The organism is Micromonospora sp. M61 (assembly GCF_018070245.1).
GTDB classification, from domain to species: domain Bacteria; phylum Actinomycetota; class Actinomycetes; order Mycobacteriales; family Micromonosporaceae; genus Micromonospora; species Micromonospora zamorensis.
Genome location: NZ_JAGPYA010000013.1, coordinates 56,393 through 113,000, shown reverse-complemented (window position 1 = coordinate 113,000; position 56,608 = coordinate 56,393). Strand labels below are relative to the sequence as shown.

Annotated in this window: 54 protein-coding genes (2 of these 54 cut by a window edge); 27 read left to right on the top strand and 27 right to left on the bottom strand. The window is 70.7% G+C overall.

From position 1 onward, the window contains the following. Positions 1 to 565: the 5' portion of a cellulose binding domain-containing protein gene (locus KBX34_RS10310; protein ID WP_210924687.1), read on the bottom strand. Its footprint begins 1,502 nt before the window's first position; 565 of the gene's 2,067 nt are visible here — the first part of the coding sequence; it begins with the start codon at positions 563 to 565; its stop codon lies beyond the left edge, outside the window. A gap of 370 nt (positions 566 to 935) precedes the next feature. On the opposite strand from KBX34_RS10310, the gene KBX34_RS10305 reads away from it, so the two are divergent. Beyond that, entirely contained in the window at positions 936 to 2,144 is a 1,209-nt protein-coding gene (locus tag KBX34_RS10305) for a PHB depolymerase family esterase (RefSeq protein WP_210924685.1), read from the top strand. Between the two features lie 7 nt (positions 2,145 to 2,151). Here the strand turns inward: KBX34_RS10305 and KBX34_RS10300 are convergent, their stop codons facing one another. Continuing rightward, a complete protein-coding gene (locus tag KBX34_RS10300; RefSeq protein WP_210790414.1) occupies positions 2,152 to 2,520 on the bottom strand; it encodes a hypothetical protein in 369 nt (122 codons plus the stop codon). Positions 2,521 to 2,682: 162 nt separating this feature from the next. Here KBX34_RS10300 and KBX34_RS10295 point away from each other — a divergent pair, with 162 nt between their 5' ends. Then, on the top strand, positions 2,683 to 3,390 hold the full coding sequence (locus KBX34_RS10295) for a vancomycin high temperature exclusion protein (RefSeq protein ID WP_210924683.1): 708 nt from the start codon (positions 2,683 to 2,685) through the stop codon (positions 3,388 to 3,390). 6 nt (positions 3,391 to 3,396) lie between these two features. Here KBX34_RS10295 and KBX34_RS10290 read toward each other — a convergent pair whose 3' ends face one another. Genes KBX34_RS10290 through KBX34_RS10275 form a run of 4 tightly spaced genes read right to left on the bottom strand, consistent with a single transcriptional unit; the run spans position 3,397 to position 7,673 of the window. Further along, the gene (locus KBX34_RS10290) at positions 3,397 to 4,440 is read right to left on the bottom strand and encodes a LacI family DNA-binding transcriptional regulator (protein ID WP_088948778.1); all 1,044 of its coding nucleotides are present in this window, start codon (positions 4,438 to 4,440) and stop codon (positions 3,397 to 3,399) included. A gap of 53 nt (positions 4,441 to 4,493) precedes the next feature. Then, a complete protein-coding gene (locus tag KBX34_RS10285) occupies positions 4,494 to 5,330 on the bottom strand; it encodes a carbohydrate ABC transporter permease (RefSeq protein WP_088948779.1) in 837 nt (278 codons plus the stop codon). Next, a complete protein-coding gene (locus tag KBX34_RS10280) occupies positions 5,327 to 6,325 on the bottom strand; it encodes a carbohydrate ABC transporter permease (RefSeq protein ID WP_210790421.1) in 999 nt (332 codons plus the stop codon). The genes KBX34_RS10285 and KBX34_RS10280 overlap by 4 nt, the downstream gene beginning before the upstream one ends. Before the next feature lie 52 nt (positions 6,326 to 6,377). After that, positions 6,378 to 7,673, bottom strand: a complete 1,296-nt coding sequence (locus KBX34_RS10275) for an extracellular solute-binding protein (protein ID WP_210924681.1) — start codon at positions 7,671 to 7,673, stop codon at positions 6,378 to 6,380. A gap of 252 nt (positions 7,674 to 7,925) precedes the next feature. Here KBX34_RS10275 and KBX34_RS10270 point away from each other — a divergent pair, with 252 nt between their 5' ends. Further along, entirely contained in the window at positions 7,926 to 9,551 is a 1,626-nt protein-coding gene (locus KBX34_RS10270; RefSeq protein ID WP_088948782.1) for a glycoside hydrolase family 43 protein, read from the top strand. A 48-nt stretch (positions 9,552 to 9,599) separates the two neighbouring features. Here the strand turns inward: KBX34_RS10270 and KBX34_RS10265 are convergent, their stop codons facing one another. Beyond that, the gene (locus tag KBX34_RS10265; RefSeq protein WP_210924679.1) at positions 9,600 to 10,214 is read right to left on the bottom strand and encodes a hypothetical protein; all 615 of its coding nucleotides are present in this window, start codon (positions 10,212 to 10,214) and stop codon (positions 9,600 to 9,602) included. Between the two features lie 280 nt (positions 10,215 to 10,494). On the opposite strand from KBX34_RS10265, the gene KBX34_RS10260 reads away from it, so the two are divergent. The 5 genes from KBX34_RS10260 to KBX34_RS10240 all read left to right on the top strand — a co-directional run bounded on the left by KBX34_RS10260 (position 10,495) and on the right by KBX34_RS10240 (position 14,583). Next, positions 10,495 to 11,697, top strand: a complete 1,203-nt coding sequence (locus KBX34_RS10260) for a chitosanase (protein WP_210924677.1) — start codon at positions 10,495 to 10,497, stop codon at positions 11,695 to 11,697. Between the two features lie 230 nt (positions 11,698 to 11,927). Continuing rightward, a complete protein-coding gene (locus KBX34_RS10255) occupies positions 11,928 to 12,320 on the top strand; it encodes a MerR family transcriptional regulator (protein ID WP_088948784.1) in 393 nt (130 codons plus the stop codon). Further along, positions 12,290 to 12,637, top strand: a complete 348-nt coding sequence (gene trxA, locus KBX34_RS10250) for a thioredoxin (protein WP_141909903.1) — start codon at positions 12,290 to 12,292, stop codon at positions 12,635 to 12,637. Before KBX34_RS10255 ends, trxA begins: the two co-directional genes overlap by 31 nt. Before the next feature lie 139 nt (positions 12,638 to 12,776). Further along, positions 12,777 to 13,280: an HAD domain-containing protein gene (locus KBX34_RS10245; protein ID WP_088951830.1), complete on the top strand. Its 504-nt coding sequence runs from the start codon at positions 12,777 to 12,779 to the stop codon at positions 13,278 to 13,280. Between the two features lie 52 nt (positions 13,281 to 13,332). Further along, positions 13,333 to 14,583 carry an HNH endonuclease signature motif containing protein gene (locus tag KBX34_RS10240; protein WP_210924675.1) on the top strand — a complete coding sequence of 417 codons (1,251 nt, stop codon included), beginning with the start codon at positions 13,333 to 13,335 and terminating at the stop codon, positions 14,581 to 14,583. A 159-nt stretch (positions 14,584 to 14,742) separates the two neighbouring features. Here KBX34_RS10240 and KBX34_RS10235 read toward each other — a convergent pair whose 3' ends face one another. From KBX34_RS10235 to KBX34_RS10225, 3 genes are all read right to left on the bottom strand, one after another. Then, positions 14,743 to 16,011, bottom strand: coding sequence for an MFS transporter (locus KBX34_RS10235; RefSeq protein WP_307871370.1), 1,269 nt, complete (start codon positions 16,009 to 16,011; stop codon positions 14,743 to 14,745). Positions 16,012 to 16,094: 83 nt separating this feature from the next. Next, positions 16,095 to 16,961, bottom strand: coding sequence for an oxidoreductase (locus tag KBX34_RS10230; protein ID WP_247671663.1), 867 nt, complete (start codon positions 16,959 to 16,961; stop codon positions 16,095 to 16,097). Between the two features lie 479 nt (positions 16,962 to 17,440). Further along, the gene (locus KBX34_RS10225) at positions 17,441 to 17,719 is read right to left on the bottom strand and encodes a hypothetical protein (protein WP_307871369.1); all 279 of its coding nucleotides are present in this window, start codon (positions 17,717 to 17,719) and stop codon (positions 17,441 to 17,443) included. A gap of 354 nt (positions 17,720 to 18,073) precedes the next feature. On the opposite strand from KBX34_RS10225, the gene KBX34_RS10220 reads away from it, so the two are divergent. The 3 genes from KBX34_RS10220 (at position 18,074) to KBX34_RS10210 (ending at position 21,356) form a co-directional block, all read left to right on the top strand. Next, positions 18,074 to 18,598, top strand: coding sequence for a YfbM family protein (locus KBX34_RS10220; RefSeq protein WP_210924703.1), 525 nt, complete (start codon positions 18,074 to 18,076; stop codon positions 18,596 to 18,598). A gap of 184 nt (positions 18,599 to 18,782) precedes the next feature. Continuing rightward, the gene (locus KBX34_RS10215) at positions 18,783 to 19,412 is read left to right on the top strand and encodes a hypothetical protein (RefSeq protein WP_210924673.1); all 630 of its coding nucleotides are present in this window, start codon (positions 18,783 to 18,785) and stop codon (positions 19,410 to 19,412) included. Positions 19,413 to 19,463: 51 nt separating this feature from the next. Further along, on the top strand, positions 19,464 to 21,356 hold the full coding sequence (locus KBX34_RS10210) for an ABC transporter ATP-binding protein (RefSeq protein WP_210924657.1): 1,893 nt from the start codon (positions 19,464 to 19,466) through the stop codon (positions 21,354 to 21,356). Between the two features lie 72 nt (positions 21,357 to 21,428). On the opposite strand, the gene KBX34_RS10205 is transcribed toward KBX34_RS10210, so the two are convergent. The 4 genes from KBX34_RS10205 to KBX34_RS10190 all read right to left on the bottom strand — a co-directional run bounded on the left by KBX34_RS10205 (position 21,429) and on the right by KBX34_RS10190 (position 24,648). Then, entirely contained in the window at positions 21,429 to 21,980 is a 552-nt protein-coding gene (locus KBX34_RS10205) for a PepSY domain-containing protein (RefSeq protein ID WP_210924655.1), read from the bottom strand. Positions 21,981 to 22,086: 106 nt separating this feature from the next. Next, a complete protein-coding gene (locus KBX34_RS10200; protein ID WP_210924653.1) occupies positions 22,087 to 22,641 on the bottom strand; it encodes a DUF5872 domain-containing protein in 555 nt (184 codons plus the stop codon). Between the two features lie 28 nt (positions 22,642 to 22,669). After that, positions 22,670 to 23,956 (bottom strand): HAMP domain-containing sensor histidine kinase, encoded by a 1,287-nt coding sequence (locus KBX34_RS10195; protein ID WP_210924651.1) that lies wholly within the window; start codon positions 23,954 to 23,956, stop codon positions 22,670 to 22,672. Then, the gene (locus tag KBX34_RS10190) at positions 23,953 to 24,648 is read right to left on the bottom strand and encodes a response regulator transcription factor (RefSeq protein WP_210924649.1); all 696 of its coding nucleotides are present in this window, start codon (positions 24,646 to 24,648) and stop codon (positions 23,953 to 23,955) included. The genes KBX34_RS10195 and KBX34_RS10190 overlap by 4 nt, the downstream gene beginning before the upstream one ends. A 102-nt stretch (positions 24,649 to 24,750) precedes the next feature. On the opposite strand from KBX34_RS10190, the gene KBX34_RS10185 reads away from it, so the two are divergent. Beyond that, positions 24,751 to 25,215: a septum formation initiator gene (locus KBX34_RS10185; RefSeq protein WP_088948793.1), complete on the top strand. Its 465-nt coding sequence runs from the start codon at positions 24,751 to 24,753 to the stop codon at positions 25,213 to 25,215. A 38-nt stretch (positions 25,216 to 25,253) separates the two neighbouring features. Here KBX34_RS10185 and KBX34_RS10180 read toward each other — a convergent pair whose 3' ends face one another. Further along, positions 25,254 to 25,706, bottom strand: a complete 453-nt coding sequence (locus tag KBX34_RS10180; protein WP_210924647.1) for a MarR family winged helix-turn-helix transcriptional regulator — start codon at positions 25,704 to 25,706, stop codon at positions 25,254 to 25,256. Between the two features lie 118 nt (positions 25,707 to 25,824). On the opposite strand from KBX34_RS10180, the gene KBX34_RS10175 reads away from it, so the two are divergent. Beyond that, positions 25,825 to 26,121, top strand: a complete 297-nt coding sequence (locus KBX34_RS10175) for a hypothetical protein (protein ID WP_210924645.1) — start codon at positions 25,825 to 25,827, stop codon at positions 26,119 to 26,121. 13 nt (positions 26,122 to 26,134) lie between these two features. Here KBX34_RS10175 and KBX34_RS10170 read toward each other — a convergent pair whose 3' ends face one another. Together KBX34_RS10170 and KBX34_RS10165 are read right to left on the bottom strand one after the other, a co-directional pair. Further along, positions 26,135 to 26,527 (bottom strand): hypothetical protein, encoded by a 393-nt coding sequence (locus tag KBX34_RS10170; RefSeq protein ID WP_210924644.1) that lies wholly within the window; start codon positions 26,525 to 26,527, stop codon positions 26,135 to 26,137. A gap of 34 nt (positions 26,528 to 26,561) precedes the next feature. After that, positions 26,562 to 30,503, bottom strand: a complete 3,942-nt coding sequence (locus KBX34_RS10165) for a ThuA domain-containing protein (RefSeq protein ID WP_210924642.1) — start codon at positions 30,501 to 30,503, stop codon at positions 26,562 to 26,564. A gap of 395 nt (positions 30,504 to 30,898) precedes the next feature. On the opposite strand from KBX34_RS10165, the gene KBX34_RS10160 reads away from it, so the two are divergent. Next, the gene (locus KBX34_RS10160) at positions 30,899 to 31,201 is read left to right on the top strand and encodes a DUF1540 domain-containing protein (RefSeq protein ID WP_210790477.1); all 303 of its coding nucleotides are present in this window, start codon (positions 30,899 to 30,901) and stop codon (positions 31,199 to 31,201) included. Positions 31,202 to 31,282: 81 nt separating this feature from the next. Here the strand turns inward: KBX34_RS10160 and KBX34_RS10155 are convergent, their stop codons facing one another. The 3 genes from KBX34_RS10155 to KBX34_RS10145 form a co-directional block, all read right to left on the bottom strand. Continuing rightward, entirely contained in the window at positions 31,283 to 32,743 is a 1,461-nt protein-coding gene (locus tag KBX34_RS10155) for a hypothetical protein (protein ID WP_210924640.1), read from the bottom strand. Continuing rightward, the gene (locus KBX34_RS10150) at positions 32,740 to 34,596 is read right to left on the bottom strand and encodes a dynamin family protein (protein ID WP_210924702.1); all 1,857 of its coding nucleotides are present in this window, start codon (positions 34,594 to 34,596) and stop codon (positions 32,740 to 32,742) included. The genes KBX34_RS10155 and KBX34_RS10150 overlap by 4 nt, the downstream gene beginning before the upstream one ends. A 115-nt stretch (positions 34,597 to 34,711) precedes the next feature. Then, a complete protein-coding gene (locus tag KBX34_RS10145) occupies positions 34,712 to 35,596 on the bottom strand; it encodes an IniB N-terminal domain-containing protein (RefSeq protein WP_210924638.1) in 885 nt (294 codons plus the stop codon). 297 nt (positions 35,597 to 35,893) lie between these two features. On the opposite strand from KBX34_RS10145, the gene KBX34_RS10140 reads away from it, so the two are divergent. The 7 genes from KBX34_RS10140 (at position 35,894) to KBX34_RS10110 (ending at position 45,331) form a co-directional block, all read left to right on the top strand. Further along, a complete protein-coding gene (locus tag KBX34_RS10140) occupies positions 35,894 to 37,159 on the top strand; it encodes an Hsp70 family protein (RefSeq protein WP_088948801.1) in 1,266 nt (421 codons plus the stop codon). Between the two features lie 5 nt (positions 37,160 to 37,164). Further along, a complete protein-coding gene (locus KBX34_RS10135) occupies positions 37,165 to 39,729 on the top strand; it encodes a LuxR family transcriptional regulator (RefSeq protein ID WP_210924636.1) in 2,565 nt (854 codons plus the stop codon). Positions 39,730 to 39,772: 43 nt separating this feature from the next. Further along, positions 39,773 to 41,695: a nitrate- and nitrite sensing domain-containing protein gene (locus KBX34_RS10130; protein ID WP_210924634.1), complete on the top strand. Its 1,923-nt coding sequence runs from the start codon at positions 39,773 to 39,775 to the stop codon at positions 41,693 to 41,695. Next, positions 41,692 to 42,141: a roadblock/LC7 domain-containing protein gene (locus KBX34_RS10125; RefSeq protein WP_210790495.1), complete on the top strand. Its 450-nt coding sequence runs from the start codon at positions 41,692 to 41,694 to the stop codon at positions 42,139 to 42,141. The genes KBX34_RS10130 and KBX34_RS10125 overlap by 4 nt, the downstream gene beginning before the upstream one ends. Beyond that, positions 42,119 to 42,499, top strand: a complete 381-nt coding sequence (locus KBX34_RS10120) for a DUF742 domain-containing protein (RefSeq protein ID WP_099854725.1) — start codon at positions 42,119 to 42,121, stop codon at positions 42,497 to 42,499. The genes KBX34_RS10125 and KBX34_RS10120 overlap by 23 nt, the downstream gene beginning before the upstream one ends. A 74-nt stretch (positions 42,500 to 42,573) precedes the next feature. Next, positions 42,574 to 43,314, top strand: a complete 741-nt coding sequence (locus KBX34_RS10115) for a cellulose binding domain-containing protein (RefSeq protein ID WP_210924632.1) — start codon at positions 42,574 to 42,576, stop codon at positions 43,312 to 43,314. Positions 43,315 to 43,414: 100 nt separating this feature from the next. Then, on the top strand, positions 43,415 to 45,331 hold the full coding sequence (locus tag KBX34_RS10110; protein WP_210924630.1) for a glycerophosphodiester phosphodiesterase family protein: 1,917 nt from the start codon (positions 43,415 to 43,417) through the stop codon (positions 45,329 to 45,331). A gap of 56 nt (positions 45,332 to 45,387) precedes the next feature. Here KBX34_RS10110 and KBX34_RS10105 read toward each other — a convergent pair whose 3' ends face one another. From KBX34_RS10105 to KBX34_RS10090, 4 genes are all read right to left on the bottom strand, one after another. Then, positions 45,388 to 45,984: a hypothetical protein gene (locus KBX34_RS10105; protein WP_210924628.1), complete on the bottom strand. Its 597-nt coding sequence runs from the start codon at positions 45,982 to 45,984 to the stop codon at positions 45,388 to 45,390. Between the two features lie 123 nt (positions 45,985 to 46,107). Then, a complete protein-coding gene (locus KBX34_RS10100; RefSeq protein ID WP_210790511.1) occupies positions 46,108 to 46,671 on the bottom strand; it encodes a GerMN domain-containing protein in 564 nt (187 codons plus the stop codon). Then, positions 46,668 to 48,023, bottom strand: a complete 1,356-nt coding sequence (locus KBX34_RS10095; RefSeq protein ID WP_210924626.1) for a cell wall metabolism sensor histidine kinase WalK — start codon at positions 48,021 to 48,023, stop codon at positions 46,668 to 46,670. Before KBX34_RS10095 ends, KBX34_RS10100 begins: the two co-directional genes overlap by 4 nt. Further along, on the bottom strand, positions 48,020 to 48,709 hold the full coding sequence (locus KBX34_RS10090; protein ID WP_210790515.1) for a response regulator transcription factor: 690 nt from the start codon (positions 48,707 to 48,709) through the stop codon (positions 48,020 to 48,022). Before KBX34_RS10090 ends, KBX34_RS10095 begins: the two co-directional genes overlap by 4 nt. A 152-nt stretch (positions 48,710 to 48,861) precedes the next feature. Between KBX34_RS10090 and KBX34_RS10085 the strand changes: the two genes are divergently transcribed. The 4 genes from KBX34_RS10085 (at position 48,862) to helR (ending at position 52,561) form a co-directional block, all read left to right on the top strand. Then, positions 48,862 to 49,230: an STAS domain-containing protein gene (locus KBX34_RS10085; protein WP_210790518.1), complete on the top strand. Its 369-nt coding sequence runs from the start codon at positions 48,862 to 48,864 to the stop codon at positions 49,228 to 49,230. Continuing rightward, complete coding sequence (locus KBX34_RS10080) at positions 49,227 to 49,823, top strand: STAS domain-containing protein (RefSeq protein WP_210790522.1); 597 nt, start codon at positions 49,227 to 49,229, stop codon at positions 49,821 to 49,823. The genes KBX34_RS10085 and KBX34_RS10080 overlap by 4 nt, the downstream gene beginning before the upstream one ends. A 74-nt stretch (positions 49,824 to 49,897) precedes the next feature. After that, positions 49,898 to 50,278, top strand: coding sequence for a YccF domain-containing protein (locus tag KBX34_RS10075; RefSeq protein ID WP_210924624.1), 381 nt, complete (start codon positions 49,898 to 49,900; stop codon positions 50,276 to 50,278). A 153-nt stretch (positions 50,279 to 50,431) separates the two neighbouring features. Continuing rightward, complete coding sequence (gene helR / locus KBX34_RS10070; RefSeq protein WP_307871368.1) at positions 50,432 to 52,561, top strand: RNA polymerase recycling motor ATPase HelR; 2,130 nt, start codon at positions 50,432 to 50,434, stop codon at positions 52,559 to 52,561. Positions 52,562 to 52,637: 76 nt separating this feature from the next. Here helR and KBX34_RS10065 read toward each other — a convergent pair whose 3' ends face one another. Further along, the gene (locus tag KBX34_RS10065) at positions 52,638 to 54,710 is read right to left on the bottom strand and encodes a PQQ-dependent sugar dehydrogenase (protein ID WP_210924620.1); all 2,073 of its coding nucleotides are present in this window, start codon (positions 54,708 to 54,710) and stop codon (positions 52,638 to 52,640) included. Between the two features lie 122 nt (positions 54,711 to 54,832). Beyond that, positions 54,833 to 54,973 carry an RNA polymerase sigma factor gene (locus KBX34_RS33490; protein WP_247666796.1) on the bottom strand — a complete coding sequence of 47 codons (141 nt, stop codon included), beginning with the start codon at positions 54,971 to 54,973 and terminating at the stop codon, positions 54,833 to 54,835. Positions 54,974 to 54,985: 12 nt separating this feature from the next. Here KBX34_RS33490 and KBX34_RS33485 point away from each other — a divergent pair, with 12 nt between their 5' ends. Further along, on the top strand, positions 54,986 to 55,264 hold the full coding sequence (locus KBX34_RS33485) for a hypothetical protein (protein ID WP_247671661.1): 279 nt from the start codon (positions 54,986 to 54,988) through the stop codon (positions 55,262 to 55,264). Here the strand turns inward: KBX34_RS33485 and KBX34_RS10055 are convergent. Next, complete coding sequence (locus tag KBX34_RS10055; RefSeq protein ID WP_210924619.1) at positions 55,261 to 55,965, bottom strand: hypothetical protein; 705 nt, start codon at positions 55,963 to 55,965, stop codon at positions 55,261 to 55,263. The two genes, KBX34_RS33485 and KBX34_RS10055, sit on opposite strands and share 4 nt — an antisense overlap. A 194-nt stretch (positions 55,966 to 56,159) precedes the next feature. On the opposite strand from KBX34_RS10055, the gene KBX34_RS10050 reads away from it, so the two are divergent. Further along, a protein-coding gene (locus tag KBX34_RS10050; RefSeq protein WP_141909927.1) for an SAM-dependent methyltransferase crosses the window boundary here: on the top strand, positions 56,160 to 56,608 show its 5' portion. The gene runs 349 nt beyond the window's last position; only the first 449 of its 798 coding nucleotides appear in the window; it begins with the start codon at positions 56,160 to 56,162; its stop codon lies off the right edge, out of view.

Sequence of the window (56,608 nt, the reverse complement as noted above, 5' to 3'; positions counted from 1 at the left end):
CGTACTGTGTCGCGCTCTTGTCCGGGTGGTCGTCCGCCTCCCAGGCGGACCCGTAGTGGCCGTTGCCGTAGTTCTCGTTGCCGACCGTCCAGTACCGCGCGCCGTACCCCTTGGTCACGTTGGCGTAGCGCACCCAGTCGGCAGCCTCAGCGGGGGTGCCGGTGCCGTAGTTCGCGATGATCATCGGCTGTGCGCCGACCCGCTTCACGGCCGCCATGAACGTGTCGAAGTCGGTGTTCGGCGCGACGTAGCCGCCGGGCGCGGTGTGGTCCTTCCAGTGGTAGATGTCGGCGTACGAGCCGCCGGGGTAACGCATCATCTGCACGCCGGCGTCGCGGAGCAGGTCCGACGTCTCGGGGGTGCCGAGGTTCTGGTCCCAGATGGCGTGGTTGACGCCCAGCGCGGTGTCGGGCACGGTCGCCATCCCCGCCCGGGCGTCGACGGTGACGGCGACGGCGGCCGGGTCGGGTGCGGCGCTGGCGTTGGGTGGGTTGACGCCGGAGAGCGCGGTCGCGGCGAGCAGCAGGCTCGCCAGCAGCGTCGCGCGGCTTCTCGGGAGGTTCATGGGCGGATTTCCTTCGCGGTGAACGACGGTGAGTCGCCCAGCCGGACGGATGTGACGCGGTGGCGGGGCGGACTCGTGGACGGACAGGCCCCGGTGTCCCATCGCTCGTGCCCCGTCCCCCGGGATCCCTGGTCGGATCCCGGCTGCCCAGTGGACGGGCGTCGGCCCCCGCAGGCGCGGCAAGCAATCGACGGCCAAGAATGTCACGGTCGGATCGAAGATCTCAAGGGGGCCCAACCGGAGCGGCACCGACGCAGACGCGGTGGACCCGCCAAAGACGTCATACGTTACAACTTGACGACCGGCATGTTATCGCTCACAGTCGATGCGAGGCGAGCAGCGTCAGTGCTCACGACCAGAGGAACCGCCGATGAGATCAAGGATCGCCCTGCTGGCCGCCGCGCTGGCCACGGCCCTGGCGACGATGACGGCCGTGGTCACTGTCGCCACCCCGGCGTCGGCCGCGACGCTCACCCAGGTGACCAACTTCGGCACCAACCCCACGAACCTCCAGATGCACCTGTACGTGCCGGACCGGGTCGCGGCCCAGCCGGCCCTGCTCCTCGCGCTGCACTACTGCACCGGCAGTGGCCCGGCGGTGCACACCGGGTTCGGGCTCAGCACCCTGGCCGACCGCTACGGCTTCATCGTGATCTACCCGTCGGTGACCCGGAGCAGCAAGTGCTGGGACGTCTCCTCACCGCAGGCCCTCCGGCGTGACGGCGGCAGCGACCCCATCGGCCTCAAGTCCATGGTCGACCACGTCCGGAGTCGCTACCCGGTCGACGCGAACCGGATCGCCGTGGGCGGGTTCTCCTCCGGCGCCATGATGACCAACGTCATGCTCGGCCTCTACCCGGAGGTGTTCAACGCCGGATTCAGCTCCTCCGGTGTCCCGTTCGGATGCTTCGCCACCACCAACGGCGCGGAGTGGAACAGCGAGTGCTCCGGCGGGCGGATCGTCCGGACCCCGCAGCAGTGGGGTGACCTGGTCCGCAACGCGTACCCGGGATACATCGGCAAGCGTCCCCGGGTGCAGATCTGGCACGGCACCACGGACACCACGCTGAGCTACGTCAACTTCGGCGAACAGATCAAGCAGTGGACCAATGTCCACGGCGTCTCGCAGACCCCCAGCTACACCGACTCCCCGCAGACCAGCGCCACCCGCACCCGCTACGGCGGCACCGGCGGCACGGCACCCGTCGAGGCGATCAGCTTCCAGGGGTACGGCCACTCCATCCCGTTCGACGCCGCCCAGGCCGTCCGCTTCCTCGGCCTCGACACCACGAGCCCCACCACCCCGCCGCCGGGCGGCACGGCCGGACCGCTGCGCAACGTCAACGCCGGCCGCTGCCTGGACGTCCCGTCCCGGTCGCAGACGAACGGCACCCAGGTGGCGTTGTGGGACTGCAACGGCGGCACCAACCAGCAGTGGAACCTCAACACCGATGGCTCGGTCACCGGGGTGCAGTCCGGCCTGTGCCTCGCACCGAACGCCGCCGCGACCGCCAACGGCACCCAGGTGGTCCTGTCGACCTGCAACGGCGGCGCCAGCCAGCGGTGGGCCCGAAGCTGAGGGGGCCTCAGCCGTCGAGGCGCAACAGGTGACGGCCGGGGAACGGGCCGCCGTGCTCCTGCTCCCAGGTCGCCAGGTGCCGCTTCCTGTCCTGCACGGACGGGGCCAGGAAGTCGAAGTAGGTGAGGATGACCTCGCGCGCCTCGTCGACCGTGTACGTCGTACCCGACGGGACAGGCCCGAGGCTGTCCACCGTGACACCGGTCGGCGTGCAGCGCACGACGGCGGAGTTGCCCTCGTACTCCTCGTACGCGGAACGCCCGGACACCACGTCGTCGATGCACTGCAACAACTCCAGGCAGTCCGGGGCGTAGCTCTGGATGTCGCTGGTGAGTTGGGAGGCGAGGTCGCGGAAGCGCCGGTCACCGCTCGTCATGGTCGGCGCGCCGCGCGGTCCAGCTGTCCCCGGCATCGTCTGACATCCCGCAGCCTCCCCGTCCTGGCCCACGAAACCCTAGCAACGAAAGCCAGACCCGAAGGGCCGTGCTGGTCAGCCCCGGGCCGGACGTCGTGAGCACGGCCCGAATACTCTCTCGGCATGCGGGGACGGTCCGGTGCGCTCAGACGGTGGTACGGGAATCGCGGGCGCCTCGCTCGTCGTACCTTCGTGGCGGTGGTGGTCGGTGCGGTGCTGCTGACCGGCGGCACGGTGGCCAGCGTGGTGTGGATCCGCGACGCGGCCGACGGCCACCTCTACAGCGAGGCAACCGTGCCGGATGCGCCCGTCGCCCTGGTGCTGGGGACCAAGGTGGACACCGACGGCAACCCGTCGCCGTTCCTCGCGGCCCGGTTGGAGATCGCGCGACGGCTCTTCGACGCCGGCAAGGTGCGGGCGATCCTGGTGTCCGGTGACAACATGAACGCGGACTACAACGAGCCTGCCGCGATGCTGGGCTGGCTGGTCGACCGGGGCGTGCCGGCGCGCAAGGTCGTGCTCGACCACGCCGGTTTCGACACGTACGACTCGTGCGCGCGGGCTGAGCGGATCTTCGGGGTACGGCGCGCGACGGTCGTGACCCAGTCGTTCCATCTCCCCCGCGCGGTGGCACTGTGCAGGGGCCTCGGCATCGACGCCAGCGGAGTGGGTGACGAGACCGCGAGACGGTACGCGCAGACCTGGCGGGTCAGCTCGTCCCGGGAGAACGGCGCCTGTCTGAAGGCAGCAGTGGATCTGCTGTCCCGTCGGGACCCGGCGCACCTCGGCCGACGGGAGACGGGCGTCGACGACGCTCTCCGTGGCGGCTGAACGGTGTCACGACCGGGGCCGCCCCGACGAGGACTCTCGCGGCGGTGCGGCGCTGTCGCGCACGATGAGTTCGGTGGCCAGCTCGACCCGGGGGCTTTCGGTCTTCTCGCCGCCCGCGAGGCGCAGCACGGTCCGCGCGGCCAGCATGCCCATCTCGGCGAGGGGTTGACGGACGGTGGTCAGCGGCGGTGAACACCAGCGGACCTCCGGCAGGTCGTCGAAACCGACAACGCTGACGTCGTCGGGCACCCGCAGGCCGCGCTTGCGGACCGCCTCGTAGACGCCGAGGGCCATCTGGTCGCTGGAGGCGAAGATGGCGGTGGGCGGATCGGGCAGGGCCAGCAGCTGCGTGCCCGCGCTGAACCCGGCCTCGTGATAGAAGTTGCCGGGCCGGATGAGGGCATCGTCGATGGGGATGTCGGCGGCGCCGAGGGCGGCCCGGTAGCCGTCCATCCGGGCCCGGCTGCACATCAGGTGCGGTGGGCCGGCGATGAAGCCGATGCGGCGGTGGCCGAGGTTGATCAGGTACTGGTTGGCGCTCAGGGCGCCCGCCCAGTTGGTGGCGCCGATGGTGGGTGACTCCTGGGGGTCCACACCGGCGGGGTCGATGATGACCACCGGCAGGTGCAGGCGGCGCAGCTCGGCCTGCAACGGCGGGTTGACCATCGAGGTCACGAAGATGATGCCCTCGGTGGAACGCGTCCGCATGTTGTCGAGCCACTGCTTGGCCGAGGAGATGCGCCAGTGGATGGCCGACACGACGGTCCCGACGCCGCTGGTCTGACCGACGTCCTCCACCCCGCGGATGATCTCGACGGCCCACGGGCTGTCCAGGTCGTTGAAGACCAGGTCGATGAGGGCGGCGTCGGTGCGCCGGGCCGGTGACCGGCGGCGGTAGCCGTGCCGGTTGAGCAGCGCCTCGACGCGTTCCCGGGTGTCGGGGGCGACGTCGGAGCGACCGTTGATGACGCGGGAGACCGTGGGCACGGAGACACCGGCCAACCTCGCGATCATGGCGATGGTGACGTTTCGGCCGTTCTCCGTGCCCACGGTCCCCCCTTCGTCGTGCTGGAAGCGTCAGGTCTGCTCGCGGTGACGCGGTGTCATCCCTTGACGCTGCCGGTCAGGCCGCCGATCAGTTGACGCTCGGCCACGGCGTAGAAGCCCAGGGCAGGCAGCATGGACAGCACGACGTACGCGAGCACCCGTGCGGTGTCGTCGGCGTACTGGCCCTGGAAGGCCTGCACCCCGACCGGGAGGGTCCACCAGCTCTGGTCACTGAAGACGACCAGCGGGAGCATGAAGTTGTTCCAGCTGGTCACGATGGCCAGCACCGACACGGTGGCCAGGGCCGGACGGGCCATCGGCAGCAGGACCCGCCAGAAGAACCCGAACGAGCCGCAGCCGTCCAGGACGGCTGCCTCCTCGACCTCGGCCGGGATGGTACGGAAGAACTGGCGCAGGATGATGATGGTGATCGGCAGCCCGAAGGCGGCCTGGGGCAGGATGACACCCAGCGGGTTGTCCAGCAGGTTCATGCCGCGCAGCAGGACGAACAGCGGCAGGATGGCCACCGCGAACGGGAACATCAGGCCGATCGCGAACAGCGTCACCAGGAACTCGCGGCCCCGGAAGGCGTAGCGAGCGAAGACGAACGCGGCCATCGCCGCCGCGCCGACGACGATGACGGTGCTGCTCACGGCGATGAGCAGACTGTTGCCGAGCTGCCGCCAGAACACGCCGTTGCTCAGGATGTCGATGTAGTTCGGCACCCAGGGGTCGGGCCAGCCCAGCGGGTTGGTGGACAGCTGACCGTTGTCCTTGAAGCCGCCGAGCACACCGAACCACACCGGCACGACGATGAGCGCGCCGACGGCGATGCAGACGAGGTGCAGCACGACGCTGCGGGTCCGCTGGGCACGGCTCGCCGTGGCGGTCATCGCTGGCCTCCCTGATTGGTGATCGCGCCCGCGGTGTCACGACGCAGCACGATGCGTTGGTAGAACAGGGCGAAGACGAGGCTCAGCAGGAACATGACGATGCTGATGGCGCTCGCGTAGCCGACCTCGAAGCGGCGGAAGCCGAACTGGTACATCGTGACGGCCAGCGTCTCCGAGGAGTGGATCGGACCACCGCCGGTGAGCACCCACACCATGTCGAACAGCTGGATGGTGCCGATGACGGACAGGAACACGCTGATCCGGATCGTCGGGCCGAGCAGGGGCAGGGTGACGTGCCGGAACGCCTGCCAGGCGGTGGCGCCGTCGGTGACCGCGGCCTCGGACAGCTCCTTGGGGATTCCCTGCCGGGCGGCCAGGAAGAGCATCATGTAGAGGCCGAAGTACTTCCAGGACACCACCAGGAAGACGGCGAACAGCACGGTGTCCGGGTCGGCGAAGACCGCGCCCGCGTCGGCGCCCAGCCACCGGGAGACACCCTCGCCCAACCCTCGGTTCGGTGAGAACACCAGGGTGAACAGGACGGCCGTGGTGACCTCGGAGAGCACGTACGGGGCGAAGAAGATCAGCCGGTAGATGGCCCGGCCGCGAATCGGCTGGTTGAGGAGCATGGCCAGGGCCAGCGCCACCGGCAGCTGCACGACCAGCGACAACACCACCAGCACCAGGCCGCGCCGCAGGTCGCCGCGGAAGGTCGGGTCGCCGAAGGCGCGGGTGTAGTTGTCCAGCCCGATGAAGTTCTCCGGCAGCCCGAAGCCGTTCCACTTGTAGAGGCTGGCGTAGCCGGCCACCACGATGGGGGCGAGGACAAGTAGCAGGAACAGCGCCAGGGCAGGCGCCAGGAACACGGCGAGGACGCCACCCCGGCCCGGCCGGGGCTGGCGGCCGCGCTGTCGCGCGGTGCCCGGCCCCGGTGCCGGCGGATCGGTCGCCGTGTCGCCGCGCCTCGTGTCCGACACGGTCGATGGCCTGGTCATGCCTGCTCCACTCGGGTTCTACGGCCGGCTACGGATGGGTGATGGATCACGGTCAGACGGTCTTTGCCACCTGCGTGATGTCCTTGAGAATCGCCGCCGGCGACTTCTTGCCGGCGATGATCTCGGCGACGCTGTCGTTGATCTGCTGCCCGAGCGCGGGCGCGTACGCCTGGTCGAGGTAGAGCTGGAAGCCGGTGTTCTTGGCCAGGGTCTCCGCAACGACCTTGTTGTTGGCGTCGCTGATCGCCGAGGTGGCGTCCTTCACCGTGGGCAGCACCGCGCCGGTCTGCGCGGACCGCTTCTGGTTCTCGGCGCTGAGCAGGAACTTCAGGAAGTCGATGGTGGCGGCCGGCGCGTCCTTGCCGACGGCGAAACCGTTGCCGCCACCGAAGACCTCGGTCGCGGAGCCCTTGCCGCCGTCCACGGCCGGGAACGGGAAGAAGCCGAGCTTGTCGCCGAGGCCCTTCTTGCTGGTGGAGCTGGACGCCTGCACCGCCGGTGCCCACTGCCCCATCAGCTCCATGGCCGCGCCGCCGTTGCCCATCGTGGCGGCCTGCCCGTCGGGCGAGCCGAACTCGGCGCCCAGGAACCCCTTCTGGAACGGCTGCAGGTCGACGAGCTCCTTGAGCCGCTCGCCGGCGGCGGCGAGATCAGGGGTGTCGAAGTTCTTGTCGTCGACGGCCTTCTGCAACGCGCCCACGCCGCCGATGCGCATGGCGAGGTAGGACCAGTAGAAGTGGGCCGGCCACTTGTCCTTGCCGGCCAGGGCGACCGGGGTGATGCCGGCGGTCTTGAGCTTGCGGACCGCGTCGAGCAGGGCAGCCCACGTGGCGGGAGCCTCGGTGATGCCGGCACGGGTGAAGAGGTCCTTGTTGTACCAGAACCCGACCATGCCGATGTCGAACGGGATGCCGTAGACCTTGCCGTCGATCGTGTAGGGCTGCATGGCGGCGGGCAGGATGCCGCCGACCAGATCCTTCACGTCGTCGGTGAGGTCCTTGACCAGGCCCGCGTCCACCTGCTGCTTGAGCACGCCGCCACCCCAGGACTGGAACAGGTCCGGCGGGTCGCCGGCCTGGGTGGCGGTGGTGAGCTTGGCCTTGAAGGCCTCGTTCTCCAGCGGCTGGATCGTCAACGTGACGTTGCTGTGCGCGGTCTTGTACTCGTTGGCCATCGCGGCCCAGACCGGCAGCATCGGGTCGGTGTTCTGGATGTGCCACCAGTTGATGGTCTGCGGGGCGTTCGGGTCGCTGGATTTCTCGTCGCCGCTACAGGCGCTCAGCAGGTAGGCGCCAGCGCCGGCACCGGCGAGGCCGAGCAGCGTTCGGCGGGAAAGGTGTGTGGTCATGATCCATCCCTTCGGGGACTCACGGGGTGCTCGGACGCCGGCCGAGCCGGCGGGGTGGAACCTATGGATCTCCGGAACTTTCAAAGCTTCGCCGGTATTACCGGTCGATGGCCGGCACGCTACGAGCTGTTTCCGCAACGGTCAAGACCTCTGTCCTATTGCGAAAAGACCGGCTAGCGTAGTCACGACTTCCAGCGATCCGGGACCGCAAGTTTCCGGAAGTTCCAGACAGCCCCGTCCAGAGGAGCCATCGTGTCGACCGACATCGCTAACGTGGCGACCGCTACCCGGTCGATCCGCAATCCCGTCCTCGCCGGGTTCCACCCGGACCCGTCGATCCTGCGCGTCGGGGACGACTACTACCTGGCCACCTCGACGTTCGAGTGGTATCCGGGCGTGCGTGTGCACCATTCGCGTGATCTCGTGAACTGGCGCACCCTGGGCGGGGTCATCACCGACCGCCGCCTGCTCGACCTGCGAGGCTGCGGTGACTCCAACGGGGTGTGGGCACCCGACCTGACGTACCACGACGGCCAGTTCCACCTCGTCTACAGCGACGTCGCCAGCTTTGCCAGCGGCTACTGGGACCCGCAGAACTTCCTGGTCACCGCCGAGGACATCACCGGCCCCTGGTCGGATCCGGTGAAGCTGCACGGGCGCGGTTTCGACGCCGCGCTGTTCCACGACGACGACGGCACCAGTTGGCTCCTGAGCATGAGCGCGGACTGGCGACCCGGTCGGGACCGCTTCGGCGGCATCGAGATCCAGCAGTACGACCGGGCCGCGCGCAGTCTGGTCGGCCGGCCGCGCATCCTGTTCACCGGCACCCCGGTCGGGGTCACCGAGGGCCCGCACATCTACCGGCACGACGGCTGGTACTGGCTGATCACCGCCGAGGGCGGCACCAGCTGGGAGCACCAGGTCACCGTGGCGCGGTCCCGGGAGCTGTTCGGGCCGTACGAGGTGGACCCGGACGGTCCGCTGCTCACCTCCGTCGGCCGCCCCGAACTGCGGTTGCAGAAGGCGGGTCACGGCAGCCTGGTCCGTACGCAGGACGGCGAGTGGTACCTCGCCCACCTGGTGGGCCGCCCCTACTCCCCGCTGGGCAGTTGTGTGCTCGGCCGGGAGACCGCGATCCAGCGGGTCGAGTGGCCGGCGGACGGCTGGCCGCAGATCGCCGGAGGGGTGCCGGCAGACGAGGTCGTCGCACCGGACCTGCCCGCGCACCCGTGGCCGGCGGAGCCCGACACCGACCACTTCGACGCCCCCGAGCTGGGCCTGTGCTGGTCGACGCTGCGCCGGCCGGCCACCGCGGACTGGGTCGACCTGCACAGCCGCCCGTCACACCTTCGCATCCACGGCGGGCAGTCACCGGTCGGTCGGCAGGCCCCCAGCCTGGTCGGGCGACGCGTCGGCGCGATGCACTGCTCCCTGGAGACCGTGCTGGAGTTCGACCCGGTCGACCACCGCCAGCTCGCCGGGATCACCGCCTACTACAACACCCTCAACTGGCACCACCTCTACCTGACCCGCGCCGACGACGGACGGACGGTGCTGGAGCTGCTCAGTTCCGACAACGGGCGGCGCACGCCGCACCCCGAGCTGACCGTCGACGCCAGCGGCGTGGACCGGGTCGGCCTGCGGGCCGTGTTCGACGGGCCGGTGGTGCGTTTCGACTACGACCTCGGCGCCGGTTGGCAGCGGCTACCGGTCGACCTGGACGCGACGATCCTTTCCGACGAGCACGCCGCGCTGATCATCGACGGTGAGCCGGCGGCGTGGGGTTTCACCGGGGCGTTCCTGGGCCTGTGGGTGCAGGACCTCGGCGGCGACGGCGCGTACGCCGACTTCGATCTGGCCACCTACCGCGAGCAGTGAGCACGCGGACGGCACCCGGTGGGTGCCGTCCGCGTTCCAGTCGTCGTCCTACTTCACCTGGGCGGCGACGGCGCGGAGCTGGCCGAGGGTGGTGCGGAAACCGTGGCCGGACGCGGTCGGGTCCTCGTCGACCAGGCCGCTGACGGCCATCGTCTGCGAGCGGGACACCGCGACGGCGTCGTCACCGGTCCCGGTCACGTCGAACACCCCGAAGTCGCCGCTGAGCGTGCGGAACGTCGGGGCCGCCGTGTCCTTGGCGAGGTAGAGCACCGCGACCTGACCCGCCGTGAGCGTGGACATCTGGGCCATGTCCGCCACGCCGCGATCCAGGCTGGCGAGCGTGATCCGCGTCCCGGCACCGACTGCCGATCCGTTCGCCGCGCGCAGCACCTCGTCCACCCGGAACCCGGTCGCCTCGACCTCACCCCGTACCACCAGGTCCGCGGCCTCACTGAGCTGCCGCACCGTGCCGTACCCGCGCAGCTTGCCCTTGACCGCCGGGAGCGCGGCGCCGGTCGGCGTGGCCTCGGTCGGCGCGGCGGCGCTCGGCGCGCCGACCGGGTCGGCGGCGTCGGCGCTGCCGCAGGCGGACAACGCCGCCACAGCCAGCACGGCGGCGGCCGTGGCCCACAGGGACGGGGTACGGCGGAGGGGGACTGCCATGGAACGCTCCTTGCGTGTCGGTGCCGTCCCGGGTCGTCTCGCCCGGGACCGCGGCACTGCTGACGACATCCAACTGGGCGGGCCGGGCATCGAGCTCTCGGGTGCCTGTCAACGAGATGAACATGCGTCGTCACGGCCTGCGCTCGTCGATTGACGACGCACGAACGTACTGATATCTGTTAATACAGTTTCCTGATGCTCGCGGTGCCCGCCGGGGCCGAACCGCCGCGCCGGGCCACCGACCGGCCGGCGGCACGCCGCCCCTTCCCCGAGGAACACCATGGTTCACAAGAGAACAGCCGCCTACGTCGTGGGCGCCCTGCTGATGGGCGTCGCCGCGATCGGTTACGGTCTGCCGTCGGCCAGCGCCGCGACCGCCGGCCCGATCACCGGCCTCGGCGGGAAGTGCGTCGACGTGGCCGCCGCCAACTCGGCCAACGGCACGGCGGTCCAGCTCTACGACTGCAACGGCAGCGCGGCCCAGACGTGGACCGTCGGCAACACCGACAACTCGATCCGGGCACTCGGCAAGTGTCTCGACGTGACCGCCGCGTCGACCGCCAACGGCGCCAAGATCCAGTTGTACGACTGCAACGGCACCGGCGCGCAGACGTGGACCGCCAGCAACGGCACGCTCGTCAACACCGGCTCCGGCAAGTGCCTCGACGTCACCGACCGGAGCACCGCGAACGGCGCCCGGTTGCAGATCTGGACCTGCGGCGGCACCACCAACCAGCAGTGGACCCTGCCCGGCGGCGGCACCCCAACGCCCACCACCCCGGCCGGGACCAACCTCGACGACCCGGCGAAGAAGGACGTCGCCATGCAGCTCGTCTCGGCTGCGGAGAACTCCTCGCTCGACTGGCGCGCGCAGTTCTCCTACATCGAGGACATCGGCGACGGGCGCGGCTACACCGCCGGCATCATCGGCTTCTGCTCCGGCACCGGCGACATGCTCGAACTGGTCGAGGCGTACACGCGCACCAAGCCGGGCAACGTGCTGGCCGGCTACCTGCCGGCGCTGCGCGCCGTCAACGGCACCCCCTCGCACTCCGGCCTGGACCCCAACTTCCCCCGCGACTGGCGGACCGCGGCCAACGACTCGGTGTTCCAAGCCGCACAGGAGGCCGAGCGGGACCGGGTCTACTTCAACCCATCGGTACGCGACGGCAAGAACGACCAGGTCCGGGCGCTCGGTCAGTTCGCCTACTACGACGCGGCGGTCATGCACGGGTACGAGGGGATGCGCCAGATCCGCAACCGCGCCCTCGCTCGGGCGAAGCCCCCGGCGCAGGGCGGCGACGAGCGGACCTGGCTCAACGCCTTCCTCGACGAGCGGGTCATCGAGATGAAGAAGGAAGCGGCCCACTCGGACACGTCCCGGGTCGACACGGCCCAGCGGGTGTTCCTCAACAACGGCAACTTCAACCTGAACACGCCGTTGGTGTTCGCCGTCTACGGCGACCAGTTCCGCATCGGCTAGCGCACAGAGACTCAGGGCGCCGCATCGCGGCGCCCTGAGCCATGCCTGGGCCTGGGCCTGGGTTCGGGCCTGGGCTCGGGCCTGGGCCTGGGCTCGGGGCTGGGTTCGGGCTCGGGGCTGGGTTCGGGCTCGGGCCGGGTTCGGGCTCGGGGCTGGGTTCGGGAGCAGCCTTGCCTTGACGCTGACGACAAGGTTTAGCCTGGTCGCGACAGGCTGGTCGAGGAGGTCTGATGCTGATCGGCGAGCTGGCGGAACGGGCCGGCACGAGCACCCGAACGCTGCGCTACTACGAAGCCCACGGTCTGGTACAACCGCAGCGCTCAGCGAACGGCTACCGCGTCTACGACGAGGCGGAGCTGCGGGTCGTCCGGGAGATCCGGGCGCTGCTCGACGTCGGCTTCGGCCTCGACGACGTCCGACCGTTCGTCGCCTGCCTGCGAGCGGGCAACGCGTCCGGTGACGTCTGTCCGGATTCCGTGCTGGTGCTGCGACGCAAGCTCGCCGAGGTCGACGACTACCTCGATCGGCTCGGAGCGGTCCGTCAGCAGTTGCACACCCAGCTCACCCACGCCATCGAGCACCGGGAGAAAACATGCCCCAGGAAACGAGCGTCAGCTCCCTGATCACCGTCACCGACGACACGTTCGCCGAGCTGGTGCTGGCCAGCGACCGGCCCGTCGTGGTCGACTTCTGGGCCGAGTGGTGCCCGCCGTGCAAGATGATCGAGAAGAGCCTCGTCGAGCTGGCACAGGAGTTCGGCGACCGGATGGTCATCGCCAAGCTCAACTCCGACGACAACCCGCAGGCCACGCGGCGCTACGCAGTCATGTCCCTGCCGACGCTGCTGGTGTTCCGTGGGGGCGAGGTCGTCGGCTCTATCGTCGGGTCCAGGCCGAAGCTCCACCTGCGGCAGAGCCTGACCATGCACGCCGGCCTGTGACCGTCACCGCTGGTCAAGTGCCGCCTCCTGCTGTTGAGCGCGGCGCCGGTGGTCCGCATCTGGCGGCACCGATCCTCGCCGGGCGGGTGATGGAGGCGACCGTCTCCCCTCCGTCTGAACACGGCGTCGTGACGTGCGAATAACCCGCCCCCTGCTGCTGCTCGACATCGACGGTGTCCTCAACCCGTACGGCAGTCCTCAACCGCCGGCCGGCTACACCGAGCACCGCCTGTTCCCCGGAGAGGAACCCGTCCGTGTCAACCCCGTACACGGCACCTGGATCACCGAAGCGAGTGCCGTCCTGGACATAGCCTGGGCCACGAGCTGGAACGATGAAGCAAACCAACTCCTCGCTCCGCTTCTGCACATCACTCCCCTGCCGGTGGTCACCATGCCGTGCACACCGTTCCACCCCAGCGAGAAAATCCCACTCATTGCCGCCTACGCCCAGCAACGGCCCGCAACATGGATTGACGACCTTCACTCGCCCGAAGCCCACGTCTGGGCCGCGAGGCGTACCAGCCCCACTTTGCTGATCACCACCGACCCGGCGATCGGCCTCACCCGCGATTCCATCGACCGCGTCATCACCTGGGCCAGGCCCTTCAACAACCCCCAGGAACCTCTCGGCTCCGCCTCATAGCGATCGATCATTGCCACTGAAAGTTGTCGTACACCTGTTCTAGTGTGTGGTCATGGTCGAGGAGTTGGCGCAGGCAGACGACGCGGTCGCTGCCTGCGTTGACGACGCCGTCTGGGCTCTCGCCGATGATGAGCTGGTCGCGGCGCTCGATGCCGCGCATCGCTTGGAGCAGCGTCTCGCCGCTGTGAAGCTGGCGTTGGTGCGCGAGGTGGACGGTCGGGGCACTGCGGTCGCGCAGGGCGCCTCCAGCACCGCGGTCTGGTTGCGCGAGCGACTGCGGTTGACCATTCCCGCAGCCCGTCGGTTGGTCGATCTCGCGGCGTGCGTCGACGCGGCCCCGACGGCCGTGCGGGGCGCGCTGGCGGCCGGCGCGGTCAGCGTGGAGCAGGTGCGGGTCATCGCCGACACCGTCGCCACCGTGCAGTCGACCGCCGGGCCGGAGGTGGCCGACAAGGCCGTCGGCGTGCTGGTCGACTGGGCCGGGCAGTTCGACCCCACCCTGCTGCGCAAGCTCAGCACCCGCATCCTCGACCACGTCGCACCCGACATCGCCGACGCCGCCGCCCAGGCCGCACTCGACGCCGACGCCCGCCGAACCAACCGCGACCGCCACGTCACGATGTCCACGCTGACCGACGGCCGACTCCGACTCACCGGCATCCTCGACAGCGAAACCGCCGGCCTGCTGCGCGCCGCGATCGACCCGCTCACCGCCCCGTCCGGCCCCGACGACCAGCGCTGCGCCGGGCAGCGCCGCCATGACGCCCTCGCTGACCTCTGCCGGCTCAGCCTGCGCACCGGAGAGCTACCCGAACACGGCGGCGACCCCGCGCAAATCGTCGTCACCACCAGCTACGACGCCCTCGCGGGACAACTCAGCGCCGCCACCCTCGACACCGGCCTGCACCTCACACCGGAAACGGTGCGCCGACTCGCCTGCGACGCCGCGATCCTGCCCGCCGTGCTCGGCGGCACCGGCCAGGTCCTCGACGTCGGCCGACAACGCCGCCTCATCACCGGCCCACTACGCCGCGCCCTCATGCTCCGCGACCGCGGCTGCGCCTTCCCCGGCTGCGACCGACCACCCCGCTGGTGCAACGCCCACCACATTCACCACTGGGCCGACGGCGGCCCCACCAACCTCAACAACGCCGTCCTACTCTGCGGCCACCACCACCGACACCTCCACCACAACGACTGGACCGTCCGACTCGGCGACGACAACCACCCCGAATTCATACCGCCCGCCTGGCTCGACCCCGACCAACTCCCCCGCCGCAACCACTACCACCGACGGACATAGACACGACCAGCGGAGAGCAATCACTCCTGTCCGGGTGACGAGGCATGCCCTCGGGACGACTCCACGAGTGGTCGGTCGCGCCGATGCCCGACATCGGGCCCTTCTGCGCCGCCGTCGACGGGCGCCACCCGCGCTGCTGCCGTCCACGATCCCTGGTCTCTAGACGGCCTCCGCTGAGTGCGGACGCGTTCGCTCGCCCCACCGGACGACCGCCGGGGCGGCGAGCCCGACCGCGACGAAGATGCCACCCATCAGCAGCCATCCGGGGGCACCCCAGGCGATGCAGAGCAGGCCCAGTAAGGAGGGTGCGGCGACGTTGGCCAGGCCCGTGCCGAGCCCGGAGATTCCCGTGTACTGCCCCTGCGCGTGCGCAGGTGCGAACCGGAACTGCAACTCGAGTGAGCCCGCCGCGTGCCACAGCTCGCCGACGGTGTGCGCGGCGACCCCCAGCGTCATCACCGTAACGGCGAGCCAGCCGGGCATCGCCGCCGTGGCGGCGATCAGGGCCATCCCGATCAGGAACGCCACCCCGGAGCGGCGCATGGCCCGACCGGCCGCTGGACTGGTATCGATCCCCCGGCTCGCTCTGACCTGGAGTGACGCCACGAGGGCGGTGTTGACCAGCACGGCCACTCCAACGAACCAGCGCGGCGCGTGGGTCTGCGAGACGATCCACACCGGCAGCGCGAAGACCAGCACCTGGCCCTGAATTCCCAGGATGGCGTCGAGCGCGGTGACTGCCAGATAGGGCTTGTCCTTCAGTGCGATCCAGCGCCCGGTCATCTGGGGCACTGGAATGGGCGGCAACGAGGGCAGCCGAGTGATGATCGCGGCGCACGCCAGGAAACTGATGGCGTTGCCGACGACCAGGGCCAGGTAGGCCGCACGGGTGTCCAGTTGCACCGCGGCGCCGGCGGCGAGGGCGCCACAACATCCGGCGAGGTTGGCGACCGAACGCAGATAGGCCCGGTACCGGGCCAGGTTCGTGCCGCCGAAGCCACGCACCAGCGGACCGCGAGACGCCCCACCGGCTGAGTGGGCGAGCTGGGTCAGGCAGACCAGCACGACGAACAGCCAGAACGTGTGAACGAAGGCCAGGGCGGCCATGGTGGCGGCACGGATGATCAGAGTCAGCAGATAGATCTCGCGCGGCCCCCGCCGATCGGCGAGATGCCCCACCGGGATCCCGGCGAGCATCCCGACGAACGCTGCGATACCCATGCCCAGAGCGACCTGCGCAAGGGGAAGCCCGACCGATCGGGTGAAGAAAAGCACGGCGCTGGCCATGAAGATGCCACTTCCGAGCATGTTGACGAAGGTCGCGAAGGCCAGGACACGCCGAGGGCCGTGACCGGGGATGAGTCCTCGGGCGACGAGCCATGAGCTGTCGGGCGGCGGGGTGGGAATGGGCGTTGTCGCTGCCTGCACAGGGACGGACCTTCCGTCGGAGGATCGTGGGCTCGCGGCAGGGCCGCATCCTGCCGGGGCCGGGCCGCATCCTGCCGGGGCCGCTAATCGAGGCTGGCCAAATCGTCCGGCGACAGGACCAGCGCCCCGGCGGCCAGGTTCTCGACCAGGTGATCGGGGTTGCCGGTACCGGGGATGGCCAGCAGGTGCGGGCCGCGGCTGAGGGTCCACGCGATACGCACCTGTGCCGGCGTCGCGCCGTGCGTACGCGCGACGGCCTGCACTGCCGCGTTGGCGGCCACACCGCCGGCCTCACGTCCGTCGCCAGCGATCGCGAAGAACGGCACGAACGCGACACCTTGGTCGCCGCAGGTACGCACGAACTCGTCGTGCGTGCGTCGGGTGTCGACACCGTACGTGTTCTGCACGCAGACCACCGGGGCGATCGCCTGCGCCTGTGCGAGGTGATGTGGGCGAATGTTGGACAGGCCGAGATGCCGGATCAGACCGGCGTCGCGCAGCTCGGCCAGCGCGCCGAAGTGCTCCGCGACCGAGTCCAGTCCGTGCTGGCGCAGGTTCACGACATCCAGATGGTCGCGGCCGAGCTGGCGCAGGTTCTCCTCGACCTGCCCGCGCAGCTGGTCCGGCCGGGCCAGCGGCAGCCATTCCCCCGAGGGGTCGCGGCCCGGCCCGACCTTGGTGGTGATGACCAGGTCATCGGCGTACGGCGACAGCGCACTATTGATCAACTCGTTGGCCGACCGCAGCGGCGAGAAGTAGAACGCCGCTGTGTCGATGTGGTTCACGCCGAGCTCGACCGCCCGGCGCAGCACTCCGATGGCCCGCGCGCGGTCGCTCGCCGCGCTGCCGTTGCCCGTCAGGCGCATCGCGCCGAATCCGATCCGGTTGACGGTCAGGTCGCCGAGGGTCCAGGTGCCAGCGGAACTCGCACTGATCATGTTCGTGGGCATTGGGCGAACTTAGCCACCGCCGCTGACCTGCGCAGTCGGTCGTCTGCCCGATACCGATCGCGCAGAATCGTTGTTAAGTTATCTATCGTGGGAAGCGCTCCGAAGGCAGCGCAGTGACAGCCCGGATTTCATCTCGGTCCTGACCGCATCCGCGTTCCACACGTGACGACAAGCCGTCCGACGACGAGGGCCGGACCATCCACATCTGACGGATCGGTCTCCGAACGCGCCGCCAGGGACTTCGCCAAGCCAACTGCCTCCTCGCCCGGATATGACGAAGACCAGTTCGGTGGCCTCGGGGCAGGCGAGCCTGGATGATCCTGACGAGGACTGGAGCCCGTTCGTCATCACGCGAACCACCTTCGAAGACGCCTGGGACTCCGCAAGCGAGTAGCCCGAGCCCTTACGCGCGCCTCGCGGCAGATCGGTGGAGCTGACCTCGGTCAGGCGCACGTTCAGACGTGCATCATCTGTCCTAGTCAGCGGCCTTCCAGCGCGTCGGCCTGGCTGCGCAGCTCTGTCGCAAGGTTGTCCCAATCGGGACCGTGCATGTACAGGCTGTCGGCCGCCTCGCGCATGAGCGCCGGCTGGTTCGGCCGCTGCAGGAGCACAAGCCGGTAAGCGAGATTGCGGACCCAGACCGGCAGAAGTCCGTCGACCAGGTTCGAGCAGAGTTCCCGCAGCATCGCGAGAATGGTCTCCGCGTCCGCGAAAGTCAGCTCTTCGACGAAGTAGTGCTCCTGGTGGTCCGGCCGCACTGCAACGCAGGCCGGTACTCGTCGCCGTAGAGGCACCGCGCGTGCTCGGTCAGGGTGCTGTGCACGATCGCAGAGCCTACGGCTCCTCTGCTTACTCTCCGGCGCACCCGGCGCATTCGGAGACGCCTCGGTGCATCACGGACCCGGCTCAGGATCACACAAGGCGGCATCACGGCGCGGTGCCGCGACATGATTGATGCACGGATCTCAGCGCCCCCGGACGCCGGCGATCGGCGCCGACGGCACTCGGTGACGAGCACCTTGCGGTAGTACAGTGCGCCGCCACGTTGCCGGACACCTTTGCCTGCTGTTGGGGGAACTGTCGTAACCAGCGTTTAGCCTGCCGTGGTGAGTATGAACGGCAACTGGCTGCGCGTTTCCCCGGACGAACTGGAGCAGGCGAGGGCCGACCTCGGCTGGGCCTACGAACTCGCCATGACGCAACGGGACGACAACTCCGAACGCTGGGCTGCCACCGACAAGGCATGGGACGGGCTTGATTTCCTACTTGATCGGCTGGGCTTCGAGATTCCGCTGGTCTCGGGCGCGGAGCGGTTCGTGGAGTTGCCAGACGTCGAGCCCGACAGCGAGGAGATGTTCGATTTCCTGGAAAACCTCGAAGACGACTGGGGCTACGGGCCGCCTTCCTATCTGACACCGGCCCAAGTAGCGACGGCGGCCTCGGAACTGGCCGCGCTCACCGAAGACGGCCTCATTCGGGGCGTCGACCCGCAGGAGTTGAACCGGGCCGATATCTACCCCGGGCCCTGGGAAGGCCCCGGGAAACTTGCCTGGGTGGCCCACTATCTGCCAGGCGTCCAGAGCTTCTTCGCTGCAGCCGCCAGGGATGGTGCTGCGGTGATCTGCTGGCTTGACTGAGCAACGGCTGAGCCGCCACAGCGCCGGTAGGGGAAGGACCGCGTTTACGTCCAGTCAGTGAACACAAAATCCGGGGTGGTGGCGACCACCACGTCGCGCAAGCGGGTCACCAGTAACGGGACAGCGGGCGTGCGATATCTTTCGCGCGAAATTGAGACGGGGGCGGGACTCAATGACGCGCACGATGCCGGTTGGCCCAACCATCGTCGGCGCGCTGACGTCGGCGATCCTGCTGTTCACGACCGGGTGCTCGGGGCAGTCCGACACTCCCGCGCCGGCAGCGGCCACGCAGTCGTCGGCCCCCGCTGCGGCGATGCGCATCGACAAGCCAGCCAAGCTCCTGGGCACCTGGACCGAATCCGTGGATCGGGGTTTCCACGACCGCGCCGAGCAGCAGATGGGCACCTTCAAGAAGCTGCTCGCCGCTGGGCCCACCAGCGCGATGGGCACCGCCTACGTCCGGGCCGAAGAGGTGTACTCCCGTGAGCGCGGGCTGCACATTCCCAGCGATGACCAGCGGGTCATCCTGATCAGCGCGGTGTCCGGCACGATCACCGACCCGACCGCGACACTGAACAAGACCTTCGCCGGGCTGCCGAAGGTCACCGGCGTGGGGCCGATCCAACCAGGCCCGCTGGGCGGGGCGGCCGGTTGCGGCATCCTCAAGGCCGAGACGGGCATCCCTGTCGACATCTGCGTGTGGAGTGACCAGCACACGCTCGGCATGGTGACCCTCGTCGGTTTCACCCGGACGGATGACCCGCGAGGTGTGTTCGGTCAGATCCGCGCCGAACTGGAACGCCCCGCGCGGTGACTTGACCTCAAGCTCGGGTGAGGTCCTAACCTCCGGTATCGGAGGTAAGGCATGAGCATGGAATTTACCGCGTGGACGTCTCTGCACCACGCGATGAACGCGCAGGAAGAACGACCACTGTCCCGTGTCACCCTGAAGCGCATCGTGGAGTTCGCGCGGCCGCACCGGGCCCTGATCGTCAGGTTCCTGCTGCTGAGCGTGGTGACGGCGGTCCTCACGGTGGCGGCACCCGTCCTCGCCGGACGGGTGGTGGAGGCCATCGTGGATGGCGCCGACAGCGGCGTCGTGATCCGGTTGGCGGTGCTGATCGCCGTGATCGCCCTGGCCGAAGCCGGCCTGGGTCTGGTGACGCGGTTCCATTCCGCCAGCATCGGTGAGGGGCTCATCGTCCAGCTGCGGACGGCCGTCTTCGACCACGTGCAGCGCATGCCGGTGGCGTTCTTCACCAGGACGCGCACCGGAGCGCTGGTCAGCCGCCTGAACAACGACGTGATCGGTGCGCAGCGGGCCTTCAGCGACACGCTGTCCGGGGTGGTCGGCAATGCGGTCACCCTGGCACTGACGCTGGCGGTGATGCTCAGCTTCTCGTGGCAGATCACGGTGCTGGCGCTCGTGCTGCTGCCCATCTTCGTTCTCCCGGCGCGTCGGATGGGTTCGAAGCTCGCCCAGTTGCAGCGTGAGGCGGCCGAGCACAACGCGGCCATGAGCACGCGGATGACGGAACGCTTCTCCGCGCCCGGCGCGACCCTGGTCAAGCTGTACGGGCGGCCGGCCGAGGAGTCCGCCGAGTTTGCGGCACGGGCGCGTCGGGTGCGGGACATCGGCATCCGTACCGCCATGCTCCAGTGGGTCTTCATCACCGCGCTCACCGTCGTCGGCTCGCTGGCGCTGGCCCTGGTCTACGGGCTGGGTGGCATCTACGCACTCCGGGGCAGCCTCGACGCCGGCACCGTAGTCGCCCTCGCGCTGCTGCTGTCGCGCCTCTATGCGCCGTTGACCTCGCTGGCCAGCGCCCGGGTGGAGGTGATGAGCGCGCTGGTGAGCTTCGAGAGGGTGTTCGAGATCCTCGACATCAAGCCGCTGATCCTCGACCGGCCCGACGCCCGCCCGCTTCCCGACGGGCCGGTCGCGGTGGAGTTCGACGACGTACGGTTCGGCTACCCTTCGGCGGACAAGGTGTCGCTCGCGTCTCTCGAAGATGTGGTGAAGCTCGATGCCCGCGGCGGCGAGGAAGTGCTGCACGGTGTGTCGTTCCGCGCCGAGGCGGGGCAGATGGTCGCCCTCGTCGGCTCCTCCGGGGCGGGCAAGTCGACGATCGCGCAGCTCGTCCCCCGCCTGTACGACGTCGAGGACGGCGCGGTGCGGCTCGCCGACGTCGACGTACGCGACCTGTCAGCCGAGTCGATCCGGACGGCGCTGGGTGTCGTCACCCAGGACGGGCATCTCTTCCACGAGAGCATCCGCGCCAACCTGGCGTTCGCTCAGCCGGACGCTACGGAGGACGAGATGTGGGAGGTGCTCCGGCGGGCCCGCCTCGACGCCCTGATCCGCACACTTCCCGATGGGCTCGACACCGTCGTCGGTGAACGCGGGTACCGGTTGTCGGGCGGGGAACGGCAACGGCTCACCATCGCGCGGCTGCTGCTGGCCCGTCCACGCGTGGTCATCCTCGACGAGGCCACCGCGCATCTCGACTCCACCTCCGAGGCCGCGGTTCAGGAGGCTCTCGCCGAAGCCCTGACCGGCCGCACGAGCGTGGTCATCGCACACCGACTCTCCACCATCCGGGCGGCCGACCAGATCCTCGTCGTCGAAGACGGACGCATCGTCGAGCGTGGGCGACACGGCGACCTGCTCGACGCCGGCGGCCGGTATCAGGAGTTGTACCGCACCCAGTTCGACCAGGACCAGCCGACGGTGAAGGAGCAACGCGTCGCCATCTGAGGCACGCCTGCTCCACGACCAGCGCCGCCGCCTGCCCGGGGGATCCCCGTGACGGGCGGCGGCGCCGGACGGTCAGTCGTCGTCGTCGTTGTCGTCGTCGTCGTTGTCGTCGTCGTCGTTGTCGTCGTCGTCGTCGTTGTCGTCCTTGTCGTCGGCATCATCGTCGCCGTCGACCGGCTCCTGCTCGGCCTTGACCACTGAACCGTTGTCCCGGTCGACGTCCACCTCGTGCTCGATGTCGCCAGCGACGATCTCCACGCTCCACACCGGTCGACCGTGCTCCTGCTCGGACTCGACCTCGACGATCTGACCGCCACCGGCCTTGGCGAGCGCGATCTCACCGGCACGCTTCTCGTCGACCGCGCTACCCGCCGGCGAGGTGCCAGCTGACGGCGTGCCGCTGGACGGCGTACCCGATGGGGTCTCGGCCGACGGCGTGCCGCTGGCCGACGGCGAACCGCTGGCCCCGGGCGCGTCCGTGGCCGTCGGCGCGACGGTCGCCGCGGCGAGCGTCGTGCCGCCGGTCCGCGAGTCGTTCGCGGCGTTGACGCCCAGCGCGATCCCGGCCACCGCCAGCACCGCCGAACCGCCGACCGTCGCCAGAAGCAGATTGGTGCGCTTCATGGTGGTGTCCACCTTTCCTCGGTTGTCAACTCCGAGGATCGGTCAAATCGGGATAGCAGCGCGCTGTCGGGACGCTAAGACCAGGTTAAGGCGGTCGACGGACAAATCAGCCGCGCCGGTTGAGTTCCGCTTCGAGCCGCTGGACGAGCGTCTTGCGGTCCTTGCTGGCACGCTCGTTGCGCAGTGCGGCCTTGAGCTGTCGCGTGTCGAGGCCCCGGACCAGCTTTGCCGCCTCGGCGACCGACATCTCGGTCATCCGGCCGGCCGTGGTGGCGTCTCGACGCGCTCGCTTGGCCGGGCCGGTGTTCGCGACGTACTGCCTGCCGGTGCGGGAGGCTTCGCGCTTCTTGGTGTCGGTCGCGCGCTTCTGGCTCTCCGACATCTCGTCCCAGGCCTTCTTGGGCAGGTAGCGACTCGTCGTGTCGCCCTTGCGCGCCCGCGTGTCGCCCTCTTTCGTCTGCCACTTCTCGTTGCCCCAGCGCTGGAGCGACTTCTGCCGCTCGTCCTTCTCGCCGAGGAATCCCCCGCCACGTTTCTTGTACTCCTGGGTGACCAGCTGCGACTTGCGCGCCGACCACTGTCCCGGCCGGCCGCCCTTGTCGGAGGACTTGATTTCTTCCTTGATCTGCTCTCTGAGCTCGGGTTTCGTGTACCGCGCCATGACTCGCAGCTACCCGGGACCGCAGCGGCTATGCCTGCCGCGGTGACGTCGGTGGTCCGAGCCGCAGCAGCACCTGTGCCCCGCCCCGCGGGCCGGTCCGCAACTCCAGGCGACCGCCGGCGGTCTGCGCGGCGCGGCGGGCGATGTCCAGGCCGAGGCCGGTCGAGCCGGCCGCGCTCGCGCCCCGGCGCACGGCGCCGGCCGGCATGCCCGGCCCCTCGTCGGCGACGCTGAGGACCACCTCCCCCGCGTCCGGGGCGAGCCGGACGGCGAACGACGTTCCATCGGGGGTGTGTGCGAAGACGTTGCCGAGCAGGGCGTCCACGGCCGCCGCCAGGTCGTCGGCTGCCACACCGACCGGGAGAGGCCCGGGTGCCAGGTCGAGGGTGACGGCCCGGCCGGTGTCCTCGGCCAGCACCGACCAGAACGCGACCCGGTCGGCGACGATCGCCGCCGCGTCCGAGGCGGCCGGGCCCGCCGGTGAGTGCCGCCACCGGGCCTGCCGGATCAGCCCGGTGACCGCACGTTCGAGACCATCGGCGGCGGCGGTGATCCGGGCCGCGTCCTCCGGGTCGCGCAGCGACTCCGCCTCCAGCCGCAACGCCGTCAGCGGTGTCCGCAACCGGTGGGACAGGTCGGCGACCTGCTCGCGTTCCTGGACGAGGAGCACCTGGATCCGGGTGGCGAGGTGGTTGAGCGCACCAGCGACCTCGCGCAGCTCGGGCGGGCCGGCCGGGGTGACCCTGGCGTCCAGCTCGGCGTTGGCGAGCCGGTGTGAGACGGCGGAGAGGTCGCTGATCGGCCGGACCAGGGTGCGTGCCAGCCGGTCGGCGACCAGCAGCCCGATCAGCACGAGGATCACGCCGAGCAGCGCGAGCACCAGCCAGGCCCGGGTGACCCCGGCGGTCAGTTCGTGCTGCGGCACCACGATCCGGATCACGCCGGTGCCGTCCGCCCGGCCCTGCACGGCGATGACCACCTCCCGGCCGGCCGCCGACTCCCCGGTGAGGCTCTGCCCACGCGCGGCCAGGGCCACCGCCGGCGTACGGGGGGTCTGGGCGCCGAGCACCGTGCCGTCCGGCAGGAACACGCTCACCGGCCGCCCGGACTCCGCGGCGAGCTGCTCGACGGTGAGCCGGATGGTCGCCGCGTCGGCGGTGCCGACCACCGGCACGAGACTCTGCGCGTCGGCGGTGGCCCGAACGGTGGCCCGGTCCTCGGCGACAGTGCGGACCAGCAGCGCCAGCGGCACCAGGAAAGCGATGAGGGTCAGCACACTGACCGCGGCGACCAGCAACGCGAGCCGCGCCCTCACGGATGCGCCGCCGGCGCTTCGAGACGCACCCCGACACCGCGCACGGTGTGCAGGTAGCGAGGCTGCTGGGCGTTCTCCCCCAACTTGCGACGCAACCACGACAGGTGCACGTCGACGGTCTTGTCGGCACCCCCGTAGGGGATCTGCCAGACCTCGGTGAGCAGTTCACGCTTCGTGACCACCTGGCCGGGCCGGCCGGCGAGGTGGTGCAGCAGGTCGAACTCGCGCGGCGTCAGCTCGACCACCACCCCGTCCAGGGTGACCTGCCGGGCCCGGGGATCGACGCGCAGCCCGCCGACGACGAGCGCCGGGTCCTGCGCGTCGGCACCGGAGGGCCCCCGCCGCAGCACCGCCCGGGCGCGGGCGTCGAGCTGCGCCGCCGTGAACGGCTTGACCAGGTAGTCGTCGGCACCGGCGTCGAGCACCCGTACGATCTCGGCCTCGTCGTCGCGCGCGGTGGCCACGATGACCGGCACCGAGCTGACCGCGCGCAGCATCCGCAGCAGCTCGCGTCCGTCCAGGTCGGGCAGGCCCAGGTCGAGCACGACGAGATCGGGACGGTCCTCCAGTGCGTCGCGGAGCCCGGCCATCGCGGTCGAGGCCGCGGCCACCGCATGGCCGCGTTCCCGCAGGGCACGGATCAGCGGGGTACGGATGGTCAGGTCGTCCTCGATGAGCAACAGGCGGGCCACAGCTGGCAGGCTAACCGCTACCGCAGTCAGCGAGGCGCACGTTAACCATGCCTTAGCGTCCGGATGTGCCAACGACAAGGACGGATCGGGGATAGTCAGAGCATGGGCCGTCGTTCGATTCTCGTCGCCGCCGGGTGGGTGGCCACCGTCGCCGTGGCGACCCTGATCGGGTTGGGCGCGATCCGGTTGGTTGGCGAGAGCCTCACCGGCACACCGGGTGGGGTGCGCAGCGAGGCCGAGATCGAACGGGCGCTCGCCTCGCCGGAGCCGGTGCCCACCGGCACGACGGGCACCGCCTCAGTCGGGCCGGGCACGGCCAGCCCCACGCCGAGCGCGAGCTCCGGGGTCCGCCGGGGGTTCGCCACCGACGGCGGCACGGCCGTGGCCGAGTGCGGTGCCGGTGGCGTACGCCTCGTCTCCTGGGCGCCCGCGCAGGGCTACCGGGTCAGGGACGTGGACCGGGGCCCGGACGACGACGTCGAGGTCAAGTTTCGGGGGCCGACCCGGGAGTACGAGTTGAAGGTGCGCTGCATCGGCTCGGAGCCGGTGGCCGTCGCCGACGACTGAGCCGGCCCGGGAGCAGGTGAGGTGAGTGTCGCGGCGGTTCACCGGCTCTGCAGGGCGTCCACCAACCGCCTGAGCGTCGCGCGCGCATTCTCGAGATCCCTGAGGGTGAGGCCGGCTCGTTCCACGGCGTCCCGGCGGTCGGCGTCGGAGCGTTCCAGGAGGCCGGTGAGCGTGGCCAGCCCTGCCGTCGTGAGTGTCACCAGTGGCGCGCGGCGGTGATCGGGGTTGTCGTGCAACTCCACCATCCCGGCACGGGCGAGGTCGTCGACCACTCGCTGCACGCTCTGCCGAGCGAGGCCGAGTCTGCGCGCCGCGCTCGCGACGGTGCGGGCACCGTCGGAGAGCACGCTCATCACGTGCCATCGGGCGGCAGTTTGGCCCTCTTCTCGGGCGAGCTCCTCGCTTGAGCGCCGAGACTCGCCTGCCAGTTCGTACACGTCTGCCACCAGCAGCCGATACGCGTCGACCCGGTCCTGTTTCCGTTCGGTCATCGGCAGCACCTTACCGCACGTTGACAGCCTACTACTGGAATGACAGCATGCTGTCATGATTCTTCGACTGTGGAGCGGGTGGACGGAGCCCGCTCTCGCTGACGCCTACGATCGGCTGTTGACGCAGGACATCGCGCCCGCGATCCTCGCCCGGGGGGTGGCCGGGCTTCGGGAGCTTCGGGTTCTGCGTCGTTCCCCGCAGGAGCTGGACCCCGCCGAGGGCAGCGAATTTCTCACCGCCATGACATTCACGGACTTCGCCGCAGTGTCGGCCTTCACCGGCGGCGATCCGTCCGCCTCCGTTGTCCCGCCTGCCGCCCGCGATCTGCTCGGACGCTTCGATCGGCAGTCGCGGCACTATCTGACCCGAGCAGTGTTCCGCGCCGGTGATGGCCAGCCGCCAGGCGTCGGGTGAACACCCGACCACCTCACTGACCCAATGGCTGCTCGCGGTCGGCGTTCCGGCCGAGGGCGACCATCCGCAGGGTCTCCTCTCGCCGCCGCACCAGTAGCGCCCCGGCCAGGAAGGTCACCGGCGCGACGAGCACCAGCATCGCCCACTGAGCCGGCACCAGGGGGACGGTGTGTCCCATGTGCATGGTCGAGGTGACCCAACCGGCAAGGGCGCTGTCGATCACCAGGGCGAGGGCTGCCACGGGCAGCAGCATGACGACGATCCGTCGGCGTACCTCCGGAGTGAGCGTGGCCACCGCGATCACCATGGCCAACGCGGCAGCCGCCAGGCCCGCGACGTAGAGCCAGACGACCAGCTCACGGTATATGCAAGGACGACGAGCTGCATTGACGGACGTGGCCGGCACGAATCACCGTGCCGGCCACGTCAACGGTGGTGGTTCAGCTGGTGTAGGCCTCCACCTCCCAGAGCGAGTGCCCGTACCCGGTGCCCCGGGCGGTGCCGTTGATCCGCAGGTAGCGGCCGTTGGCACCGAGCGCGGTGTGCTCGTCCACACCGCCGTCCGCGCCGGTCACCGTCTTCACCGTCGTCCAGGTGGTGCCGTCGTTAGAGGTCTGGATCTGGTACGCGCTGCTGTACGCCGCCTCCCAGCTCAGCTTGACCCGACCGATCGCGGTGGGACTGCCGAGGTCGACGCGGATCCACTGCGGGTCGGAGAACGTGCTCGACCAGCGGGTGGTGAGGCTGCCGTCCACCGCCTGGGCGCCGGACACGTCGGCCCCCTCGTTACTGGAGGTCGACGTGGGCTTGTTGAGCAGGAGGTTGCCGCCGGACGGGCCACCGGTGCCGCCGTACACCTCGAACTCGAACAGTGAGTAGCCCCAGGCGGTCCCCCGGGTGGTGCCCAGGAGCCGGACGTACCGGCCGGAGCCGCTGAGCCCGGTCAGGTCGTCCACCCCGCCGTCGCCGCCGGTCACCGTACGGATCGTGGTGAAGTTGACCCCGTCCGGCGAGGTCTGGATCTGGTAACCACTGCCGTACGCCGCCTCCCAGGTCAGCTTGACCCGGTTGAGCGAGTACGTGGCCCCAAGGTCCACGTCGATCCACTGCGGGTCACTGAAGGCGCTGCCCCACCGGGTTCCGGCCACGCCGTCGAACGCGTTGGCCGCGCCGTACGCGCCCTCGAAGCTGGACGCACGCGCCGGCTTGCCCCGGGCCAGGTTGGCGCCCGGCTCGGGATCCGGGTCCGGGTCCGGGTCCGGTCCGGGACCGCCGGGGCTGGTGGAGAGGGTGAACTCGTCGATGTCGAACCACGGCCCAGCGCCCTTGAAGACCAGGAACAGGGTTCGGGTGCCGGTCGGGGCGGTGACCCCACCGGTGACCGTGGCGAAGTTGGCGTACCCACCGGTGGGGACCACGGTGGCCGAACCGACCAGCGGCCCGGTCGGCGAGTCGACCCGCAGCTCCACCGTGCCGCCACCACCGGCCGGTGCTCCGACCCGGGCGCTGAACGACTGGACGCCGGTCAGGTTGTAGGGGCGGAACGAGATCCAGTCGTTGTTGTCGATGTAACCGACCGCCGCGCCGCCGTGCCCCGCTGCCCCGGCGACGATCTGGACACCTGACGAGTCACCGAAGTGCTCGGCCTGGCGTACCCGAGGTTGCAGGACTGCCTGGGTGTGCGTGGTCAGCGGCGGCTGGCCACCACCGCCCAGGTCGGTGTATTCGGCGTCGATGATGCCGAAGATGTTCGCCGCGGTGTCGTGCTCGCCGTCCGCCGAGGTCTGGATGACGCCGGAGCAGCCCTGCACGCTGCCGAGCTGGTGGCCGTGCGAGTCGTGGCCGAGGACGTAGTTCACCTTCACCCGGGCGCAGTTGATCGCACCGTCCTGGGCGTCGGTGACGGTGACCGAGAACGGCACGGCGTCCCCGAAGGTGAAGGTCTGCCCGTTCAACGGGGTGTTCACGGTGACCACGGGGGCGCTGTTGCCGACAGTGACCACCACGCTCGCGGTGGCCGTCTTGCCGGTGGTGTCCCGGACCGTCAACGTCGGGCTGCGGGTCCCGTTGGTGGTGTACGTGAAGCTCGGGTTGGCCGCTGTCGAGTCGGTGGTGCCGTTGTTGTCGAAGTCCCAGGCGTAGGTGAACGGGTCACCGTCCGGGTCGAGCGTGCCGGCCGAGGAGAAGGCCACGGTCAGCGGCGCGGTGCCGCTGGTCGGGGTGGCGGACGCCTTGGCGACGGGCGCTCGGCCCTCGCGGGCGTACTCGATGCGGTAGAGCGCCGAGTTGGCGTCGCCGTTGAACCAGCCGGTGCCGTAGTCGAGCACGTAGAGCGCGCCGTCCGGCCCGAACTCCATGTCCATGACCTGCGTGCCGGTCCATGGGAACGGGTTGATCTTCAGCGGTTGGCCGGACGCGTCGAGCTTGATGTTCTTGATCCAGCGGCGACCGAACTCACCGGCGAAGTAGGTCCCGTCGTAGTACTCGGGGAACGCCACGGGCGAGGTGTTGTTTCGGTCGTACCGGTAGACCGGGCCGCCCATCGGCGACAGGCCACCGCCGGTGAACTCCGGCGGCGAGCCGGAGCCGCCGTACGGCAGCCACGCCGAGACGGCCGGCGGCAGCTGGGTGATGCCGGTGTTGTTGGGTGAGTTGTTGACCGGCCCGCCCGCGCAGTTGAACTTCGGCCCGGACGGGCCAGACGGGAAGGTGTAGTCGTTGTACGCGTCGTTGCGGGCGGTGCAGTACGGCCAGCCGTAGAAGCCGGGCCGGTCGATCCGGGCGAACTCCACGTTGCCCGCCGGCCCCCGGTTCGGGTCCGCGGTGCCCGCGTCGGGGCCGTAGTCACCGAGGTAGACGATGCCGGTGGCCTTGTCCACGCTCATCCGGAACGGGTTGCGGAAGCCCATCGCGTAGACCTCCGGGCGGGTCCGCGCGGTGCCCGGGGCGAACATGTTGCCGGCCGGGATGGTGTAGCCCCCGGCGGCGCTCGGCTTGATCCGGAGCACCTTGCCGCGCAGGTCGTTGCTGTTCGCCGAGGTGCGTTGCGCGTCGAACGCCGGGTTGCGCCCGGCCCGCTCGTCGATCGGGGTGAAGCCGGCCGAGTCGAACGGGTTGGTGTCGTCACCGGTGGACAGGTAGAGGTTGCCCGCCGCGTCGAAGTCCATGTCACCACCGACGTGGCAGCACATGCCCCGGCTGGTTGGCACGTTGAGGATCAGCGTCTCGCTGGCCAGGTTGATGGTGTTGTCCGCGTTGACGGTGAACCGGGCCAGCCGGTTGACGCCCTCCCAGACTGCGAACTCGGCCGGCGTGCCGGTGGCCGGGGCGCCGCCACCCGGGGTGCTCAGTGGCGGGGCGAAGTAGGCGTACACCCAGCGGTTGGTGGCGAAGTTCGGGTCGGCCTTGATGCCCTGCAGACCCTCCTCGTCTCCGGTGTAGACCGGCAGGGTCGCGGCGATCTTGGTGTTGCCGGCGGCGTCGGTGTGCCGGATCACGCCGTTGCGGGAGGTGTGCAGCACGCCCCGGTCCGGCAGGACGGTCAGGCTCATCGGCTCACCGGTCTCGGCCGCGCCCTTGGCCAGCTCCACCTGCTGGAAGCTGCTGGTGACGGTGGGGCCACAGTCGGCGTCGACCTCCCCGGCCGCGGTCCTGATGCCACCGAGCAGGTGCTGACGGAAGCTCGCCTCGGTGTACGACGCGTCGGTGTGCCCCAGGCCGGTGTACCAGGCCCGGCCGCCGGAGTAGTTCTGGCACCAGGAGATCGGGTGGTCGGCGCCCATGCTCCCGCCGGTGTAGGTGCTCTCGTCCAGCGTGGCCAGCACGTGCACGTTGCCGCGGGGGTTGGTGCGGTAGTTGTACAGCTCGTCGAACCGGTTCCACCGCTGCGGCAACGTCGCGGTGGACGGGTGCACCTGGTCGGCGACCTTGACGGTGACGTTCTGCTCGGCGGGGTGCGAGGCGAAGTACGCCCCGACCAGCCCGCCGTACCAGGGCCAGTCGTACTCGGTGTCGGAGGCGGAGTGCACGCCGACGTAGCCGCCGCCGCCGGTGATGTAGCGCTCGAACGCGGCCTGCTGGGCGGCGTTGAGCACGTCGCCGGTGGTGGACAACCAGATCACCGCGGCGAACCGGTCGAGGTTGGCGTCGGTGAACTGGGCGGCGTCCTCGGTCGCCTCGACGGTGAAGCCGTTGGCGGCGCCGAGCTGCTGGATGGCGGTGATGCCCGGGGTGATTGATCCGTGCCGGAATCCGGCGGTCTTACTGAAGACCAGCACGGTGAACGGCGCGGCGCTGGCCGTGGGCGGCGCGGCGACGATGCCGCCGGCCACGAGGATCGTGCTCAGCGCGAGGCCGAGCCACGATCTCAGGGATCTGCGCACAGTGGGGTCCTTTCGCGGTGCGAGGGACGGCGTGCGCCGATCACGCCTGGCGGTGGTGGGACGAGACATGTGAATGCATCGTTGCGTCCGGATCACGGGCGCGTCAAGCACTCTCCCACCATCCGTGAGAGCGTTATCTCCGCAGGTCAGGGACGACTGTCGAGAGCTAGATCGAATAACGGTTTTCCGGCTGCGATCCGTGCGCGGAGGGCCCCCGAGGTGCGGTGGACGCGCTCGCGGCCCGACGCGTTCGGTAAATGACCGAAGCAGATCACAGCTGTTAGGTAAGCCTGGCCTATGCAAAATATCCCCGAAAGAGGTGACTGATGGGGATTTGTCCCGTCGGAGCCGGGTACTGGGATTGCCCGGCACCACCGACGGAAGCGAGATCGCTGATGACTGACATGCTGGAGATGCCGCGGGTTCACGAGTGCACCGTCACCGACTGCGGCTACAACCACGATGGCTGCCACGCGTTCGCCATCACCATCGGGCAGCAGAACGGGCACGAGAACGCCAACTGCGCCACGTTCATCGACACCTCGGCCAAGGGCGGGCTGGACCGGGTCATCGCCCAGGTCGGAGCCTGCAAGCGCAGCGACTGCCAACACAACGCCGAGTTGGAGTGCCACGCACCGTCCATCCGGGTCGGCCCGGGGCAGGACATCGCCGACTGCCAGACGTACCAACCGCGCTGAGCCCTGCGCGGACACCGATGGAGGCGGCCGAGACGGCCGCCCCCATCGCGCCTCAGATCACGCCAGGTACGACCGCTGCTCTCAGCGACCGCCCGCGACCAGCTCGGCGATCATTCCCTCGCAACTGCGGGCGACGACCTGCGCCCCGCGCCGCTGCGCCAGCGGAAGCAGTGGGTCCTCGGCCCGGTCCCGCCACCGCCACTGCGCGTCAGCGGCGACCTCCCAGAGCCGCTGCACGGTCGCCTCGTGCTCGACACCGAGCCGGGCGGCGAGGCCCACCCCGTTGCCCCCGACCAGTCGCTGCGCCTCGTCGGCCAGCTCCACGTCGAACCCGAGCCGGGTGTTGCGCAGCGCCACCAGCAGGCGCAGCTCCCGGAACTCGTGCGCACCGGCGAGGATCTGCTCGACCGCGCCGACCAGCTCGTCGGAACCCCGGGTGGGCTCGGCCCGCAGCAGCGTCTCCACCGCGGCCAGCGCGGACCGGGCCTTGAGCGTGTCTCGGCGATCGATGAAACAACGGGTCACCGACTCCCGCAGCTCGGTGAGGCCACTGCGCCGGATGAGTTCGGCGGAGAGCTTCACCCGACTGTCAAAGCCACTGCGGACCAGGGTGGCCGCCAGCCGGACACCGAAGATTCCGAACCGGTCCAGCAGTGCACCGCGCACCTCGGTCTCCAGCCGTACCGGCAGCTCGCCACGGAGGAAGCGCTCGGCGGAGATCAGGTGGGCGTCCAACTCCGCCCGGGGCACCGAGGCCAGCGTCGCGAGCGCCGCGAAGTCCGATTCGCCGAGCATCCGACCCGCCAGGCCGAGCATCCCGCTGCACGCCACCACGTTCACGCTGACTGCGCTCACCCGCGGATCGCGGTAGTGCCGCCGGGCGAGCTGACGCGCGCTGAGCAGACCGTCGATCCGACCTCCCCCGGTCTCGTCCGCCCGGGACAACACAATGATCACGTTGACCGGGGCGGCCTGCCCGACGGCGCCGTCCCGGCCCGCCTCCAGCATCCGCAGATCACTGTCGCGACCGTCACGGGTCAGGTACAACACCGCGTCCGAGTCCCGCAGCACCCGCTCCACCAACGGCATCCGGCCCTGCTCGACGTCGCCCGGGAGCGCCGGGGTGTCGATCAGCGTGACCTGCCGAAGCGCGCGCGTCGGCCACTGCACCACGATGTCGCGTACGTCCCCGGTGTCCCAGCCGAGATCCACCCGCAACCCGGTCGCCGACTTGACCACCGTCAGCTCCTGCGGGGGCTGACCGGCCGGGTAGGCGGTGGCACGCGGGGCAGGGCCGTCCTCGTACCAGGTGAACACACCGTCGGCCCTCTCGACCGGCGCGACCTCCTCGCCCATCAGCGCGTTGAGCACCGTCGACTTGCCCGACCGCCACGGCCCGGCAACCGCGATGCGCAGCGGTTGCTCCAACCGGGCCACCTGATTGCGCAGCTGCCCCACGGCCCGGGGGTTGCCCTGATAGAGGTCGATGGTCTGGTGCAGCAACCCCCAGGCCGCCTCGTCCAGGCGCAGGCCCACTGTCATGTCTGCGGCTCCAACAGCAGCGGGGCCGAACGCGTGGCGGTCAACTGCTGGGCCTGCTCGTAGAGCGCGGCCAACCGGGTCATCTTCAGCCGGATCTCGCGCTGCCGCTGCTCGCGCAGGGAGGCGTCGGTGTCGGCCTCCTGCTTGGCGCTGCGGAACGACTGCACGATGGCCTCCTGAAGCTCCTCGGTCAGCCCCGTGAAGTGGTCACGCAGCATCCGCTGCACCTGCCGGACGGCGTCCCGGCAGTCCCGGGTGATCCGGACGAAGAAGTCGTCGACGTGGCGCTGGATCGCGGTCTTGACGGTCGCCTGGCGGCGTCGGAGCAACTGCTTGCTCTCGTCGCGGATGCTCTTGCCGCCGAAGAGCGCCCCGATGCCGACCGAGACCGGGTTGATCATCGGCATTCCGGCCAGGGTGGTCGCCAGGCCGAACATCAACATGCCGCCGTACGAGCCCTTCATGCCGGTGAACAGCTTCTGGCCGGTGGTGAACCTGTCGATCGTCGGCCGTTGCAACTCCGGCAGACGCCGGGCGATGTCGTCCGGCATGGACATGGACCAGGGTGGCAGGACGTCGTAGCCGTACCGGTTGAAGTTGGCGGCCACCCGGCGGGCGATCCAGTCGCAGCGCTGGATCAGCCACTCGTGGTTGGCCTCCGCCGCCTCGACCAGGCTCCGCTCCAACCAGTCCTGAAAGGTGTCCCAGGCGTCCAGCGGATCGGCGGTGTCGAACGCCTCGTCCACAGTGCGCAGGATCTGCCGGGTCCGGTCCCGAAGGTCGTACTCGATGTCGGAGAGCAGGTCGGCGATCTCGTCGTTGAGCGAGTTCTGCCAACGGGTGGAGCACCGGCGCAGCTCGTCGACCTCGCGCTGGGCGGCGTGCAGGCGGGAGATCGGTCCGGACTGCTCCTCGGCCTCCTGGGTCGCCAGCTCGGCGCGCAGCGGTGCGGCCAGCTGCTCCACCACCGTCCGCGCCACCGCCTGCACCGACGCCCGGGCCAGGTGGTCGGACTTGCCGGCCAGGTCCCGCTGTAGTCGGGCGATCAGCGCGGGAAAGCCGGACTCGGCGTTGAGATCACGGTCGTTGGACGCGGCGGCGCGCAGCCGTAGCGTCGCCGAGACCGGGATCAGCGCTGCCGGGACACCGGCCTCGACGAGATGCTGCCGGTTGCGCTCGGCGACCGCACGCCAGTCCGCCACCAGATCGGTCTTGCTCTGCACCACGACCACGTTCGGGTGCGCGCGCATCACGTGCAGCAACATGTTCAGCTCGGCGACCGACAACTCCCGGGTGGAGTCCGAGACCAGCAGCACGGTGTCCGCGCGGGCGGGAGCCGCGACCGGGGCGGCACCGCCGACACCGGCGACCTCGTCGGTGCCCGGAGTGTCCACCAGCACCAGCCCGGCGCCGAGCAGGGCACGCGGCACCCCGATCTCGACGTACGCCGGACCGCCGCCCGCCCGACGCCCGATCATGCCGGCCACACCCGCGGCGACCTGGTTGAGCGCCACCGGGGTCCGCTCCACGGTCACCGTGGCGGCGCCGCCGACGGGACGACCCGATGCTGGTGGCGGGGCCTGAGCCACCGCGGCGGACGGGGCTTCGGCGTGCTGCACCACGGTCGGCAGGACTGTCGTGCGGCCGTCGCCCACCGGGCAGGCGGGGGCGTTGATGATCGCGTTGATCAGCTGGCTCTTGCCCTGGTTCGGCTCACCGATGACCAGGACCCGAAGCGTCGGGTCCAGCAGTTGGGCACGCTTCTGCCGCACCGTCTGGAGCAGGTCACCACGACCCTGAGCACTGCACGTACGGGCGATCTCGTCCAGCACGTCCAACCAGATCCCGGCCATCACCGCACCAAGTGTGCGGATTTCGGCTCAATTATCAAGAGGGACCGGATGTGGAACCGGAGAGGGCCGGATCGCCCGAAGCGACCCGGCCTCCCGCTCCTACCGGAGATCCCTGTCAGAGCAGGCCGCCGGTGATACCCAGCAGGCCGTGGTCCGGCGAGGCGTGCGAGTCGCCCAGCACACCATCGGTAGCGCCCCCGGTCACATCGCCGACCGCGCCGGTGACACCGGGAAGGAGGCTGTCCACCTGGTGCGTCACACCACCCACAGTGGACGGAACGTCGAGCGGCGGGACGACGCCACCGACAGCGCCGCCCGCGTGGCCCAGACCCAGCCCGCCCAGGGTGTCGTCGACACCGAGGGAACCCACGACACCGTTGAGTTGACCGTGGGTGCCGGAGAGGACACCGCCGGTCAGGTCGCCGCCGAGCAGGCCCGGGTCGGTTGCGCCGAGGAGACCGCTCGGGTCGCCGGCCACGCCGGTGACGTTCCCCAGAACCGGGTCCGCGATGGCGTCCACCGGCTGCACCACGTCGGCGTCGAGGGTGTGCGCCACGTCGGAGACACCAGCCAGGTCGCTGTCCAACCCGTACGGACCGACGCCCAGGCCGATCCCCGGCAGCACGGTGATCCCGGCGGCGGCGGCCGACGGGTCGACCGCGATGGCGCCGAGCACGCCGGCCTTGATGTCCACGCCGGTGGGAGAACTCGTGACGCTGATCTGCTGCGCCACGCTCTGCAACTGGCCCACCACGTCGGTGGTGTCGGTGACCAGCGGGTCGAACCCGAGCTGCCCGACGGCCGGCACCAGCGGGGTGAGGCCCTGCCCCGGCGCGTAGTCGACCACCAGCGGCACCACGTCCTGCACGTCCGCCGCGGTGATGTCGCTGAGCCCTGCGGCCCGCAGCGCACCCTCGGGGTCGAGGTCGAAGGCCGACCGCGCGTCGGGGTTCGTCAACAGGTCGAGCACGAAGTCGTGGAGGGTCTGGTGCGAGTCCATGTGCCGGTTCTCCTCGGATCTGGCCGTCGGCAGGTGTCGTACATCGACAGTGACGCTATTGCCCGGCCCACCCCCGGGCATCGGGGCTCAGCCCGCATCCGGGCCGGTTGAACTAGGGGCTCCGCCGCCTCGTACGTTAGGGGGACAGGGGGAAACCGACCCGGCGAGATTAGGGTCCCGACCAGGGACTGATCTCTGGTACGAACGTAGGAGCCCGCGGGGTTCGCCGGGGGTGGGTCGTCGGCAGCACCGACGCCATCGCCATCGGCCGGCCAACTCACGGGGGGAGAAGAGACGATGCCGTACGTCCTGGGGATAGACATCGGAAGCACCAACACCGCCGCCGCGGTCGCACGGTCGCACGGCACGACCTGGACCCGCCCCGAGCCCGTCCCGCTGCAGGTCGGTTCCGCTCTCGTGCCGTCGGTGCTGTGCCTGTCCGAGGATGGCTCGCTGCACGTCGGCGAGCCCGCCACCGACGACGGCAGCCGCACCACACGCGACTTCGTGCACCGGATCGGCGATGACGTACCCCTGCTGCTCGGCGGCGAAACGTGCGCGCCGCAGACGCTCACCGCCGAACTGGCGGCGTGGGTGGTCGAGCGGGTCCACGCCCTGGAGGGCGGCCCGGCAGAGGCGATAGTGCTCAGCCACCCGGCGGGGTGGCGCCCCTACCGACGGGAGGTGCTGCACCGGGCGCTGTCCGGCTTCGGCCTGCGCAACGTGACGTTGCTTCCGCGCACGGTCACGGTCGCCGAGAGCCACGCGGCCCGCGGGTTCGCGGGCAGCACCGCTGTCGTCTACGCCCTGGGGGGCAACAGCTTCGAGGCTGCTCTCGTGCGTCGCACCCCGCGCGGCACCTACGAGACGTTCGGCACCCCACAGGGCCTTGACCCGATCGGCGGGGCCGACTTCGACGAGGCGCTGGCCGACCACACCCGTACCGCGCTGGCCCGGGAGTTGGCCACCAGCGCACGCCGCGGCACCCAGGCCGCGCTGCGCGGACTGCGCGCCGAGTGTGACCGGGTCAAGCGGGTGCTGACCGTCGACCTGACGGCCGACGTGGTGCTGGCCCTGCCGGGCGGCCCGGCGCGGATACCGGTGACCCGGGCCCAGTTCGAGGACATGATCCGCCCGACGGTGCAGGTCACCGTCGACCTCCTGCTGCGGGCCGTGCGCAGCGCCAACCTGACGCCTGGGCAGCTCGACGGTGTCCTGCTGGCGGGCGGGTCGACCCGCGTGCCACTCGTCACCGAGCTGATCAGCGCGGCCCTCCCGGTCCCCGTCGAGGTGGAACCGGACTCCCAGTTGACCGCCGCCACCGGTGCGGCGATGGCCGCGTGCCAGGTGGTGTCGCCACGCCCCCGCCGACAGCCACCGGCCCGCGATCCATCCCCGGTCAGCGGTGCCGGTCGGGCCTCCGTCCCGGCCACCCGCCGCCCCCACCACGACACCACCGTCCCGGGCGATCCGCCACCGCGGCCCCCGGTCCGGGTCCTCCCACTGGACCTGCCGAAACCGTCCCGCCTGGCCTTGGCCCGCAGCCGGGGACGCGAAGGATGACCCCAATGATCATGAATGACATCGCCGAGACCGGGCTGACGCTGGACCGGGGGCCGCAGGTCCTGCTGGACACTGTCGGACAGGACCCGACCGGCCCGCTCAGCGTCGGCATCGCCGGCCCGGGCGGTCACGGGAAGACCGCGCTGCTCGCGGAGCTGGCGCGAGTCCATCAACGGGCCGGGATCACCGTGCGCACGACCGCCCCGGAGCCGGGCGAACCGGTCGACGCCGACACCCTGGTGCTGGTCGACGACGCGCACCTGCTCGACGACGCACGGATCGAGGTGCTGCTGGGTCTGGCCGCCACCCGTCGACACCGACTGGTGGTCGCCCACCGCCCGTGGCCCCGGTCGGCGGCGCTCAGCGAGCTGGTCGACGCGCTCCGACGCGACGGGCAGGCCCTGCTCCTCACGCCGTTCACCCGGGAGCAGACCGCCGCCTACCTCGCCTCCACACCCGAGCTGGACAGCCGCGACGACCTGGTCGACTTCGTCCACACGCAGACCTGCGGCGTACCCCGGGATGTCGAGCGGCTGGCCCGCGGCCTGGCCGCCGCGGAGACCCCGACCGGCGCGGTGGTCGACCCACCCCGGTCCGTCGTCGGCGAGTTCGGGCCGGACCTGGACGTCCAACCCGACGCGGTACGACGGCTGCTGCTCGCCGTCGCGGCGGGCGGGACGCTGCCGGTGAGCATGCTCGGCGCCCTCCTGGGCCGGGAGCCGGCGGCGGTGGACGATCTGATCGCCACGACCAGGGCGGCCGGGCTGCTCGGTGCCGACGGCCGGCTCGCACCGATCGTCCGGCGGGCCGTCACCACGCTGAGCCCCACCACCGAGCGGACGGCGGTCTGGCGTCGGCTCACCGAGTTGCAGCTCGCCAGGGGTGGCGCGGTGCTGCCGTTGGTCCGGTCACTGCTCGCGGTCGGCGCGCTCGGCGACTGCCCGGTCCCGACCCTGGCAGCGGCTGCGAACGAGGCTCTGGCCGACGAGCCGGCGTTCGCCGCCGACCTGTTCGCGGCCGCCACGGCGGCCGGACGGCCAGCAAGCGCCGAGCAGGCGCTCGCCGCCGCACTGGCCGGCAACCTCGACGACGCCCTACGGCTGGCGGACCGACTGCTGTCGACGGCCACTCCCCCCGATCGCCGCGAGGCGGCAGTGGTGGCCGCGACCGCCCTGGCGCACCGTGGGCACGTCGGTCGCAGCGTGGAGCTGTACCGGTGGTCGGGCACCGCGTCGGCGCTGGCGTTCGCCACCGTGGGCGGGTTCGCCGCCGGCGACCTGAGCGCCGTCGCCGAGCCGCCGGCCGGTGATCCCGGCGGCGAGCCCCCGACCCTGCACGCCAGCGCCGCCCGGCTGATGGCCGCCGGCGTCCGCGACAGCGTGACCGGCTCACCGACCGCCGCGCTCTCCGCGCTCGTGCAGGCCGCCGCGCTGCTGGAGCCGGACGGACGCGCGGCACTCCTGCCGGACAGCCCGGCGGCGCTCGCCGCGCTGACGGCCGTGCACTGCGGCGAGCTGGAGATCGCCGAGCAGGTGCTGCACCGGGCCCTGGCCGCCGGTGTCGGCGGCCCCCTGATGGCTCGTCGCCACCGGTTGTTGCAGGCCTGGATCCTGATGGTCCGGGGCGAGACGCAGGCCGCGGCCGAACGCCTCGCCACGGTGACCCTCGACGGGCGGCCGTTGGAGTCGCGCGACCTGCTCTTCGCCGCCGCGATCCGGATGGGCGTCAGCCGGCGCAACAGCGACCTCGGCGCGCTCAAGCGCGGATGGGGGCAGGCGCTGGAGGCGGTGGTCCGGCACCCCGTCGACCTGTTCACGCTGTTGCCGCTGGGTGAGCTGGCCATCGCGGGCGCACGGCTCGGTGACCTGGCCCGTCTGGAGCCGTACCTGCTCCAGGGACGCGCCCTGCTGGGCCGCCTCGGCAATCCACCACTGTGGAGTGTCCCGCTGCACTGGAGCGGGCTGCACGCCGCCATCCTGACCGCCGAGCCGGCAGTCGCCGACGAACATGTCGCCGCGCTGCTCGCCGCCGCCGGTCACAGCCGGTACGCCGCAGTGGTCGCCGCCGCCGCGGAGAGCTGGGTGGAGGTGTTGCGGGGCGTCGTCGACCCGACCCGGGTGGAGGCCGCCGCCCGAGGGCTGCACGACACCGGACTGTGCTGGGACGGTGCTCGCCTCGCCGGTCAGGCCGCGATCCGCACCGCGGACCGGCGGGCGATGACCACCCTGCTGGAGTGCGCCCGCGCGCTCCAGGGGCGGCCACCCGGCGGCCACGGCGGGCAGACACCGACGACCGGCGCGAGCCCAGCGCGCGCGGCCGGCCCCACCCAGCAGGGGCTCAGCGACCGCGAGTACGAGGTCGCCGAGCTGGTGCTGGCCGGGTTGACCTACCGGGAGATCGGCGACCGGCTCTTCATCTCGGCGAAGACGGTGGAACATCACGTGGCGCGGATGCGCCACCGACTCAACTGCGCCAACCGCACCGAGCTGCTAGCCCTGCTGCGCACCATCGTCGCTGACCGGGCCAGCGACACGGCCGGACAGCCGTGGCCACAGCGGGCGACCCGATGAGGCACCCACGCGGCGGACGCCTCCGCACCGGGCGGGGCCGACCGTGACGCACGACGAGGTGCGACTGATCCGGGTCAGGCTGGTAGTGCTGTGCGCCGTCCTCGTCTCGCTCTGGTCCTACGCCGCCTACGTGGCCGGCCAGGACGCGGCCGACCTGCTGCGCGTGCGCGCCCTGGCGGACACCCTGGGCCAGCCCGCCGACCGGCTGATCCTGGGCCTGCAGGCCGAACGTCGGCTCACCGCCGAGCGGGTCGCCGCAGCCGCGCCGACGGCGCCCACGCTGGTCGCGGCGCGCGAGGGCACCGACCGGGCGGCCGCCGAGGTCCGCGCGTTCACCGAGGGCCGTGACCTTCGACTGCTCAGCGCCGGTGACGTCTGCGACCGGGCCGGCGAGCTGGTCCGCCGGCTCGACGGCCTGAGCACGATCCGGTCCCAGGTGGACGCCGGGAGTCTCGACCTGGCCGAGGCCGTCGACGCGTACGACCAGGTCGTCGACGTCGCCTTCCGGGTGTACGGCCCGGAGTGGGGCGCGTACGAGAGCGCTCTGGCCGCCGACACCCGGGCGGTGATCGCGGTGGCCCGTGCCCGGGAACTGCTCGCCCGGGAGGACACACTGGTCAGCGCGGCCCTGACCGGCACGCGGCTCGGTGCCGACGAGCGGAGCCGGCTGATCGAGCTCGTCGGCGGCCAGCGGTACGCGCGCACCGAGGCGGCGGCAGGGCTGCCCGTGGACGGCCGCAGTGAGCACCAGCGCCTCGTGACCGGCCCCGACTTCGCGGGTCTGCTCGCCCTGGAGGGCCGACTGCTCGCGGCCGACACGGCGCTGACCGGGATCACCGTCCAGGCCTGGCGGGCCGCGGCGGACGCCGCCCTGGGCGCACTGCAGACGCTGGTGACGACCACCGCCCGCAGCAGTGCCGAGCGGGCCGCGCCGGGCGCCGCGGTGGTCGTCGCGCGTACCGGCGCCGTGGTGGGGCTCGGCCTCATCGTCGTGCTCGTGCTCCTGCTGGGGTGGGTGAGCACCGTCCGACGCCTGACCGAGGACCGGACCGGTTCGAACCACGACGCTCCGGCTCCGGCCGGTGATGCCACGGCGACGCCCGACGGGGCCAACCAGGAGTTGTTCCTGCGGCTCACCCGACGCAACCAGGTCCTGCTGCGCGATCAGCTCGGCCTGCTGGACGGGATGCAACGCCGGGAGCGGTCCGCCGAGGAGACAAACGAGCTGTTCCAGCTCGACCACCTCACCACCCGGATCCGACGAAACGTGGAGAAGCTGATCACGCTCGCCGGCGCGAGCCCCGCCCGCCGCTGGCGACGGCCCGTGCCGCTGCTCGACGTGACGCGCGGCGCGGTCGCCGAGGTGCCGGACTACCACCGGGTCCTGATCGCGCCGCACTGGCCCTGGTCGCTCGCGGGCAACGCCGTCACGGACGTCGTCCACCTGCTGTCGGAGCTGATCGAGAACGCCCTCGCCTTCTCCGCTGCGGACACCACCGTACGGGTCAGGGGCGAGCACCGACCGCAGGGTTGCGCGGTCCTGGTCGTCGACGACGGGCCGGGTCTGGACGCGTCCGCGCTGGCCGAGGCGAACCACCTGCTCGGCAACCCGCCACCGGACGGCCCGCCCCCGGGTTCCGCGGGTCTGTACGCGGCCGCCGTGTTGGCCGGCCGATGCGGCGCACAGGTCTCGTTGCGCCCGAGCCGGCGCGGTGGGACGGCCGCCACAGTGCTCCTACCGGCCGGGCTGGTCACACCGAACGTCACCGGCCGTGGAGCGGCCACCGCGCCACCCGGCACCCCCCACCCGCCGGCCCGCGACGCCGCCGACCCCTCCACCCCGAACGGCGACGGCGAGCTGCCGACGCGGACACGCCACACCGGACCGACCGGCCCGGAAACCGGCAGGACCAGCCTCGACACCGTCGAGTTCCCGGTCGCTAGAGCAACAAGGAGACACCCATGACGTCCGCAGTGGTCACCGACGACGACCTGACCGGCGCCCTGGACCGCCTGGTCGACCGAGTGCACGGCGCGGAGTTCGCCGTGGTGCTCTCCCCCGACGGGCTGTTCCTCGGCGGTTCCCAACAGGTCAAGGGCGAGCTCGCCGAGCAGCTCTCCGGCGTGGTCGCCGGTCTGATCGCGTTAGGGCTGGCCGCCACGCGGATCTGCGAAGCGGGCGGTCTGCGTCAGGTCGTGGTGCAGATGGCGCGAGCGTTCCTGTTCGTCGCCACCATTCCGAACGGCACCATCCTCACCGTGCGGATCGCCGGTGACGACGTCAAGGTCGGCGACATGGCGTACGAGGTGGCGCTCTTCGTCGGGCAGGCCGAGAGGCACCTGCCGATCCGTCTCGGGCCCGCCTCCTCGGCGACGATCGGGGATCCTGGTGCGCAGCACCGGCAGCGCTGACGAGGCGTGGTACGACGACGACGCCGGCCCGGTGGCCCGGCCGTACACGATGACCGGGGGGCGCACCGCGCCCACGGGCGACAAGTTCGACCTGATCTCACTGGTCGTCGCTCGCCGGGGGGTCACGCCGCCCACACCGCTCTTTCCCGAACAGGCGCGGATCGTCGAGCTGTGCCACGATCCGGTGTCGGTGGCCGAGGTGGGTGCCGAGCTCGACCTTCCACTGGGGACGGTGCGGGTGCTGCTCGGTGACCTGCTCACGGCCGGGCTGATCGAGACGCATGACCCGCCGATGCTGTCGGAGGTGCCGAACGAGGATCTGCTCAAGGCGATACTCGTCGGGCTCCGCGCCCTGTGACGGGGCAGATGCCATCCGCGATCCGCACGGATCGCGGGCGCGCATCCGGCGACGAACTGAAGGGGAGACAGGCAGTGCCGGCAACACCACCCCAGCCACGCCGTACCGTGGCGATCATCCTGCTGGACCGGATCGTGGCCTTCGGCACGACCGCGCGGCGGGTGCTCACCGGACGGGACGACGTCTCGCGGGCCACCTGGGTGGCCGTGATCGCGGCGTTCGGGGTGCTGGTCGCGACGGCCGTCTCCGTCATCGGGTTGCTGCGTACGCCGGAGAAGCTGACGCCGGTGACCCTCGACGCGCCACCGTCCGTCGAGCAGGTGGGCACTCCACCGACCGGCACTCCCCGGGTGCGGGCACGGCCGGCGGCCAGCAGCCCGGCGGCGCCCGCTCCTCCACCGCCCGCGTCGGCCACCGCCGTCCCGACGACCGCAGGTGCGTCGACCCGGCCCACACCGACCGGTGCGACGGCCTCGCCCACCCCGACTCCCCTGAACGCCGACTTCGCCATCGCGGACAACGCCCTGCTCAGTTACGGTGCGGCCGTGACGATCAGCAACCCCGGCTCGGTGCCGGTGCCGCAGTGGACGCTGACCGTCACCCTGCCTCGGGAGTCGCTGCGGGTCAGCGCGGTCGAGGGCGCGCGGGTCAGCCGGGACGGTGCGGTGTGGACGTTCGTGCCGGACGGAAGCGCCGGTCAGGTGCCCGGCAGCACCTCGGTCCGGGTGACCTTCCGGGTCAACGGTTCACCGGCGGGTGCCGCCCCCGAGGCCTGCGCCATCGACGGGGCCGCCTGCACCGGCCTGCCGCACTGACCAGGTCGAGTCAGCGGGTCGAGTGCGGTACACCCGGCGTTCCGGCGACAGCCATGCTTGGTTGATCATGAGTTCGGGGACGCTTCGTAGCGTTGCGGCCATGACTGTCCATCCTGCATCACCGTCGCTCGACAGCACCGGGTCGAGGCTCGGCGCGCTGCGTACCCGGGCCGCCGCCACCGTCGCCGTCCTCGCTGTCACCGGCGCCGCCGTCGCGGTCACCGTCGCGACCTCGTCGCCCGCCGCCGCCGGGCCGGGCAGCGTCGTCGTCTCGGAGAGCTTCTCGTCCGGGTCGCTGCCCGCCGGTTGGAACGCGGTCGACGGCACCTGGAAGGTCGAGAAGGGCCGACTGTACGGAACCTCCGCCAGCTCCAGCGACAACAACAAGATCACCTTCGGTCGGCACCTGAACGACTTCCGCCTTGAGGCGACCATGCGCTTCGAGGCGGTCGCCGCCGCCACCCGCTGGGCCTCACTCGGCATCGACGTCCCCGCCGACGGCGCCACCCCGTGGTGGATCGCCACCATGCGCAGCGGCACCACCGCCGCCAACGGTCTCGAGTTCGCCCAGCGCACCGCGGCCAACGCCTGGGTCGTGACGAACACCGCCTCCGCCCCGTACGCGGCCGGCACCGGCCGGGACGTGCGGGTCGCCGTCGAGGTGCACGGCAACCAGGCCCGTTGGATCTTCGATGGGCGGGAGGCGATGCGGACGACCAGCCTCCAGCGCTCCGCCAACGGCGTGCAGGGGCTCTTCGTCAACGGCGCGACAGTGTCGTACGACGACGTGACCGTGACCGAGTTGGCGCCGAACGGCTACCTCCGGCCCAAGGGCAGCCCGTTCACGGTGATCGCCCACCGGGGCGCTTCCGCAGCAGCACCGGAGAACACCCTCGTCGCCCAGGAGATCGCGCGTCGGGGTGGTGCCGACTGGATCGAGAACGACGTCCAGCCGAGCAAGGACGGCATCCCGTTCATCCTGCACGACGGCACCGTCGACCGGACCACCGACGGCACCGGCAACATCCGGGACCTGACCGCAGCGCAGATCAAGGCGCTCGACGCCGGCTCCTGGTTCGGCCCGCACTACGTCGGCGAGCGGGTGCCCACCCTCGCCGAGCAGCTCGCCGACCTGCGGACGCGGGGCGGCAACCTGCTCGTGGAGATCAAGGGCAAGCACACCCGCGACGAGGTCGCCACGATCATCCAGGTGATCCGGAACGAGCAGATGATGGGTCGGGTCTTCATCCAGAGCTTCGAGGTCGACGCCCTGCGGTACACCCACGAACTCGCCCCCGAGCTGCCGCTCGGCCTGCTCCGCGGCACCCTCGACGCCGACCCGGTGGCGTTGGCCAAGGAGCTGCATCTGACCGCGTACAACCCGGACGGCAACGCGCTGCTGGCCAGGCCGGAGGTCGTCGCCCCGCTGCACGCCGCCGGGGTCGCCGTGATGGCCTGGACGATGGACTCGGCCGGCCTGTGGCAGCGGTTGGAACGGATCGGCATCGACGCGATCATCACGAACCGCGCGTCCGAGTTGGTCGGCTGGAACTCGGCGTTTCTCCAGCGCGCCTCCGCCGACCCGACCGTGGACATCACCTCCCCGACCAACGGGGCTCGACTCGACCGGGCGCAGTCCCCGGTGATCGCGGTTGCCGCGACCAACGCGGACACCGTCACCGTCACACTGGACGGCAAGAAATCGGCCGCCGGACGCAAGCTCGATTTGACCAGGCTGACCGCGGGCCGCCACACAATCTCGACCGAGGTGACCGGGCCCGAGGGCACCGCCACCGCGACCAGCACCTTCACCGTGACGGTGAGCCAGGCCGGCCTCGGCTACCTGCTCCTCACCTCCGAGGCCGACCCGAACGCCGTCACGGCGATGACCACGAAGCTGGTCCACGCCCAGTACGCCGAGCTGGCCAACTACGCCGACCGGCAGGCCGGCAAGCTGGTGCCGGCCGAGGTCGCCAGTGTGATCGCCGCCGACGCCCGCACCCTCGCCCTGAAGTAGTCCACGCCGCACGACCGGTCCCCGCCGTCGACTCCGACGGCGGGGACCACCGTGTCTCAGCGCACGGCCACGGGCGGCTCGGCCCGCTCACTCTGCTGCCGCAGGGCCGGCAGCGCCGGCGCGAACGCCGCCAGCATGCACAGGCCGCCGACAGGGAGCAGGTTGAGGGTGACCGCCGGCGCGACGATGCCGACGACCAGCAGCGGAACGCTCCACCACGGCAGCCGCCGTCTGGCCACGAGCATGCCGGCGAGCACGACCAGGCCGAGGAAGAAGAACTGGGGTACGACGTCGTAGAAGGCCACCTCGATACCGGGGATGTCCTTGAAGTCCGCGCCGAGAGCCGACATCTCCGCACGGTCCGCGGCAAGGAGCCCTTCGACGATGTCGGCGCCGAACTGCACCATGGTCGCGGCCAGCCCGACCATGGTGAGGGCCACCACCCCGGTACGCCATGGGCTGCGGGGCAGCAGGCCGGCCAGGGCGAGCACGGCAGGGACGAAGCACACCATGCCCGCGAGGCCGACGAGATGCGCGGCCTGCCAGTCGAGCCCGGGGCCGTACACCCCGTCGGACCTACCCCACAGGCGTACGAGGCCGTAGGCCGCGATGCCGACCGGTCCGGCGATCACGAAGAGCGCAGCGCGTTTCATGCCAGCCATCATCTGGCCGGCGACACCCACCCGACCTCCGGGAAGCTCCCCTGCCCGGCCCTGGACTTCGTCTCAGGTCTTCCACTGAGCAGACCCTCGGTGCCGCCGGCGGTGTGAACGGGCTCACTGCTCCTTGATCAGTGGGGCGTAGGCAGCGCGGGTGAGCGGGTCGGCGGACAGCGAACCGTCGGCCCGGGGCACACCGAGCGGTCTGCCGTCGCGCAGGAAGGCCACTGTGGTGACGTCGTCGCGGCTGGTCAGGGTGCAGACGATCTGCCCGAAGGCGAGGACCTCGTCGCTGCGGCCGGCGTCGACGGCCGGCGCGTCCACCGCGACGAGAGCCTGCTTGCCGGTCACCGTCACACCAGCGGCGTTGACCGCTCCCGGCAGCGCGCTGGTCAGGTCGCTGTCACGTTCCTCCCCGGTGGGCCCGGCGAGCAGATGCCGCAGTTGGTCGGCCATGCTCGGCACACTGTCGACGCGCCGGACCACGGGGATGATCCAGTTGTCGCGTACGAGGCAGAGGGTTTCGACGACGTGGCCGGCCGGTGCGGTGGCGTCGGCGGGAACGGAGCTGTGGAACGGCCCACGCGGTGGCCGCACCGTTCGGGGACCGTCGTCGGTGGGGATGCCGCAACCGGTCAACAGCAGGACGAGCGCCAACGGGGCGAGACGGCGTCGGTTCACGGCAGGCTGCCCGGGAGCGCGACCCGGAAGCGTGCGCCGCCCCCGGGTCGGTCGACGACGGTGGCGTGCCCCTCGTGCGCGGCGGCGTGCTGGGCCACCAGCGCGAGCCCGAGCCCCGTGCCGTCACCTGCGCCACGGGTGTGGGCGGCCCGACCCCGGACGAAACGGTCGAAGATCGCCTCACGATCCTCCACGGGCACGCCCGGGCCATCATCGTCGACCTCGATGACGCCGGTGTCACCGTCGCGGCAGAGGCGGACGGCTGCGGGGCCGACGCCGTAGGTCACGGCGTTGTCGAGCAGGTTCGCCAGGACCTGGGCGATCCGCCGCCGCTCGACGTGCCAGGTCGGGGGGACGCCCGGTGCCAGGTGGACGAGGCTGACCGGCAGGTCGTACGCATGGCAGGCCTCCTCGGCCAGCTCCACCACGTCCACCGGGGCACGGTGTGCGGGCTGGTCGCTGCGGGCCAGGTCGATCAGGTCGTTGACCAGTCGCTGGAAACGGTCGATCTCGTCGGCGACGAGCCCGGCGGCAGTCGCCGTCCGGTCGTCCTGGTGTTCCCGACGACGGGCCAGGACGCTGGCCGCCGCAGCGAGGGTCTGCAGCGGTGAGCGCAGTTCGTGGCTGACGTCGGCGGCGAAGCGTCGGTCCCGTTCGATACGGCGGGCGAGCTGGTCGACCATCTGGTTGAACGAGGAGGAGAGGCGGGTCAGGTCGGGGTCGGTGGCCGGGTCCAGCCGGGCGGTGAAGTCACCGGCGGCGATCTTCTGGGCAGCGTCGGCGACCGCCGTCAGCGGCCGCAGTCCGTGTCGGGTGGCGTACCACCCGAGGGCGGCACCGGACCCGGCGACCAGCACCGCGACGGTGGTCAACGCCAGCGCCAGGACCTGGAACGTCTGCTCCAACTCACGCATCGAGTTGACCTCGAAATATGCCGCCGACGAGGACAGCGGCACCCCCACCACCAGGGCGGGTTGCCCGGCGACGCGTACGCGCTGCACCGCCGGCTCCCCGGCGGCGACGATTCGACGCAACTCGGCGGGGATGGCGGCGGTGGTGTCCGGGTCCGCTGTGCGCGCGTACCACTCGCCGTTGAGGTGCAGCACCGGCCGCCGGCTCCCGCCGGTGTCCAGTGACCGGAGCACCTCCACCACGTCCGGACTGTCCGTGTCGAGCCCGGCGTGCACCACTGCGGCGTCGAAGTAGGCGGCCCGCAGTGCGATGCGTTCCCGGTCGTCGAGCAGGGACTGCCGGGTCAGTTCGTAGGAGACCAGGGCCATCGACGCGGAGAGCAGGAGCGCGCCGACCGCGAACGCGGCTGCCACCCGGGTACGCAGTCCGAGGCGTCTCATCGTTGCAGCTTGTAGCCCAGACCCCGCAGGGTCACCAGGTGACGGGGGTTCGCCGGGTCCGGCTCGATCTTCTGCCGCAGTCGGCCCACGTGCACGTCGACCAGCCGTTCGTCCCCGCTGTCGTACCCCCAGACCCGTTGCAGCAGCTGCTGACGGGACAGCACCCGGCCGGCGTGCTCGGCCAGCTCGCAGAGCAGGCGGAACTCGGTGCGGGTGACGGTGACCTGCTGACCGGCGCGGCGCACCTCCCCCGCCTCCGGACTGATCTCCAACTCGCCGAAGGCCACGGCCGGCACCGGATCCGGCGCCGACGCCGCCGCCAGCGGTCGGGCGCGCCGACGCAGGGCTCGCAGTCGGGCGGTCAGCTCCCTGATCGCCACGGGTTTGACGACGTAGTCGTCGGCGCCGGCTTCGAGAGCGGCCACGATGTCGTCGGTCCCGTCCCGGGCGCTGACGACCACGATCGGAACGTCGTCGTCACGGCGCAGTTGTCGGATGCACTCGAAGCCGTCGAGGCCGGGGAGCATCAGGTCGACGAGCACGTAGTCGGCCGGGTGGTGACGCTGGGCGCGCAGCCCCTCCTCCGCGGTAGCCGCGCCGAGGGCGTCGTAGCCCTCGTCCTCCAGTGCGAGCAGCAGCGCGAGCCGGATGCGGTCGTCGTCCTCGATCACCAGTACGGCCGTCATGCCGGAATCATCCTCGGCAGCCCGCCGAGCGGCCAACCGTGCTGCCCAGCTCGCGGTTTTGTCACACAACTGTCACAGAGCCTTGCAGCTATCGCCAACCCCGCCCGTAACGGTGGTGGTGGACCGAGGGGCTGACGGAGAGGGGCACGGCCATGACAACGCCGGTGATCCCGACGCGGTACACGCTGCCGCTGGTCGAGGTGCGCGTCACCGAACTCGACCTGGCCTGCCTACCGGAGGTCGGTGCGATGTTCGATCGGCTGCTCAGCCTGCGCCCCGTGCAGGTCGTGCTCGACCTCTCCGACTGCCGACACCTCGACGCCGCCGCCATCGGCCTGCTCCTCGACCTGCACCGGAGACTGGCTCGCGCCGACGCGGTCCTCACCGTGCGCAACCCGAACCCTCGGGTCCGCCGCATCCTGCACATCGCCCGCCTCGACCAGGTGCTGTCGATCGTCACCGACCCGGGCCGGGCGACGCGGACCGCGCCAGCCCAGGGCGTAGGAAGGACCCCAGCATGACCGTCGTCCCGGACGAGTACCTGATGACCCTGATCTGTGACACCTGTGGCGAGACCATCCGCGGCACCGCGTGCGTGCTACCCGACGCCGAGGTCGTCTGGACCCTGGTGGCCGAGCACGGCTGGACCGGCTCTCCGTTCGCCACCGGGCCGCACCGCTGCCCGCACTGCAGCCTGCTGCCACCCCCGCGCCGCGGGCCGGGCTCGTGCGACGACCACGGTCCCGGAGGCATCCTCGGCATCGACCACCTCGACGACGTCACCGTCATCGCCGCGACGGGCGACATCGACCTCGACACCGGCGACACGCTGCGCACGGCGCTGCGGCACGTAGCCGAGGTGGGCGGGCACGTGGTTGTCGACCTGAGCCGTGTGCACATCATCGACTCGACCGGCCTCGGTCTTCTCGTCCGCGCACACCGCGACGCGCGGGAACGCGGGGTCACGCTCTGCCTCGCCGCGCCGTCGCGATTCATCCGCACCGTCCTGCACACCATGCGCCTGGACGGAGCGTTCCCGATCTTCGAGAGCCTCGACGACGCCGTCGGCCAGTTGTCCGACGACGCCACGCGACGCCAGCACGTGGCCGGCTGACCGTGCACACGCTCCGGCGAGGAGGGGCGGGAGGGCAGCGCGGGCCGATTGCGAGCATCGCTCATGCTGGAGTGGTGATTCGTTTCGTACTGAACGTGCTGTGGCTCATCTTCGGCGGTGGCATCGTGCTGGCGGTCGGGTACGGCGTCGCCGCACTGATCTGCTTCGTCCTGGTCGTGACGATCCCGTTCGGGGTCGCGTCGCTCCGCCTCGCCGTCTATTCGCTGTGGCCCTTCGGCCGCACCCTGGTGCCGAAGCCCGGCGCGGGCGTCGCCTCCGGTCTGGCGAACATCCTCTGGCTGGTGCTGGCGGGCTGGTGGCTCGCGCTGTCCCACATCGTCGCCGGGGTCGCCCTCTGCGTGACGATCATCGGGATTCCGTTCGGCATCGCCAACTTCAAGCTCGTGCCGGCGGCGTTCTGGCCCCTCGGCCGCGAGGTCGTGGAAACGCCCTGAGCTTGGAAAATGGGGACACCTGGCCCCCTGCCACTTCTAACATATAGCGCACTGGGGGGCTTGCGGCAAGACCCGGTCCATGCCGCAAAATCGTCGGCCGAGGCCAGAATCTGCCGAATTGGAAGTTCCCATTTGAATTCCTTGCCCACCTCCGTGTTCGATCTCCCCGATCACCTCTCCCCCAAGGCCGACCCGGGGCTGATCGGCCGCGACGAGCAGCATTTCGCGACGATGGCGGAGAGCCTTGATCAGCTGAACGCCGAGCTGTCCGAGCGCCTTGCCGCCGAGCGCAGGGCGCCCGGCGGCAAGGGCCGGCAGGCGATGGACCGGGACGAGGAGATCCGTCGGCTGACCGGCCGCCTGCGTGCGCTGAGTCGCTACGGTCTGGACCTGTGCCTCGGCCACGTGGTCGGTGCGGACAACCCCGAGCCCGTGTACGTCGGACGTCGCGGCCTCACCGACAGCGAGGGTCGGCGGCTGCTGCTCGACTGGCGCTCGCCCGCCGCCGAGCCGTTCTTCGGCGCGACCCACGCCAACCCGATGGGTCTGTCGAGCCGTCGCCGGTACCGGTGGACGCGCGGCCGGATCAGCGACTACTGGGACGAGGTCTTCACCCCGGACGGGTTCGTGGGGCACGCCGTCGCGCTCGACGACCAGTCCGCGTTCATCGCCAGCCTCGGCAGCGCCCGGTCGACCCGGATGCGGGACGTGCTCAGCACCATCCAGGCCGACCAGGACGCCATCATCCGAGCGGGATCGGCCGGGGCGCTCGTCGTGGACGGCGGTCCAGGCACCGGGAAGACCGTCGTCGCGCTGCACCGCACCGCCTACCTGCTCTATTCCGACCCTCGCCTGGGTCAGCGCCGGGGTGGCGTGCTCTTCGTCGGGCCGCACCAGCCCTACCTGGCCTATGTCGCCGACGTCCTGCCCAGCCTCGGCGAGGAGGACGTGCAGACCTGCACCCTGCGGAACCTCGTCGGCGAGGGTGCCGGGGCGACTGTCGAACCCGATCCGGACGTGGCCCGGTTGAAGTCCTCCGCGAAGCTGGTCGGAGCGATCGACGCCGCGGTCAGGTTCTACGAGGACCCACCGGTCAAACCGATGACGGTCACGACCGACGAGGCCGACATCTGGCTGGGTGCCGACGACTGGGCCGACGCGTTCCAGGCGCCCGGGCCGGGCACCCCGCACAACGAGGCGCGAGACGAGATCTGGGAGGAGTTGCTCACGATCCTCGTGGACAGGTACGACGGCGACGAGCCGGACGACGTGATCCGCAGGTCGCTGCTGCGCAACAGGGAGCTGCGCGCGACCTTCAACCGCGCCTGGCCCCTGCTCGACGCCGCCGACATCGTGGGAGACCTGTGGTCGGTGCCCGCGTACCTGCGCACGTGCGCGCCCTGGCTCAGCCCGGCGGACGTCCGGAAGCTGCAGCGCGACGACACCCGGGCCTGGACCGTGTCCGACCTACCGCTCCTGGACGCGGCACGGCGGCGCCTCGGTGACGCGTCGGAGCGTCCGCGTCGGCACGACCCCGCCGCCGCCGTCGAACGCGAGCACCGGGCCCGGGTCGTCGACGAACTGCTCGCGGCCGACGCCTACGACGACGGCGAGGGCCTGCTGACGATGCTGCACCAGCCGGACCTTCGCGACGCCCTGGCCGACGAGTCCGCGCTCCCCGCCGCCGATCCGGATCTGCTGGCCGGCCCGTTCGCCCACATCGTCGTGGACGAGGCCCAGGAGCTGACCGACGCCGAGTGGCAGATGCTGCTGGCCCGCTGCCCGTCGCACAGCTTCACCATCGTCGGGGACCGCGCCCAGGCCCGGCACGGGTTCACCGAGTCGTGGCAGGAACGCCTGGAGCGCATCGGGCTCGACCGGATCTCGCTGGCCACCCTGAGCATCAACTACCGGACCCCGGAGGAGGTCATGGCGGAGGCCGAGCCGGTCATCCGGGCTGTGCTCCCCGACGCCAACGTGCCGACCTCCATCCGCAGCAACGGGCTGCCCGTCGTCCACGGATCGGCCGCCGAGCTGGGCGCGATCCTCGACGCCTGGCTCGGTGAGCACGCCGACGGGACCGCCTGCGTGATCGGCGATCCGACGTTCCCACCGACGTCCCGCGTCCGGTCGCTGAGCCCGGAGCAGGCCAAGGGTCTCGAGTTCGACCTGGTCGTCCTGGTCGACCCGGAGGCGTTCGGCACGGGCATCGAGGGGGCGGTCGACCGCTACGTCGCGATGACCCGGGCGACCCAGCAACTCGTGATCCTGACGAGTTCCTGACGGCACGAGCCGTCTCCGCGGGGCCACCACGTGGGTGGCCCCGCGGAGACGTCGCTCACTGAACCGCTGCGGTCCCCTAGTTGCCGAGCGTGACGTGCAGGATCCGCTCGTTGCTGTTGTTCGGGGTGCTGTCCTTGTCGCCGGTGTTGGTGGTGGTCAGCCAGAGCCCTCCGTCGGGAGCCGGCTCCACCGTCCGCAACCGACCGTAGGTGCCGCTGAAGTACGTCTGCACGTTCGTCAGACTGCTGCCGCTGATCACCGCGCGGTACATCCGGGCACCACGCGCGCAGGCCACGTAGAGCGCGTCCCGCACGATCGTGATGCCCGAGCACGACCCTTCGGCGGTGGGATAGGTACGCGCCGGCGCGATGAACCCGGCGGTGCCGCACGTGCCGCTGGTGCCCTCGCACGCCGGCCAGCCGTAGTTGCCGCCCCGGGTGATCAGGTTGGTCTCATCCATGACCGAGTTACCGAACTCCTGCTCCCACAGCCGGCCCTGCGAGTCGAACGCCAGCCCCTGCGGGTTGCGGTGGCCGTAGCTCCACACGTAGTTGCCGAACGGGTTGTCGGAGGGAACGGTGCCGTCCGGGTTGAGGCGCAGGATCTTGCCTTCGAGGGCCGCCCGGTCCTGTGCGTAGTTGCCGTTCTGCGCGTCACCCGTGCTGGCGTACAACTTGCCGTCCGGGCCGAACCGTAGGCGCCCACCGTCGTGGTACTTGTTGCGCCGGATGCCGCTGACCAGCACCTGCTCGCTGGCCGTGTTGAGTCGCCCGTTCTCCAACCTGATCCGCACGATCCGGTTGTCGCTGGGCGAGGTGTGCATGATGTACAACCAGCGGTCGCTGCTGTAGCTGGCCGAGATGGCGAGCCCGAGCAGGCCGCCCTCACCGTCGGTGCTCTGCACGTTCGGCACCGTGCCCAGGTTGGTCTTGGCGCCGGTGGTGGGGTTGAGCTGGATGATGTCGTGCGCGTCGCGGCGGTTGTAGAGCACGTTGCCGTCGGGCAGCGTCACCAGGCCCCACGGGATGTCGGTGTCGGTGGTGACCTGGCGCACCCCGCACACCGGGTTGCCGCACGCCGCGCCGGTCGTCACTGTCGTCGTGCCGCTGCGCGAGGAGGCGTTGTCCTGGGAGTCCCGCGCCACCACGTAGTACTGGTACGCGGTGTTCGCGGCCAGCCCGCTGTCGGTGAACGTGGTCGCCGGCGGCGCGCCGGTGACCGTGCCGACCTTCACGCCGGCGCGGTAGATGTCGTACGCCCGGACCCCGATGTTGTCGCTCGACGCGGTCCACCGCAGTGTCACGGTGGTGCCCGACGCGGTGCCGCTGAGCTGTTGTGGCGCGGTCGGCGGCTGGGTGTCGGCCTGGCAGGGCGGCGGCGTGATCGAGACCGTGGTGCTCGCCTGGGACACGTTGCCGGCGGCGTCGCGGGCGTTGACGTACAGGCCCCAGGTCGCGCCGGCGACCACCGTGAGGGTGGTGGACAGCGTCGTGCCGCTCACCGATTTCATCAGCTGGCCGTCGTGGTAGACGTCGTAGAAGGCGACAGCGACGTTGTCCGTCGAGGCGTTCCACGCGAAGGTCACCGAGTTGCAGGTCAGGCCACTCACCCGCGGGCTGCCCGGCGCCGTGGGCGGCTGGCTGTCGCTGCCGCCCAGGGCAGTCGTCCACCGTTGGTTGGTCTGCCCGTTGCAGGTCCAGAGACCGACAGTGGTGCTGTTGGCGGTGCCCGCGCCGGTCACGTCCAGGCACAGGCCGGACTGGACGCCGACGATGGTCCCATTGGTGTTGATCCGAAAGCGCTGGTTGGCACCACCGGTGCAGCCGTTGATCTGCAGTGCGGCCGGCGCGGTGGTGTCCTGGCCGACCACGTCGAGACACATCGTCTCGTTGTAGACCCGCAGCTCACCGGCCGAGGTGAGGCTCCACGCCTGGTTGGCCTGACCGTTGCAGTCGTAGATGTTGATGCCGGCGCCGGCGGTCCGCACGTTGCCGACCACGTCCAGGCACCGGCCGCTGGCCACGCCGACCACCGTCGACGGTGCCGCTGCGGCGGCCGGCACGCCGACGGCCACGGTCAGCAGCGTCACCGCCGCCATCACCGCCGGCAACAGCCGCCGTCGTGGTTTGGTTCGCGCGATGACTCGCATCCGTCCTCCAGGATCAGGGCGTCGCCCAACGATAGACATCGACTATCAAAGATGCATTCGTCGCACAAGTCAAACGATGTCACTCGATCGGGGGCAAACCCGCAGAACGGCGTACGCTTCGCTCAGCCGCCCTCCAACGACTCCCGCACGTGCCGACGAGCGTGATGGATCCGGGACTTCAGCGTGCCGACCGGAATGCCCAGTTGCCCGGCGATCTCCTGGTAGTCGAGCTGACACAGATCGCGGAGCACGAGTGCCGTCACCAGCTTGTCGGGATGAGCCGCACCCTGCGTGCGGCCGAGCCGACGCTGCCCGATCACAGTGGCTGCACGGATGCCGCCGACCGGACGGTCACCGTCGGCACCCTCGGTGGGATCGTCACGCACTGGACGCGATGCGGGGGCACGGAGACGTCGTTCAGCGAGGTCACCCTGGTCGCGGCCGACGGTTCGTTCGGCGTGTACGTGCAGGTCAAGCAGACCGACGGCGTGGACCGCACCGACGAGGTCCTCGGCACGCTGCGGGTGGACACGTCGGTGGTCACGCAACGCTAGTACCGTTCCCAGTTTCCGCTGCCGTCGGCCTTGCGCCACCGTCTGGTCTCGGTGTTGCCGTCGAGTTTTCGGACGGTGGCCTCCACGTTCTGGCCCACCACCCGGTACGAGACGAAGGTCATGACCCGGTCGCCGGTCGGGCTGGAGTCGTCTCCCAGGATGACCGGCCACGCGTACCGGTTCCGGCCGTTGTCCCCGAGCTGAACGGGCACGAGGGCCTGCCGCCGCGAGGCGTCGGGGTTGCCCAGTTCGACGAGGACCAGCGCGTCCTCGGTCGAAGGGGCGTTCGCCGGCTCCTCGACGATGAACTCGGCGTACACCGGCCGGGCACCGCCGGGCAGGATCCTGCACGGCACGTCGAGGCCGTTCGACCCGTTGCGGAACGACACGGAGTCGTCGGACTCACCGCAGAACCTCAGGTTACGGATCGCCGCGTTGGGCCAGTTGGTCCGCCTGATCTCGCTTTCCTGAGTGGCCGGCCCGGAGGTGCGGGTGGCCGCAGCTTCCGGGGTGGAGCTACGGGTGGCCGGAGCACTCGGCCCGGAGCTGGTCGGCGCCGGAGCACCCGGTGTCGACGGGCTCGCGCTGCCAGCCGGAGAGCCGGCGGGCGCCGCCTCGCCGCCGACACGGTCGACGGATGACGTGCACCCGGTGACGAACGTGAGGGTGAGCACCACACCGGAAATCAGCTTGCCGCGCATGGCTGGTCCCTTTCTCCGCGGGTCTGTCACAGGGTTGGATACCCCGCCACGGGCATTGGTTCACGCGAAACTCCTACCGTCGAGCTGCTCTGGCAGACCGAACGCCGGCGTCGACAGTGGACCGCCCGGGAGTACGATCCCGGTCACACCGCAGAGGTGATCTCCCGCCGACGACCCCTCGATAGGAGCCTGGCATGGCCGGCCCGGACGCCGAACTCACCGCGAAGCTTCAGCCCGACGTGCCGCACGCGGCCCGGATCTGGAACTACTGGATGGGCGGCAAGGACAACTTCCAGTCCGACCGGGCGGCCGGCGACGCGGTCGCCGAGGTCTACCCGGAGATCGTCCTCATGGCGCAGCAGTCGCGCCTGTTCCTGGTGCGGGCCGTGCGGTACCTGGCGGCCGAGGCGGGCATCCGGCAGTTCCTGGACATCGGCACCGGCCTGCCCACCATGCAGAACACGCACGCGGTCGCCCAGGGGGTCGCGCCCGACTCGCGGATCGTCTACGTGGACAACGACCCGATGGTGCTGGTGCACGCGCGGGCGCTGCTGGCCAGCACGACGTCCGAGGGTGTCACCACCTACGTACCCGCCGACTACCACGACCCGGAGAGGATCCTCGCCGAGGCGGCGCAGACGCT

Bases quoted from the DNA above. Each gene is read 5' to 3' on its own strand.
- KBX34_RS10160 (WP_210790477.1), top strand. From the start codon at position 30,899: ATGACTGACATGCTGGAGATGCCGCGGGTTCACGAGTGCACCGTCACC.
- KBX34_RS10275 (WP_210924681.1), bottom strand. From the start codon at position 7,673: ATGACCACACACCTTTCCCGCCGAACGCTGCTCGGCCTCGCCGGTGCC.
- KBX34_RS10055 (WP_210924619.1), bottom strand. From the start codon at position 55,965: ATGCGCGGCAAGCTGATTTCCGGTGTGGTGCTCACCCTCACGTTCGTC.
- KBX34_RS10260 (WP_210924677.1), top strand. From the start codon at position 10,495: ATGGTTCACAAGAGAACAGCCGCCTACGTCGTGGGCGCCCTGCTGATG.
- KBX34_RS10145 (WP_210924638.1), bottom strand. From the start codon at position 35,596: ATGGACTCGCACCAGACCCTCCACGACTTCGTGCTCGACCTGTTGACG.
- KBX34_RS10085 (WP_210790518.1), top strand. From the start codon at position 48,862: ATGACAACGCCGGTGATCCCGACGCGGTACACGCTGCCGCTGGTCGAG.
- KBX34_RS33485 (WP_247671661.1), top strand. From the start codon at position 54,986: ATGAGCCGCACCCTGCGTGCGGCCGAGCCGACGCTGCCCGATCACAGT.
- KBX34_RS10125 (WP_210790495.1), top strand. From the start codon at position 41,692: ATGACGTCCGCAGTGGTCACCGACGACGACCTGACCGGCGCCCTGGAC.
- KBX34_RS10185 (WP_088948793.1), top strand. From the start codon at position 24,751: ATGGGCCGTCGTTCGATTCTCGTCGCCGCCGGGTGGGTGGCCACCGTC.
- KBX34_RS10220 (WP_210924703.1), top strand. From the start codon at position 18,074: ATGAACGGCAACTGGCTGCGCGTTTCCCCGGACGAACTGGAGCAGGCG.
- KBX34_RS10080 (WP_210790522.1), top strand. From the start codon at position 49,227: ATGACCGTCGTCCCGGACGAGTACCTGATGACCCTGATCTGTGACACC.
- KBX34_RS10155 (WP_210924640.1), bottom strand. From the start codon at position 32,743: ATGACAGTGGGCCTGCGCCTGGACGAGGCGGCCTGGGGGTTGCTGCAC.
- KBX34_RS10150 (WP_210924702.1), bottom strand. From the start codon at position 34,596: ATGGCCGGGATCTGGTTGGACGTGCTGGACGAGATCGCCCGTACGTGC.
- KBX34_RS10065 (WP_210924620.1), bottom strand. From the start codon at position 54,710: ATGCGAGTCATCGCGCGAACCAAACCACGACGGCGGCTGTTGCCGGCG.
- KBX34_RS10140 (WP_088948801.1), top strand. From the start codon at position 35,894: ATGCCGTACGTCCTGGGGATAGACATCGGAAGCACCAACACCGCCGCC.
- KBX34_RS10230 (WP_247671663.1), bottom strand. From the start codon at position 16,961: ATGCCCACGAACATGATCAGTGCGAGTTCCGCTGGCACCTGGACCCTC.
- KBX34_RS10180 (WP_210924647.1), bottom strand. From the start codon at position 25,706: ATGACCGAACGGAAACAGGACCGGGTCGACGCGTATCGGCTGCTGGTG.
- KBX34_RS10305 (WP_210924685.1), top strand. From the start codon at position 936: ATGAGATCAAGGATCGCCCTGCTGGCCGCCGCGCTGGCCACGGCCCTG.
- KBX34_RS10110 (WP_210924630.1), top strand. From the start codon at position 43,415: ATGACTGTCCATCCTGCATCACCGTCGCTCGACAGCACCGGGTCGAGG.
- KBX34_RS10285 (WP_088948779.1), bottom strand. From the start codon at position 5,330: ATGACCGCCACGGCGAGCCGTGCCCAGCGGACCCGCAGCGTCGTGCTG.
- KBX34_RS10240 (WP_210924675.1), top strand. From the start codon at position 13,333: ATGGTCGAGGAGTTGGCGCAGGCAGACGACGCGGTCGCTGCCTGCGTT.
- KBX34_RS10210 (WP_210924657.1), top strand. From the start codon at position 19,464: ATGAGCATGGAATTTACCGCGTGGACGTCTCTGCACCACGCGATGAAC.
- KBX34_RS10090 (WP_210790515.1), bottom strand. From the start codon at position 48,709: ATGACGGCCGTACTGGTGATCGAGGACGACGACCGCATCCGGCTCGCG.
- KBX34_RS10105 (WP_210924628.1), bottom strand. From the start codon at position 45,984: ATGAAACGCGCTGCGCTCTTCGTGATCGCCGGACCGGTCGGCATCGCG.
- KBX34_RS10095 (WP_210924626.1), bottom strand. From the start codon at position 48,023: ATGAGACGCCTCGGACTGCGTACCCGGGTGGCAGCCGCGTTCGCGGTC.
- trxA (WP_141909903.1), top strand. From the start codon at position 12,290: ATGCCCCAGGAAACGAGCGTCAGCTCCCTGATCACCGTCACCGACGAC.
- KBX34_RS10215 (WP_210924673.1), top strand. From the start codon at position 18,783: ATGCCGGTTGGCCCAACCATCGTCGGCGCGCTGACGTCGGCGATCCTG.
- KBX34_RS10135 (WP_210924636.1), top strand. From the start codon at position 37,165: ATGATCATGAATGACATCGCCGAGACCGGGCTGACGCTGGACCGGGGG.
- KBX34_RS10295 (WP_210924683.1), top strand. From the start codon at position 2,683: ATGCGGGGACGGTCCGGTGCGCTCAGACGGTGGTACGGGAATCGCGGG.
- KBX34_RS10280 (WP_210790421.1), bottom strand. From the start codon at position 6,325: ATGACCAGGCCATCGACCGTGTCGGACACGAGGCGCGGCGACACGGCG.
- KBX34_RS10300 (WP_210790414.1), bottom strand. From the start codon at position 2,520: ATGACGAGCGGTGACCGGCGCTTCCGCGACCTCGCCTCCCAACTCACC.
- KBX34_RS10205 (WP_210924655.1), bottom strand. From the start codon at position 21,980: ATGAAGCGCACCAATCTGCTTCTGGCGACGGTCGGCGGTTCGGCGGTG.
- KBX34_RS10200 (WP_210924653.1), bottom strand. From the start codon at position 22,641: ATGGCGCGGTACACGAAACCCGAGCTCAGAGAGCAGATCAAGGAAGAA.
- KBX34_RS10255 (WP_088948784.1), top strand. From the start codon at position 11,928: ATGCTGATCGGCGAGCTGGCGGAACGGGCCGGCACGAGCACCCGAACG.
- KBX34_RS10265 (WP_210924679.1), bottom strand. From the start codon at position 10,214: ATGGCAGTCCCCCTCCGCCGTACCCCGTCCCTGTGGGCCACGGCCGCC.